Source organism: Azospirillum sp. 11R-A, from assembly GCF_049472615.1.
Lineage (GTDB): Bacteria > Pseudomonadota > Alphaproteobacteria > Azospirillales > Azospirillaceae > Azospirillum > Azospirillum palustre.
Genome location: NZ_JBCEBL010000013.1, coordinates 56,574 through 112,756 on the forward strand (window position 1 = coordinate 56,574; position 56,183 = coordinate 112,756).

54 protein-coding genes, 1 pseudogene and 1 riboswitch (2 of these 56 cut by a window edge) are annotated in these 56,183 nt (G+C 67.9%); of the genes and pseudogenes, 29 read left to right on the forward strand and 26 right to left on the reverse strand.

Annotated elements, in window-relative coordinates:
• The 3 genes from adhE to VH569_RS18450 all read left to right on the forward strand — a co-directional run.
• Positions 1–2,357: the 3' portion of a bifunctional acetaldehyde-CoA/alcohol dehydrogenase gene (gene adhE, locus VH569_RS18440; RefSeq protein ID WP_423316845.1), read on the forward strand. It extends 337 nt beyond the left edge of the window; the window shows 2,357 of its 2,694 coding nt (coding positions 338–2,694); its start codon lies beyond the left edge, outside the window; the stop codon is at positions 2,355–2,357.
• Between the two features lie 107 nt (positions 2,358–2,464).
• Positions 2,465–2,923 (forward strand): hypothetical protein, encoded by a 459-nt coding sequence (locus VH569_RS18445; protein WP_423316847.1) that lies wholly within the window; start codon positions 2,465–2,467, stop codon positions 2,921–2,923.
• Complete coding sequence (locus tag VH569_RS18450; RefSeq protein WP_423316849.1) at positions 2,863–3,444, forward strand: DUF6036 family nucleotidyltransferase; 582 nt, start codon at positions 2,863–2,865, stop codon at positions 3,442–3,444. Before VH569_RS18445 ends, VH569_RS18450 begins: the two co-directional genes overlap by 61 nt.
• Before the next feature lie 100 nt (positions 3,445–3,544).
• Here VH569_RS18450 and ribB read toward each other — a convergent pair whose 3' ends face one another.
• A complete protein-coding gene (ribB, locus tag VH569_RS18455) occupies positions 3,545–4,207 on the reverse strand; it encodes a 3,4-dihydroxy-2-butanone-4-phosphate synthase (protein ID WP_423316851.1) in 663 nt (220 codons plus the stop codon).
• 133 nt (positions 4,208–4,340) lie between these two features.
• A riboswitch (FMN riboswitch) is annotated at positions 4,341–4,506 on the reverse strand.
• 122 nt (positions 4,507–4,628) lie between these two features.
• Entirely contained in the window at positions 4,629–5,615 is a 987-nt protein-coding gene (locus VH569_RS18460; RefSeq protein ID WP_199235321.1) for a sugar-binding transcriptional regulator, read from the reverse strand.
• 148 nt (positions 5,616–5,763) lie between these two features.
• On the opposite strand from VH569_RS18460, the gene VH569_RS18465 reads away from it, so the two are divergent.
• The 12 genes from VH569_RS18465 (at position 5,764) to VH569_RS18520 (ending at position 19,040) form a co-directional block, all read left to right on the forward strand.
• A complete protein-coding gene (locus VH569_RS18465) occupies positions 5,764–6,711 on the forward strand; it encodes a sugar ABC transporter substrate-binding protein (RefSeq protein WP_377805620.1) in 948 nt (315 codons plus the stop codon).
• Positions 6,712–6,799: 88 nt separating this feature from the next.
• Positions 6,800–8,338 (forward strand): sugar ABC transporter ATP-binding protein, encoded by a 1,539-nt coding sequence (locus VH569_RS18470; protein ID WP_423316855.1) that lies wholly within the window; start codon positions 6,800–6,802, stop codon positions 8,336–8,338.
• Positions 8,335–9,324 carry an ABC transporter permease gene (locus VH569_RS18475; protein WP_423316857.1) on the forward strand — a complete coding sequence of 330 codons (990 nt, stop codon included), beginning with the start codon at positions 8,335–8,337 and terminating at the stop codon, positions 9,322–9,324. Before VH569_RS18470 ends, VH569_RS18475 begins: the two co-directional genes overlap by 4 nt.
• A 14-nt stretch (positions 9,325–9,338) precedes the next feature.
• Positions 9,339–10,412, forward strand: a complete 1,074-nt coding sequence (locus VH569_RS18480; protein WP_423316859.1) for a thiamine pyrophosphate-dependent dehydrogenase E1 component subunit alpha — start codon at positions 9,339–9,341, stop codon at positions 10,410–10,412.
• An 11-nt stretch (positions 10,413–10,423) separates the two neighbouring features.
• The gene (locus VH569_RS18485) at positions 10,424–11,419 is read left to right on the forward strand and encodes an alpha-ketoacid dehydrogenase subunit beta (protein WP_423316861.1); all 996 of its coding nucleotides are present in this window, start codon (positions 10,424–10,426) and stop codon (positions 11,417–11,419) included.
• Positions 11,416–12,732: an acetoin dehydrogenase dihydrolipoyllysine-residue acetyltransferase subunit gene (locus tag VH569_RS18490; protein ID WP_423316863.1), complete on the forward strand. Its 1,317-nt coding sequence runs from the start codon at positions 11,416–11,418 to the stop codon at positions 12,730–12,732. Before VH569_RS18485 ends, VH569_RS18490 begins: the two co-directional genes overlap by 4 nt.
• The gene (locus tag VH569_RS18495; protein WP_109095760.1) at positions 12,725–13,060 is read left to right on the forward strand and encodes a carboxymuconolactone decarboxylase family protein; all 336 of its coding nucleotides are present in this window, start codon (positions 12,725–12,727) and stop codon (positions 13,058–13,060) included. The genes VH569_RS18490 and VH569_RS18495 overlap by 8 nt, the downstream gene beginning before the upstream one ends.
• A gap of 108 nt (positions 13,061–13,168) precedes the next feature.
• Positions 13,169–14,698 (forward strand): FGGY-family carbohydrate kinase, encoded by a 1,530-nt coding sequence (locus VH569_RS18500; RefSeq protein WP_423316866.1) that lies wholly within the window; start codon positions 13,169–13,171, stop codon positions 14,696–14,698.
• Positions 14,695–15,441 carry an SDR family NAD(P)-dependent oxidoreductase gene (locus VH569_RS18505; RefSeq protein WP_423316868.1) on the forward strand — a complete coding sequence of 249 codons (747 nt, stop codon included), beginning with the start codon at positions 14,695–14,697 and terminating at the stop codon, positions 15,439–15,441. The genes VH569_RS18500 and VH569_RS18505 overlap by 4 nt, the downstream gene beginning before the upstream one ends.
• Positions 15,442–15,455: 14 nt before the next feature.
• Positions 15,456–16,208, forward strand: coding sequence for an SDR family NAD(P)-dependent oxidoreductase (locus VH569_RS18510; RefSeq protein WP_423316870.1), 753 nt, complete (start codon positions 15,456–15,458; stop codon positions 16,206–16,208).
• A 100-nt stretch (positions 16,209–16,308) separates the two neighbouring features.
• On the forward strand, positions 16,309–17,463 hold the full coding sequence (locus tag VH569_RS18515; protein WP_423316872.1) for an HlyD family secretion protein: 1,155 nt from the start codon (positions 16,309–16,311) through the stop codon (positions 17,461–17,463).
• The gene (locus VH569_RS18520; RefSeq protein ID WP_423316874.1) at positions 17,460–19,040 is read left to right on the forward strand and encodes an MFS transporter; all 1,581 of its coding nucleotides are present in this window, start codon (positions 17,460–17,462) and stop codon (positions 19,038–19,040) included. The genes VH569_RS18515 and VH569_RS18520 overlap by 4 nt, the downstream gene beginning before the upstream one ends.
• 34 nt (positions 19,041–19,074) lie before the next feature.
• Here VH569_RS18520 and VH569_RS18525 read toward each other — a convergent pair whose 3' ends face one another.
• The 15 genes from VH569_RS18525 to VH569_RS18595 form a co-directional block, all read right to left on the reverse strand.
• Positions 19,075–19,758 carry a TetR family transcriptional regulator gene (locus VH569_RS18525; protein ID WP_423316876.1) on the reverse strand — a complete coding sequence of 228 codons (684 nt, stop codon included), beginning with the start codon at positions 19,756–19,758 and terminating at the stop codon, positions 19,075–19,077.
• 73 nt (positions 19,759–19,831) lie between these two features.
• Positions 19,832–20,698 carry a sugar phosphate isomerase/epimerase family protein gene (locus tag VH569_RS18530; protein ID WP_423316878.1) on the reverse strand — a complete coding sequence of 289 codons (867 nt, stop codon included), beginning with the start codon at positions 20,696–20,698 and terminating at the stop codon, positions 19,832–19,834.
• 33 nt (positions 20,699–20,731) lie between these two features.
• Positions 20,732–21,892 (reverse strand): dihydrodipicolinate synthase family protein, encoded by a 1,161-nt coding sequence (locus VH569_RS18535; RefSeq protein ID WP_423316880.1) that lies wholly within the window; start codon positions 21,890–21,892, stop codon positions 20,732–20,734.
• Positions 21,893–21,989: 97 nt separating this feature from the next.
• Positions 21,990–23,141 carry a Gfo/Idh/MocA family protein gene (locus tag VH569_RS18540; protein ID WP_109095751.1) on the reverse strand — a complete coding sequence of 384 codons (1,152 nt, stop codon included), beginning with the start codon at positions 23,139–23,141 and terminating at the stop codon, positions 21,990–21,992.
• Complete coding sequence (locus tag VH569_RS18545; protein ID WP_423316883.1) at positions 23,138–24,502, reverse strand: enolase C-terminal domain-like protein; 1,365 nt, start codon at positions 24,500–24,502, stop codon at positions 23,138–23,140. Before VH569_RS18545 ends, VH569_RS18540 begins: the two co-directional genes overlap by 4 nt.
• Before the next feature lie 89 nt (positions 24,503–24,591).
• Positions 24,592–25,467, reverse strand: coding sequence for an ABC transporter ATP-binding protein (locus VH569_RS18550; protein ID WP_423316885.1), 876 nt, complete (start codon positions 25,465–25,467; stop codon positions 24,592–24,594).
• Positions 25,468–25,480: 13 nt separating this feature from the next.
• Positions 25,481–26,497, reverse strand: coding sequence for an ABC transporter substrate-binding protein (locus VH569_RS18555; RefSeq protein ID WP_098736846.1), 1,017 nt, complete (start codon positions 26,495–26,497; stop codon positions 25,481–25,483).
• 112 nt (positions 26,498–26,609) lie between these two features.
• Positions 26,610–27,419 carry an ABC transporter permease gene (locus tag VH569_RS18560; RefSeq protein ID WP_200194801.1) on the reverse strand — a complete coding sequence of 270 codons (810 nt, stop codon included), beginning with the start codon at positions 27,417–27,419 and terminating at the stop codon, positions 26,610–26,612.
• Positions 27,420–27,640: 221 nt separating this feature from the next.
• A complete protein-coding gene (locus VH569_RS18565; protein WP_423316887.1) occupies positions 27,641–28,135 on the reverse strand; it encodes a hypothetical protein in 495 nt (164 codons plus the stop codon).
• Positions 28,128–28,397 carry a DUF4160 domain-containing protein gene (locus VH569_RS18570; protein WP_423316889.1) on the reverse strand — a complete coding sequence of 90 codons (270 nt, stop codon included), beginning with the start codon at positions 28,395–28,397 and terminating at the stop codon, positions 28,128–28,130. Before VH569_RS18570 ends, VH569_RS18565 begins: the two co-directional genes overlap by 8 nt.
• Positions 28,398–28,549: 152 nt before the next feature.
• The gene (locus VH569_RS18575; RefSeq protein ID WP_109049671.1) at positions 28,550–29,350 is read right to left on the reverse strand and encodes an ABC transporter permease; all 801 of its coding nucleotides are present in this window, start codon (positions 29,348–29,350) and stop codon (positions 28,550–28,552) included.
• On the reverse strand, positions 29,347–30,276 hold the full coding sequence (locus VH569_RS18580; protein WP_423316891.1) for an ABC transporter permease: 930 nt from the start codon (positions 30,274–30,276) through the stop codon (positions 29,347–29,349). Before VH569_RS18580 ends, VH569_RS18575 begins: the two co-directional genes overlap by 4 nt.
• Positions 30,273–31,325, reverse strand: a complete 1,053-nt coding sequence (locus tag VH569_RS18585) for an ABC transporter ATP-binding protein (RefSeq protein ID WP_423316893.1) — start codon at positions 31,323–31,325, stop codon at positions 30,273–30,275. Before VH569_RS18585 ends, VH569_RS18580 begins: the two co-directional genes overlap by 4 nt.
• 122 nt (positions 31,326–31,447) lie before the next feature.
• A complete protein-coding gene (locus VH569_RS18590; protein ID WP_423316895.1) occupies positions 31,448–32,497 on the reverse strand; it encodes an ABC transporter substrate-binding protein in 1,050 nt (349 codons plus the stop codon).
• A 285-nt stretch (positions 32,498–32,782) separates the two neighbouring features.
• The gene (locus VH569_RS18595; protein ID WP_376963726.1) at positions 32,783–33,736 is read right to left on the reverse strand and encodes a LysR substrate-binding domain-containing protein; all 954 of its coding nucleotides are present in this window, start codon (positions 33,734–33,736) and stop codon (positions 32,783–32,785) included.
• A gap of 456 nt (positions 33,737–34,192) precedes the next feature.
• Between VH569_RS18595 and VH569_RS18600 the strand changes: the two genes are divergently transcribed.
• The 7 genes from VH569_RS18600 to VH569_RS18630 are packed head-to-tail and all read left to right on the forward strand — an operon-like array spanning position 34,193 to position 39,764.
• The gene (locus tag VH569_RS18600; RefSeq protein WP_423316897.1) at positions 34,193–35,326 is read left to right on the forward strand and encodes an NAD(P)/FAD-dependent oxidoreductase; all 1,134 of its coding nucleotides are present in this window, start codon (positions 34,193–34,195) and stop codon (positions 35,324–35,326) included.
• Positions 35,307–35,609, forward strand: a complete 303-nt coding sequence (locus VH569_RS18605) for a (2Fe-2S)-binding protein (RefSeq protein ID WP_423316899.1) — start codon at positions 35,307–35,309, stop codon at positions 35,607–35,609. The genes VH569_RS18600 and VH569_RS18605 overlap by 20 nt, the downstream gene beginning before the upstream one ends.
• Entirely contained in the window at positions 35,606–37,063 is a 1,458-nt protein-coding gene (locus tag VH569_RS18610) for an NAD(P)/FAD-dependent oxidoreductase (RefSeq protein ID WP_423316900.1), read from the forward strand. Before VH569_RS18605 ends, VH569_RS18610 begins: the two co-directional genes overlap by 4 nt.
• A 13-nt stretch (positions 37,064–37,076) precedes the next feature.
• Positions 37,077–38,219 (forward strand): NAD(P)/FAD-dependent oxidoreductase, encoded by a 1,143-nt coding sequence (locus VH569_RS18615; protein WP_423316902.1) that lies wholly within the window; start codon positions 37,077–37,079, stop codon positions 38,217–38,219.
• Between the two features lie 19 nt (positions 38,220–38,238).
• Positions 38,239–38,586, forward strand: coding sequence for a RidA family protein (locus tag VH569_RS18620; RefSeq protein WP_376963712.1), 348 nt, complete (start codon positions 38,239–38,241; stop codon positions 38,584–38,586).
• A gap of 33 nt (positions 38,587–38,619) precedes the next feature.
• The gene (locus tag VH569_RS18625; RefSeq protein ID WP_423316904.1) at positions 38,620–39,384 is read left to right on the forward strand and encodes a transporter substrate-binding domain-containing protein; all 765 of its coding nucleotides are present in this window, start codon (positions 38,620–38,622) and stop codon (positions 39,382–39,384) included.
• 32 nt (positions 39,385–39,416) lie between these two features.
• Positions 39,417–39,764, forward strand: a complete 348-nt coding sequence (locus VH569_RS18630) for a RidA family protein (protein ID WP_098736858.1) — start codon at positions 39,417–39,419, stop codon at positions 39,762–39,764.
• 41 nt (positions 39,765–39,805) lie between these two features.
• Here VH569_RS18630 and VH569_RS18635 read toward each other — a convergent pair whose 3' ends face one another.
• The 5 genes from VH569_RS18635 to VH569_RS18655 all read right to left on the reverse strand — a co-directional run bounded on the left by VH569_RS18635 (position 39,806) and on the right by VH569_RS18655 (position 46,173).
• A complete protein-coding gene (locus tag VH569_RS18635) occupies positions 39,806–41,107 on the reverse strand; it encodes a four-carbon acid sugar kinase family protein (RefSeq protein WP_423316906.1) in 1,302 nt (433 codons plus the stop codon).
• Between the two features lie 5 nt (positions 41,108–41,112).
• Positions 41,113–42,363 carry a ribulose-bisphosphate carboxylase large subunit family protein gene (locus VH569_RS18640; RefSeq protein WP_423316908.1) on the reverse strand — a complete coding sequence of 417 codons (1,251 nt, stop codon included), beginning with the start codon at positions 42,361–42,363 and terminating at the stop codon, positions 41,113–41,115.
• Positions 42,364–42,405: 42 nt separating this feature from the next.
• Positions 42,406–42,945, reverse strand: a complete 540-nt coding sequence (locus VH569_RS18645) for a VOC family protein (RefSeq protein WP_376963700.1) — start codon at positions 42,943–42,945, stop codon at positions 42,406–42,408.
• A 43-nt stretch (positions 42,946–42,988) separates the two neighbouring features.
• Positions 42,989–44,884 carry a TRAP transporter large permease subunit gene (locus tag VH569_RS18650; RefSeq protein WP_423316910.1) on the reverse strand — a complete coding sequence of 632 codons (1,896 nt, stop codon included), beginning with the start codon at positions 44,882–44,884 and terminating at the stop codon, positions 42,989–42,991.
• A 248-nt stretch (positions 44,885–45,132) separates the two neighbouring features.
• Positions 45,133–46,173 (reverse strand): TRAP transporter substrate-binding protein, encoded by a 1,041-nt coding sequence (locus tag VH569_RS18655; protein ID WP_423316912.1) that lies wholly within the window; start codon positions 46,171–46,173, stop codon positions 45,133–45,135.
• 142 nt (positions 46,174–46,315) lie between these two features.
• Between VH569_RS18655 and VH569_RS18660 the strand changes: the two genes are divergently transcribed.
• On the forward strand, positions 46,316–47,404 hold the full coding sequence (locus tag VH569_RS18660) for a LacI family DNA-binding transcriptional regulator (protein WP_423316914.1): 1,089 nt from the start codon (positions 46,316–46,318) through the stop codon (positions 47,402–47,404).
• Between the two features lie 59 nt (positions 47,405–47,463).
• Here VH569_RS18660 and VH569_RS18665 read toward each other — a convergent pair whose 3' ends face one another.
• From VH569_RS18665 to VH569_RS18675, 3 genes are all read right to left on the reverse strand, one after another.
• The gene (locus tag VH569_RS18665; RefSeq protein WP_423316915.1) at positions 47,464–50,652 is read right to left on the reverse strand and encodes an efflux RND transporter permease subunit; all 3,189 of its coding nucleotides are present in this window, start codon (positions 50,650–50,652) and stop codon (positions 47,464–47,466) included.
• 85 nt (positions 50,653–50,737) lie between these two features.
• Complete coding sequence (locus tag VH569_RS18670; RefSeq protein WP_423316917.1) at positions 50,738–51,901, reverse strand: efflux RND transporter periplasmic adaptor subunit; 1,164 nt, start codon at positions 51,899–51,901, stop codon at positions 50,738–50,740.
• Between the two features lie 5 nt (positions 51,902–51,906).
• Positions 51,907–52,680, reverse strand: coding sequence for an alpha/beta hydrolase (locus VH569_RS18675; protein WP_423316918.1), 774 nt, complete (start codon positions 52,678–52,680; stop codon positions 51,907–51,909).
• Between the two features lie 249 nt (positions 52,681–52,929).
• Between VH569_RS18675 and VH569_RS18680 the strand changes: the two genes are divergently transcribed.
• The 5 genes and pseudogenes from VH569_RS18680 to VH569_RS18700 all read left to right on the forward strand — a co-directional run bounded on the left by VH569_RS18680 (position 52,930) and on the right by VH569_RS18700 (position 54,641).
• Positions 52,930–53,121: a hypothetical protein gene (locus VH569_RS18680; protein ID WP_423316919.1), complete on the forward strand. Its 192-nt coding sequence runs from the start codon at positions 52,930–52,932 to the stop codon at positions 53,119–53,121.
• Between the two features lie 18 nt (positions 53,122–53,139).
• Positions 53,140–53,286: pseudogene (locus VH569_RS18685) on the forward strand (IS1 family transposase); the annotation flags it as partial.
• 44 nt (positions 53,287–53,330) lie between these two features.
• On the forward strand, positions 53,331–53,591 hold the full coding sequence (locus tag VH569_RS18690; protein WP_423316920.1) for a DUF4926 domain-containing protein: 261 nt from the start codon (positions 53,331–53,333) through the stop codon (positions 53,589–53,591).
• On the forward strand, positions 53,578–53,838 hold the full coding sequence (locus tag VH569_RS18695) for a hypothetical protein (protein WP_423316922.1): 261 nt from the start codon (positions 53,578–53,580) through the stop codon (positions 53,836–53,838). The genes VH569_RS18690 and VH569_RS18695 overlap by 14 nt, the downstream gene beginning before the upstream one ends.
• The gene (locus tag VH569_RS18700; protein WP_423316923.1) at positions 53,838–54,641 is read left to right on the forward strand and encodes a hypothetical protein; all 804 of its coding nucleotides are present in this window, start codon (positions 53,838–53,840) and stop codon (positions 54,639–54,641) included. Before VH569_RS18695 ends, VH569_RS18700 begins: the two co-directional genes overlap by 1 nt.
• A 539-nt stretch (positions 54,642–55,180) precedes the next feature.
• Here the strand turns inward: VH569_RS18700 and VH569_RS18705 are convergent.
• The gene (locus VH569_RS18705) at positions 55,181–55,411 is read right to left on the reverse strand and encodes a hypothetical protein (RefSeq protein ID WP_423316925.1); all 231 of its coding nucleotides are present in this window, start codon (positions 55,409–55,411) and stop codon (positions 55,181–55,183) included.
• 360 nt (positions 55,412–55,771) lie between these two features.
• Here VH569_RS18705 and VH569_RS18710 point away from each other — a divergent pair, with 360 nt between their 5' ends.
• Positions 55,772–56,183: the beginning of a solute carrier family 23 protein gene (locus tag VH569_RS18710; RefSeq protein WP_423316926.1), read on the forward strand. It continues 914 nt past the right edge of the window; only the first 412 of its 1,326 coding nucleotides appear in the window; it begins with the start codon at positions 55,772–55,774; the stop codon falls past the right edge of the window.

The window sequence follows — 56,183 nt, forward strand, 5'->3', positions numbered from 1 at the left end:
CCGAGCCGGTCGGCCTGATCTGCGGCATCGTCCCCACCACCAACCCGACCTCCACCGCCATCTTCAAGGCGCTGATCGCGCTGAAGACCCGCAACGGGCTGGTGCTCTCCCCCCATCCCCGCGCCCGCAAATCGACCTGCGAGGCCGCCCGCCTCGTGCTCGCCGCCGCGGTCGAGGCCGGCGCCCCCGACGACATCATCGGCTGGATCGACGAGCCCTCGCTGGAGCTCTCCAACGCCGTCATGCATCACCCCGACATCGCCCTGATCCTCGCCACCGGCGGGCCGGGCATGGTCAAGGCCGCCTATTCGTCCGGCAAGCCCGCCATCGGCGTCGGCGCCGGCAATACCCCGGCCGTCATCGACGAGTTCGCCGACATCAAGCGCGCGGTGGCCTCAATCCTGATGTCCAAGACCTTCGACAATGGCGTGGTCTGCGCGTCCGAACAGTCGGCGGTGGTGGTCGAGGCCGTCTATGACGCCGTGCGCGACCGCTTCGCCCACCATGGCGGCTACATCCTGTCGCCGCGCGAGGCCGACGCCGTGCGCAAAATCCTGCTGACCGACGGCCATCTCAATGCCGACATCGTCGGCCAGCCCGCCCATGCCATCGCCGCCATGGCCGGCCTGAACGTGCCGCTCGCCACCAAGGTGCTGATCGCCGAGGTTTCGGACGTGGACGACAGCGAACCCTTCGCCCATGAGAAGCTGTCGCCGACCCTGGCGCTCTACCGTGCCAAGGACTTCACCGAGGCCTGCGACAAGGCCGCAGCCCTGGTGGCGCTCGGCGGCATCGGCCACACCTCGGCGCTCTACACCGACCAGGACCGGCAGGCCGGGCGCATCCGCCATTTCGGCGACAAGATGAAGACCGCCCGCATCCTGATCAACACGCCGTCGTCGCATGGCGGCATCGGCGACCTCTACAACTTCCGCCTCGCGCCCTCGCTGACACTGGGCTGCGGATCGTGGGGCGGCAACTCGATCTCGGAGAATGTCGGGCCGCAGCACCTGATCAACAAGAAGACGGTGGCCAAGCGGGCCGAGAACATGCTGTGGCACAAGCTGCCCAAGTCGATCTATTTCCGCCGCGGCTGCCTGCCCTTCGCGCTGGAGGAACTGCGCGGCAAGAAGCGCTGYCTGATCGTCACCGACCGYTTCCTGTTCGAGAACGGCCATGTCAACGACAGCGTCCGCGTGCTGAAATCGCTGGGGCTGGAGGTCGAGACCTTCTTCGAGGTCAGTGCCGACCCGACGCTGGCGGTGGTGCGCAAGGGCGTKGCSCTSGCSAAYGCCTTYCAGCCCGACGTGATCCTGGCGCTGGGCGGCGGCTCGCCGATGGACGCGGCCAAGATCATCTGGGTGATGTACGAGGCGCCCGAGGTGGCCTTCGAGGATCTGGCGCTGCGCTTCATGGACATCCGCAAGCGCATCTACACCTTCCCCAAGCTCGGCGTGAAGGCGCAGCTGGTGGCGGTGCCGACCACGTCSGGCACMGGGTCGGAGGTGACGCCCTTCGCCGTGGTGACCGACGAGCGCACCGGGACGAAGTACCCGATCGCCGATTATGAACTGACGCCGAGCATGGCGATCGTCGACGCCAACCTGGTGATGGACATGCCCAAGGGCCTGACGGCGGCGGGCGGCATCGACGCGGTGACCCAYGCGCTGGAGGCCTATGTCTCGGTGGTGGCGAACGAGTATTCCGACGGTCAGGCCCTGCAGGCKCTGAAGCTGCTGAAGGAGCATCTGCCCTCGGCCTACCGCAACGGCGGCCAGGACCCGAAGGCGCGGGAGCTGGTGCACAATGCGGCGACGCTGGCCGGCATCGCCTTCGCCAACGCCTTCCTGGGCGTGTGCCATTCGATGGCGCACAAGCTGGGGGCGGAGTTCCACATCCCGCACGGCATCGCCAACGCGCTGCTGATCGCCAACGTGATCCGCTACAACGCGGCGGACATCCCGACCAAGCAGACGGCRTTCAGCCAGTACGACCGTCCGAAGGGCGTGGCGCGCTATGCGCAGATCGCCCGTCATCTGGAGYTGGGCGGCAGCCGCGACCATGAGCGGGTGGAGAAGCTGATCGCTTGGGTGGAGGAGCTGAAGCGGGCGCTGGAGATCCCGGCCTCGATCCAGGCGGCGGGGGTGCCGGAGGCGGCCTTCCTGGCGCGGGTCGATGCGATTGCCGAAGCCGCCTTCGACGACCAGTGCACCGGCGCCAACCCGCGCTATCCGCTGGTCGCCGAGATCAGGCAGCTGCTGATCGACAGCTATTACGGGCGCGCCTATGTCGAGCCGGCGGGCGAGCACACCCCGGCCGAACTGACTGTCGTCGGCCAGAAGACGGCGGCCGAGTAACCGGCCCCTCCCACATCAACGCCGAGCAACGGGGACCCTCGGGCCGGGGCGAAAGCCTCCGGCCCGAGGGCTTTCCATTTGGGAACGCCGCTTGGTCGGGAAGGCGGATGGCGTTCACCGTTGCCACTCGCGAGCCAAATATTTCCGACTTGCCGTGCTTGAGACGGTTACCGGAGGCGGTTATCCTGACCGGACGAAAACTGGTGTTTGACATGGAAACGACCGACGACCGCGTCAAGCTGATCTATCACCGTCTGGTGGCGCGCGAAATCAGGCGCGACCCGGCACTGATCGAGCGCGCGCGCAAGATTGTCGAGGACCTGTCGACCAAGCCTAACCAGCGTTCGCATGTTTTCGAATGGAAAGCCCTGTTGGCGCAGCCCAGCGAAAAAGTCCGACACTTCATCGTCTCGCGGAACCAGGACGCCACCCGTTTGCGCATCACATCCCCGTTTCCTATGCTACCCGAGCTTTCGGTACAGGATGAGCAGACGCGGAGACGGATGTGGCGGAAGGCGAAGAAGCACGGACGCTCGACGACCTTGATCGCGCCGTCCGCGCGCTAGCGACCCACTTCAAGTGCAACAGCACGGTCATCGTTGGCAGTCAGGCAACCCTCGTCGGATGGCCTGACGCTCCAATCCTGTTTCGCACATCGCCTGAAATCGACGCTTATCCGGGAAACGCGCGCGAATGGGAAGCGGAGCGACGCGCCGAGGGTTATGACGTCGAGGCGAGCGAGGAGATCTTTGCCCGCTTCGGACAGGGCTCGTCATTTCACCATGCGCATGGCTTCTACATCGACGGCGTTGACGAGGGCACTGCCAAACTGCCTCCGGGCTGGAAGAGCCGGGCGGTCACACGCGAGGTTGAGGTCAATGGCGTCACCGTGCGCGCCATCGCGCCGGCGATGACCGACCTGATCGTTTCGAAACTGTTGGCGTTGCGCGACAAGGACAAGGAATTCATCCGCGAGTATCATCGCATCCGTCATCTCGACCGTGCCCATGTCAGGCGCCTTTTGATCGACATGTTGATCCCGGAGGCGCAGCGCACCGTCATCGACGTTTTTCTCGACTCCCTGTAACAAACCGCTCTTCCCACCTCGACACCAAGCAACGGGAACCGCCCTGTCGGAGCGAACACATCCGACAGGGCGGTTCCCGTTTCGTTTGTAGCCGACCCGGTCAGCGTTCCGATTGCAGGCCGCTCTCCGCCACCAGATCGGCGATGCTCACAATCGGCATCGACTGGTTTTCCGCGAAGACGATCAACTCCGGCAGGCGGGCCATGCTGCCGTCCGGGTTCATCACCTCGCAGAGCACGCCCGCCGCCTTGCGTCCGGCCCGCGCCATCAGTTCGATGGTGGCTTCCGTATGGCCGCGGCGGGCCGCCAACCCTTGCGGATGGGCGCGGATCGGGAAGACATGGCCCGGCCGCGCCAGATCCTCCGGACGGCAGTCGTCGGCGATGGCGGTGCGGATCGTCGTCACCCGGTCGGCCGCCGAGACGCCGGTGGTGACGCCCTCGCGCGCCTCGATGGACACGGTGAAGGCCGTTCCGAAGCGCGAGCTGTTGGCCGGCACCATCGCCGGCAGTTCCAGCCGTTGCAGATGCTCGTCGGGCAGGATCAGGCAGACGATGCCGCTGCACGCGCGGATCAGCAGGGCCATCTGCTCGACGGTGATGCTGTCGGCCGGGTAGATGATGTCGCCTTCATTCTCGCGGTCGTCGTCATCGACGACGATCACTCCCTGCCCTTGCTTGAGGCTGTCGAGGGCGCGGGCGACGCGTTCGCCCGGCGTGCCGAAGCGGGCGAGCAGGTCGTTCTGACGGTAAATCTGATTCATGGTTCTCACATCCACTGAAGGGTGAGCCTGAATCAGGGCGCAAAGAGACCTCCAGCGCGCTGGACCGAAATCCGACGCGATGGCGCGAACCGGCGACGGCGGGCCTGCTCGAGGGAAGCCACCGGCGCGGTCTGCTCATTCTCTTCCATCCGGACTGTAACCGTCGGCCCCGGCCTCACACCGGGTCTGCTGACCTCACCGCCTATTGGGACTGCCAAAAGCCGGTGAGCGCTCGCGGGCTCCCCTTCTGTCGAAGGGATACCGCCGGTCGGGAGTTTCACCCTGCCCTGAGAACAAGCCTATGTCCGCCGACCGGGATCGGTCGACCGACCCACCATTCCGCAACCCAACAGCCGCTGTCAAGGGAGCAGGACGGCCGTTTCCACCGGACCTCTCCACCGCGTGGCGGCGGCGCACTCCCTCATTTCACCAGTTCCAGCGCGGTGTCGCCGTCGACGATCAACCCGCGCGCCACCCCGCTGGCGAGGAAGGCGCGGGCGGCCTGGAGCTTTGTCCGGCCTGCCACCAGCGCCACCGTGTAGGTCTGCTTCAGCCCGTCGAGGCCGAGCGCCAGCGTACGGTGGTTCAGCGGATGATCGACCGCCTTGCCGTCCCGGTCGAAGAACAGCCCGTTGGTGTCGCCGACCGCCCCGGCCGCCCGCAGCTCCGCCAGTTCGGTGGCGCTGATCATGCCCTGCGTCCGCAGGAGCGACGCCTCGCGCAGCTCGCCGATGGAGATGTAGGCCACCGTCGTCGAGCGCGCGAGCTGGAGCGCCGTCTGCACCGACTGCTGCGACAGCAGCACGTCGCGCGCCTCCAGGCTGTCGGCGATGAAGGGCACCGGCAGGAAATAACCCTCCGCCCCGGTGGTCCGCGCCAGCGCATGCACCACGTCGAACGGGTTGTAGGCCGAGCGCGCGGTCAGCGACCCCATCAGGCTGATGAATTTCGCCCGCGGCGCGCTGACCCCGGCCATCTGCAAGGTCATCTGCTCCAGCGTCCGGCCCCAGCCGGTGCCGACCACCGCCTCCTCCGTTTCCGCCAGATGGCGGCGCAGATGGGCGGCGGCGGCGGCCCCCACCGCCCGGAAGGCGAAGGGGGCGAGCAGCGCGTCGTCGCGGTCGCCGCCGGCATCCTGGGTCAGCGCCGGCGTGCAGATGCAGACGTCCAGCCCGTAGCGCTCGCGGATCGCCTCCTCCACCGGCAGCAGACCGACATTCGCGGAATTGATGGTGATGCTGACCATGCCGCTGTCGCGGGCGTCGGACAGCAGCTTGTTGACCCGCGCGCGGGTGACGCCAAGCCGGCGTGCCGCCGCCTCCTGGTTCAGGCCGCCGACATAGTACAGCCAGGCCGCCCGCGCCATCAGCACCTCGTCCTCCGGCCCCTCGCTGGTCCCGTTCCGCATCGCGCGCTTCCCCCCTCTACTCCTGTCAGGTGACAAATGTATCTGGTATTGACATTTGTCACGACCCACCACAAGCTCATCGTCGTCGGCGCAAGACCGGCATCGAGAATTCGCCAGCCAGATAGCTGGCAATGGGAGGAGAATGGAAATGAAAAACCGGCTTTCCGGAATGCTTGCGGCTGTCTCGATGGTCGCGATGATGACCGCCGCGGGTGCGGCGCAGGCGCTCGACATCGCCTGGGTCCATGCCAACGCCGCCGCGCAGTCCGAACAGCGGGTGAAGGCCGGCTTCGACGCCTGGGCCAAGCAAAGCGGCAAGACCGACTGGAAGATCAGCGTTCTCGACAGCGGCGGCTCGGGCGAGGCGACCGCCTCCAACATCCAGGACGCCGCCAACCGCGGCGTGAAGGCCATTGTCATCACCATGGCCGACCTGCGCGCCAGCCGTGCCGCGCTCGACGCCGCCAAGGCCGCCAAGATCCCGGTCTTCGCCGTCGATTCCGGCTATGTCGACGGGGTGCTGGTTGACGTGACCACCAACAACTGGGCGATGTCGGCGAACGTCTCGGTCTATCTGCTCGACCAGATGGGCGGGCAGGGCAACCTCGTCTTCCTGCGCATGGCCGAACACCACGGCACCCGCAAGCGCGGCGACGTGATGGCGACGGTGCTGAAGGAATATTCGGGCGTGAAGGTGCTGGCGGAGCACAACATCAACTACACCGCCTTCTTCGAGGACACCAACCGCACGATGGAGGACTACGTCGCGCGCTTCGGCAACACCATCACCGCCGTCTGGGCGCCGTGGGACGAGCCGGCGCAGGCCGCCGTCAACGTCATCAAGGGCGCCGGCCTGAAGAACGTGAAGGTGATCGGCATCGACGGCCACCCGCAGGCGGTCGCCGAGGTCTGCAAGCCCGACAGCCCGCTGATCGCCACCGTGCGCCAGCCCTTCGAGGAGATGGGCAAGACCGTCGGCCAGTGGCTGGACGACGTGGTGGTGAAGGGCAAGCCCGCCGCCGAGGTGATCCCGACCAAGACCGTCTATCTCGACGCGCCGCTGATCACCAAGCAGAACTGCAAGCAGTTCATGTGACCGGGTGCCGCCGGCCCGGAGTGGCGGATCCGTCCGCAACCGGGCCGGCGGCGGCCAGCTTCATCCCCTGCTGTTGCAAGAGGTCGCCATGGAAATCCATCTGGCCGACATCGCCATGCAGTTTCCGGGAACGCGGGCGCTGGATGGCGTGGACGTCGTCTTCCGCAGCGACGAGGTGCATGGCCTGATCGGCGAGAACGGCGCCGGCAAATCGACACTGGTCAGCATCCTGGGCGGCAGCCTTCAGCCCAGCGGCGGCACCATCGCCGTGGACGGGCGCAGCGTCCGCTTCGGCTCGCCGCAGGACGCGCTGTCCCAGGGCATCGCCCATGTCAGCCAGGAGGGCAGCCTCGTCCCCGGCCTGACCGGGGCGGAGAACATCCTGCTCGGCGTCGAGCCGCGCCGCATCGGCGGCATGATCCGCGGCTCGGCCCTGAAGGCCCAGGCCGCGGCCCTGCTCGCCACATGGTTTCCGCAGGTCGAGATCGACCTCGGCTGCCCGGTGGCCGAGCTGCCGATGGCCGACCGCAAGGTGATCGAGATCGTCCGCGCGCTCCGCGGTTCCGCCCGCATCGTCATCCTCGACGAGCCGACGGCGACGCTGCCCGCCCGCGAGAAGGAGCAGCTGTGGGCGATCATCCGCACGCTGCCGGCCCGCGGCGTCGGCGTGGTGCTGATCAGCCATTTCCTGTCGGAGATCAAGGCGCTGTCCCACCGCATCACCGTGCTGCGCGACGGCCGGCGCATCTGCACGGAATCCGCCGACGCGCTCGACGAGCAGATGCTGGTGGACATGATGCTGCGCCGCAGCGGCTCCGGCCCGCAGCGCAAGTCGGAAGAGGCGGCGCGGGCCAGCCGCGGCGAAATCGTGCTCGACATCCGCGACTGGCGGGTCGGGCGGCTGCATGTGCCGCGCTTCACCCTGCATGCCGGCGAGATCGTCGGGCTGATCGGCCTGACCGGCGCCGGCCATTTCGGCTTCGCCCGCTCGCTGCACAGCCCGTCCGGCGTGCGCTGCGCCGGGCTGGCGGTCGGCGGCCAGCCGGTCAAGCCGGGACCGCCCGCCCACATGCAGGCGGCCGGCATCGCGCTGGTCCCCGACCACCGCATGGAATACGCGCTGATCGGCGAGTGGACCCTGCGCGAGAATCTGGCGATGGTCCATCCCGGCCATGGCGCCATCGCCGCCGGCATCCTGTCGCCCGGCCGGGAGGAGGCGGAATCCCGCCGCATCATGCGTCTTCTGAACGTGAAGGCCCATTCCTCCGGCCAGCTTCTGCGCACGCTGTCGGGCGGCAACAAGCAGAAGATCTCCATCGGCAAATGGCTCTACGGCGCCGAAGGCCGCTACCGCGTGATGATCTTCATCGAGCCGACCGAGGGTGTCGACATCGGCGCCAAGGCCGAGATCTATGCCGAGATGCGGCGCCTCGCCGCCACCGGCGTGGGGATCGTCATCGCGTCCTCCGACCTGCTGGAGATCGAGGCGCTGGCGCACCGCGTCATCCCCTTCCATCACCTGCGGCCCGGCCCGGAAATCCCCGGCACCGGCTTTTCCGAGAGCGCGTTCATCGCCGCCATCTCCGGAGCCGTCCCGGAGACTGCAAAATCAGGAATTCCCGCATGACCGACACCGCCACCGGATCCCTCCCCAGCCATGACCGGCTGTTCGGGCTGCGCAAGGAGCATGTCCAGCGCTACAGCACGCTGGTCGTGCTGGTCGCCATGTTCCTGGTCTTCTCGCTCGGCGTCGACCGCTTCCTGACCGGACAGAATCTGCTGAACATCGCGCAGCAGATCTCGATGCTGACCATCGTCGGCGCCGGCCTGACCTTCGGCTTCGCCGCCCGCGAAATGGATCTGTCGGTCGGCTACACCGTCGGCCTTGCCGGCGTTCTGGTGCCGCTGCTGCTGGTCAAGGGCGTGCCGCTTCCGCTCGCCCTGCTGGCCGGTCTCGGCGCCGGTCTGGCGGTCGGGGCCGTCAACGCCCTCCTCGTCACGCTGGTCGGCATCCCGTCGCTGATCGCCACGCTGGCCGTCGGCTCCATCCTCTACGGCATCAACTTCCTGATGACCGGCGGCCGGGCGATCTATGGCGGGCTGGACGAGGCCTATCTCTGGCTCGGCCAGGGGCGCGTCGCCGGCATCCCGGTCCTCGCCTTCTTCATGCTGGCCGCCGTGCTGGTCGCCTGGTTCGTCATGGAGCGGACGATCTTCGGCCGCTACATCTACGCCGTCGGCGGCAACCAGAAGGCGGCCGAGCTGTCCGGCATCCGCGTGCGCAAGTACCGTGCCGCCGCCCTGGTCGTCTGTTCCCTCTTCGCCGTGATGGCCGGCACGCTGCTCGCCGCCCGGCTCGGCTCCGGCCAGCCGAATGCCGGCGAGCGCTACCTGCTCGACGGGCTGGCGACGGTCTTCATCGGCATGACCATGTTCCGGCCGGGCACCGCCACCGTGCCCGGCACCTTCTTCGGCGCGCTCTTCATCGGGGTCATCAACAACGGCCTCAACCTGATGGGGATGGACACCTACATCCAGGCGATCGTGAAGGGCGTCATCATCCTTGCCGCCGTCGCCGTCGTCTCGCGCAGCACCAAGCTCAACCTTCTTTGAAATCGGAGTCTTCGATGTACGAGGCTGACCTCCGGGCCACGGCCGGCCACAGCATGGCGGGCCGGGTCGGGGCGGGCGCCAACACGCGCCTTCCCGAACTTTACCGGACGATGCGCCGGATCCGCACCTTCGAGGAGCGCGTGGGCGAACTGTTCGTCCGCGGCCAGTCGGCCGGTTCCATGCTGCACCTGTCCATCGGCGAGGAGAGCGCCGCCGCCGGTGTCTGCGCACATTTGCGCGACGGCGACAGCTTCACCACCCACCACCGCGGCCACGGCATCTTCTTGGCCCGCGGCGCCGACCCGGCCCGCATGATGGCGGAGATCGGCGGCAAGGAAGCCGGCTATTGCCACGGCAAGGGCGGGTCGATGCACATCGCCGACATGGGGCTGGGCCATCTCGGCGCCAACGCCATCGTCGGCGGCGGCATCCCGGCGGTGGTCGGCGCCGGCCTTTCCGCCCGCCACCACAAGACCGGCGCCGTCAGCGTCGCCTTCTTCGGCGACGGCGCCACCGGCCAGGGCATCCTCTACGAGAGCATGAACATGGCCGCCCTGTGGGGCCTGCCCTGCGTCTTCGTCTGCATCAACAACCAGTACGGCATGGGCACCAACATCGCCCAGGCCACCGCCAACCCCAACCTGCACGAGCGCGCCGCCGCCTTCGGCCTCGCGGCGGAGACGGTGGACGGCCTCGACGTCGAGGCGGTGGCCGAGGCCGCCGAACGGCTGGTCGAGGGGGCACGGGCCGGCAAGCCCGCCTTCCTGGCGGTGTCCTGCTACCGCTTCTACGGCCATGCCCGCAAGGACAAGTCGCCCTATCGCGACCCGGTGGAGGAGGAGGCCGGCCGCCGGCAGGATCCGGTCGCCTTCGCCCGCGCCGCCCTGATCGACCGCGGGCTGGAATCGGAGAGCGAGCTGGACCGGCTGGATGGCGAGATCGGTGCCGAGATGGACGCGACCATCGACTTCACCGTGGCCCAGACCGAGCCGCCGCTCGCCTCGATGTTCCGCGACGTCTATGCGCCCGAGGAACCCGAACCCGAACCGGTGCGCGCCCGCATCGACCGCGTTCTGGCGCGGGACTGAGGAGACCCAGAATGGCACTTCAGGAACTGACCTATCGCGATGCCCTGCGCAAGGCGCTGGCCGACGCGATGACCGAAAACCCGGACGTGGTGATCCTCGGCGAGGAGGTCGGCCGCTATGGCGGCGCCTATGGCGTCACCAAGGACCTGATCAAGGAGTTCGGGGCGGAGCGGGTGATCGACACGCCGATCTCCGAACCGGCCATCGTCGGCGCCGCGGTCGGCGCGGCGATGACCGGCCTGCGCCCGGTGGCGGAGCTGATGTATGTCGATTTCATCGGCATGACCATGGACCAGCTCGCCAACCAGGCCGCCAAGATCCGCTACATGTTCGGCGGCCAGATCGGCGTGCCGATGGTTCTGCGCACCCAGGGCGGCACCGGTCGGTCGGCCGGCGCCCAGCACAGCCAGAGCCTGGAAGCCTATGTGATGCACACGCCGGGCCTGCGGCTGGCGATGCCCGCCACGGTGGCCGACGCCTATCACCTGCTGCGCATGGCGCTGACCAAGCCCGACCCCGTCGTCTTCATCGAGCACAAGGCGCTCTACACCATGAAGGAGACCGTGGACCTCGACGCCGAGCCGCTGGCCTGGGGCAAGGCGGCGGTGCGGCGCGAGGGGCGCGATCTCGTCATCGTCACCTATTCCCGCCAGCTGCATTACTGCATGGAGGCGGCGCGCCAGCTGTCGGCCCAGGGCGTCGAGGCGACGGTGATCGACATCCGCACGCTGAACCCGCTCGATTTCGACACCATCCGCGCCCATGTCGAGCGCACCGGCCGCGCCATGGTGGTCAGCGAGGGCGTGATGACCGCCGGTGTCGCCGCCGAACTGTCGGCGCGCATCACCGAGGAATGCTTCGACTTCCTTGAGGATCCGGTGGTCCGCGTTGCCGGCGAGGACATCCCGATCTCGGTGTCGACCGCGCTGGAAGCCGGATCGGTGCCCGGCCCGCAATTGATCGCCGACACCGCTCTCAGGATGCTGGCCGGACGGGTGCCGGCATGACGACCATAAGTACCACGACTCTCACGCTGACCATGCCCCGGCTGGGCGAGACGATGGAGGAGGGTGTCATCGTCGGCTGGCTGGTCGAGCCGGGACAGCAGTTCCGCCGTGGCGACGCCATCCTGGAGCTGGAAACCGACAAGACCGTCGTCGAATATCCCGCCCTTGGCGACGGCCGTCTCGACGGGACGCTGGTGTCGGCCGGCGACCGCGTGCCGGTCGGCGCCCCGATTGCCCGCGTCGCGGTCCTGTCGGCCGACGAGTGGGCCGCGGCTTTGCCCGACACGGCGGACGCCGAGGCTGAAGCAGCCCCTGCGGCCGGCGCATCGGCAGCGCCATCCCCGCCCGCCGGCGTCACTGCCGGCACGCCGGCTCCGGAACGTTCCTCCGACGACCGGCTGCGCGCCACGCCGACCGCAAGGCGGCTGGCCCGCCAGCACGGCGTTGCCTTGGAGACGCTCCATGGCAGCGGCCGCCGTGGCCGGATCGAACGGGCCGATGTCGAGCGTGCCGCCGGTTCGAACGGCCCTGAGCCCGCCGACCTGCGCTGGCTCGACACGCCGGCCGGCCGGCTGGCCTATGCGCAGGCCGGAAGTTCCGGTCCGGTGCATCTGCTGGTCCATGGCTTTGCCGGCGACCGCACCGCCTGGGCCAATCTGGCCTCCGGTCTTGCCCGCTCCGGCAAGCGCGTGGCGATGCCCGACCTGCCCGGCCATGGCGCGACCGCCATCGAGGCGACCGACGTGGACGGTCTGGCCGCCGCGGTGACGGCGCTGGCGGAAAGCCTGCCCGGACCGCTGGTTCTGGTCGGCCATTCGCTGGGGGCCGCCGCTGCCGTTCACGCCGCCCGCCGGCTCGGCAACCGGGTGGCGCGCCTCGTTCTGCTCACCCCCGCCGGCTGCGGCCCCCGGATCGGCGCCGAGTTCGTCCATGGCATGGCGGCGGCGGAGACCACGGGAGAGGTCTCCCATCTGCTGCGCCTGCTGGGGCCGCGCGGCGGCCAGCTGTCCGACGCCGCCCTCGCCGCCATGACGCGGGAAATGGCGCGCGGACGCCTGCGCACGCTCGCCACGGCGCTCGCCACCGCCGATGGCCGGCAGCGCATCGATCTGCTGCGCCCGCTGGCGGAGCTGGCCGAGCGCATCCCCGTCCGTGCCATCTTCGGCCTGGACGACCGCATCGTGTCCGCGACCGACGCGCTCAACCTGCCGCCGCGTGTCGCCGCTCATTTCCTGCCCTCCGGCCACATGCCGCAATGGGACGCCCCGCGCGATGTGGCGGCCCTGATCGATGAGGAGACTCCGCATGGATGACGCAAAGACCGATCTGGCGGCGGCGAAGGCGCGGCTCGGTGCCTTCGCCAAGGCTTCCCCCGCCCTGATGAAGGGCTTCGCCGAGGTCAGCCGGACGGCCAGCGCCGCCGGGTCCTTCACGCCCGCCCAGAAAGAGCTGATGGCGGTGGCGATCTCCGTTGCCACCCGCTGCGAGGACTGCATCCTCTACCATGTCGACGGCGCCCGCCGGCATGGCGCCGCCGAGGCCGAGCTTGTCGAGGCGCTTGAGGTCGCGGTCGAGATGGGCGGCGGTCCCGCCGTGATGTATGCCGGCAAGGCGCTGGCGGCGTTCCGCTCGCTCGGCTGAGGGGAAAATCCCCCTCTCCCCCCGGGGAGAGGGTCGGGGTGAGGGGGATGCACAGGGTGGAATAAAGCGGCCCGCTAAGGGCTGCGTGTCTCCAGGGAGGAAAAGGGAATGTACTACCTGACCGCCGACGGCGGCACCGAAAGCCTGCGGGCGCGCATCTACGACCTGACCGGACGCTGCCTCGGCCAGAAGGCCGTCGCCTACGACACGCAGTTCGGACCGGGGGCGCGGGCGGAGCAGGACCCGGAGGACTGGTGGCGGGCGCTGGCCGACGCCACCCGCGGCGCGGTGGCCGATGCCGGCATCGACGCGGCGGAGATCGAGGCGATGTGCTTCGCCACCACCTGCTGCACCGTCGTGGCGCTCGACGCCGACGGACGCGCGCTGCGCCCGGCGCTGCTGTGGATGGACGTGCGCGCCCATGCCGAGGCGGAGGCGGTGCTCGCCACCGGCGACCCGGCGCTGAAGATCAACGGCGCCGGCCGCGGCCCGGTCTCGGCGGAGTGGATGATCCCCAAGGCGCTGTGGCTGAAGCGGAACGAGCCGGCGACCTTCGCCGCCGCCCACACCATCTGCGAATACCAGGATTTCCTCACCCTGCGCCTGACCGGCGAGCGGGTGGCCAGCCTCGACAATGCCGGCCTGCGCTGGCACTACTCCAGCCGCGACGGCGGCTGGGCGCGCGGCATCCTCAAGGCGCTCGACCTCGAGGAGCTTGAAGGCAAATGGCCGGCCCGCGTGCTGGCCCCCGGCGCGGTGGTCGGCACGCTGAGGCCTGAGGCCGCCGCCGCCCTGGGGCTGCGGCCGTCGGTCAAGCTGGTGCAGGGCGGGGCGGATGCGCTGATCGGCATGATCGGGCTCGGCGTCGCCCAGCCGGGCCAGCTGGCGCTGATCACCGGATCCTCGCACCTGCAATTCGGCGTCACCGAGGCGCCGCTGCACGCCCCCGGCGTCTGGGGCAGCTATCCCGACATCGTCTATCCCGGCCGCTGGATCGTCGAGGGCGGCCAGACCTCCACCGGCTCCATCGTCAACTGGCTGCGCCGTTTCAGCGGCGGCACGCTCGACCTCGCCGCCCTGAACGCCAAGGCGGCGGCGCTGGAACCGGGATCGGACGGGCTGCTGGTGCTCGACCATTTCCAGGGCAACCGCACCCCCTACACCGACCCGCTCAGCCGCGGCGCCATCGTCGGCTTGACGCTGGCCCACGAACCGCACCACGTCTTCCGCGCCATCGTCGAGGGCATCGGCTTCGGCACCCGCGCCATCCTCGACGCCTTCAAAGCCGGCGGCTACAGCTCGACCGAGATCACGGTCGGCGGCGGCGCCACCGCCTCGCAGCTGTGGATGCAGATCCATGCCGACACCGCCGGCCTGCCGGTGCGCATCCCGGCTTCGGCCGACGCGCCCTCCACCGGTTCGGCGGTGCTGGCCGCCCATGGCGCCGGCCGCTTCGCCAGCATCGACGAGGGCATCGCCGCGATGGTCCGCCCCGGCACCAGCATCGAGCCGCGCCCGCGCGAAACCGCCCTCTACCAGGAGATCTACCAGCGCTATCTCGCCCTCTATCCGGCGCTGAAGGGTGTGCTGAACGGGCCGGTGCCAGCTCCGGCCCCTGTCAGGGAGCCCGCGGCATGAAGGAGTTCGACCTCGGCGGCCGGCTTGCCGTCGTCACCGGCGGGGCCGCCGGCATCGGCCAATCCATCGCCCGCGTCCTGACCGAGGCCGGCGCCCGCGTCGCCATCCTCGACCGCGACGGCGAGGCCGCCCGCCGGCTGGCGGACGAGATCGGCGGCCTCGCCTACAGCCTCGACGTCACCGATGCCGGGGCGGCCGAGGAGACCGCCGCCCGTCTGGTCGCCGAGGCCGGCGTGCCGCACATCCTCGTCAACAACGCCGGCATCGTCCACAACGGGCCGGCGCTTGAGGTCGATCTGGCCGACTGGCGCCGGGTGATCGACGTCAACCTGCACGGCGTCTTTCACACCGCCCGCGCCTTCGGCCGCCCGATGGTCGAGGCGGGCAGGGGATCGGTCGTCAACATCGGCTCGATGTGCGGCGAGATCGTCGTCCATCCGCAGCCCCAGGCCGCCTACAACGCCGCCAAGGCGGGCGTCAATCTGCTGACCAAATCGCTGGCGGTGGAATGGGCCGGCCGGGTGCGGGTGAACGCCGTGGCTCCCGGCTACACCGCCACCGAACTGACGCTGGCCGGCCGCTCCCGCCCGGAATGGTTCGAACGCTGGCTCGCCGCCACGCCGATGGGCCGGCTGGGCGAACCGCGCGAGATCGCGCTGGCCGTCGCCTTCCTCGCCTCCGACGCAGCGAGCTTCATCACCGGAACCGTCCTGGCCGTCGATGGCGGCTACACCGCTCTTTGAAGGAGAACATCGAAATGGCACAGGAAAAGATCGCGCTGGTCACCGGCGCCAGCCGCGGCATCGGCCGCGCCATCGCTCTCGGACTGGCGGCGCGCGGCTTCGACCTCGCGCTGAACGACATCGCGCGGCAGGCCGGCGCGCTGGCCGAGACGGCGGCGGAGGCGCGGGCGCAGGGTGTGCGCGTGGTCGAACTGCACGCCGACGTGTCGGCGAAGGACGAGGTGCAGGCGATGGTCGACCGCGCGGTGGCCGAACTCGGCACCATCCACGCGCTGGTCAACAACGCCGGCATCCTGATCGCCGCGACGGTGGAGGACTGCCCGGAAACCGCCTGGGATCAGGTGATGGACGTGAACGCCAAGGGCACCTTCCTGGTCACCCAGGCGGTGCTGCCGCTGATGAAGGCGCAGGGCTATGGCCGCATCTGCAACATCGCCTCCATCGGCGGCAAGCACGGCGCGCCGGAGCAGGCGCATTACTCGGCGTCGAAGGCCGCGGTGATGGGCTTCACCCGCGTGCTGGCGCAGGAGGTCGGGCCGCTCGGCATCACCGCCAACTGCGTCTGCCCCGGCATCATCCTGACCGATATGGGCCGGGTGAACCTCGACGATCCGGCGATCCGCGACGGCTGGAAGGCCAAGACCGCCATGGCGCGGATCGGCGCGCCGGAGGATGTCGCCGGGCCGGTGGCCTTCTTCTGCTCCGACGACAGCGCCTTCGTCACCGGCCAGACGCTGAACGTCGACGGCGGCATCGTCCTGTCCTGACCGGTCGCAAGCGGGGCTACACCTTGGTGCAAGGCGCTTTTCCGCGGGCCATCGCGTAGGGTCGGCCGGACCGTTCCGACAGGCCGATGGAGAGCCCCGCATGAGCGATGCCGCAGCGCCAACCCAGCCGGTGGGCCAGCAAGCGGTTCAGCAACCCCCTCCGGCTGCTCCCCCGCCGGCCGCCCCGCCGCCGGTGGCCTGGAGCCCCTGGCTGGTGCGGCTGGCGGTGCTGGGGCTGGCGGTTGTGCTGCTGGTGGCCTTCGCCACGCGCTGGGACCGCTGGCTCGGCTCCGCCGCGCGCCAGACCACCAACGACGCCTATCTCCAGGCCGACATCACCCCGCTGTCGGCCCAGGTGGCGGGCGTCGTCCGCGACATGCCGGTCGAGGACTTCCAGCGGGTGAAGGCAGGCGATCCGGTGGCGACGATCGTCGACGACGACTACCGCGCCCGCGTGCAGCAGGCCGACGCGGCGCTGGAGGCCGCCGACGCCGCCATCGCCCAACTCGACATCCAGAAGCGCACCCAGCGCGCCCTGGTCGATCAGGCCGAGGCGAACGTCCATGGGCTGGAGGCCGAGGCATGGCGGGCGCGGCTGGAGGAGGCGCGGCAGCGCTCCCTGACCGAGCAGGGCGTCGCCGGCACGCTCCAGGCCCTGCAACAGGCGCAGGCAACCTCCCGCCGGGCCCAGGCGGCGTTGGAGGCCGGACAGGCCCAGGTCGACCAGCAGAAAGCGGCGCTCGACGGCATCGACGTGCAGGTGCGCCAAGCGAAGGCGACCCGGCAGCAACGGCAGGCCGATCTCGACCTCGCCCGCATCACGCTCGACCGCACGACGATCCGCGCCCCGGCCGACGGCATGGTCGGGCAGCGGCAGGTCCGCCCCGGCCAGTATGTCGGGCAGGGCAGCCAGATCGTCACGCTGGTGCCGCTGCCGGCGGTTTGGGTGATCGCCAACTACAAGGAAACCCAGATGACGCGGATCCGGTCCGGCCTGCCGGCGACCGTCCGCATCGACAGCTTCCCCGACGTGACGCTGACCGGCCGGGTCGCCGCCCAGTCGCCGGCCAGCGGCAGCCAGTTCGCCCTGCTTCCCCCCGACAACGCCACCGGCAACTTCACCAAGATCGTCCAGCGCATCCCGGTGAAGATCGTGCTGGACGACCCCAACCCGTTGCAGGACCGGCTGCGGCCCGGCATGTCCGTCGTCGTCACCATCGATACGGATGGAGAGGTGAAGGAGAATGGGTCTTGAGCGTCGGTCTGGCCGGCGGGCGGCTGTCCCGGCTCCTGCTGCGTCCGGCCCAGCCGATCCTGACCCACCATCCCATCGTCGGGCTGCTCGGCGTCATGCTGGGGGCGCTGATCTCCACCCTGACCTCGCGCATCACCACCTTCGGACTGGCCGACATCCGCGGCGCCATCGGCGCCGGCTTCGACGAGGGCGCCTGGATCACCACCGCCTACACGGTGGCGCAGATGCTGGTCGCCCCGGCCGCCGCCTTCCTCGGCGTGGTGTTCGGGCCGCGCCGCGTGCTGCTGGTGTCGTCCCTCACCTACGGGCTGGCGATGCTGGCCCTGCCGCTGACCGGCACGCTGACCGGGGTGCTGACCTTCCAGCTGCTGGCCGGCCTGTCGTCGGGCACCTTCATCCCGCTGACCATCGGCTTCATCGTCCGCAACCTGCCGCCGCGCTATGTGGTCTACGGCATCGCCGTCTATGCGATGAATGTCGAGCTGTCGCTGAACTTCGCCGCCTCGGTCGAAGGCTGGGTGATCGAGCATCTCGACTGGCGCTGGCTGTTCTGGGACACGGCGCTGCTGGCGCCGCTGATGGCGCTGTGCGTCCATTTCGGCATGCCGGCCGAGCCGGTCCGCCGCGACCTGCTGAAGGACGGCGACTGGTGGGGCATCGCCTATGCCAGCCTCGGCTTCGCCCTGCTCTATGCCGGGCTCGACCAGGGCAACCGGCTGGACTGGTTCAATTCCGGCCTGATCGTCGGCCTGTTCCTGTCCGGCGGCCTGCTGATCGGCGCCTTCGTCGTGCAGGAGCTGACCTGTCCCAAGCCCTGGATCACCTTCAGCGCGCTCTTCCGCGGCAACATCCCGCTGCTCTGCCTGCTGCTGGTGCTGCTGCGGCTGGTCATGCTGTCGACCGCCTATCTGGTGCCGCAGTTCATGATCACCGTGAACAATTACCGCGCGCTGGAGGTGGGGGACACGCTGCTGCTGATCGCACTGCCGCAGTTCCTGCTGGCGCCGCTGGTCGGCACGCTGCTGCGCCATGCCGATCCGCGGGTGGTGATGGCGGCGGGTTTCGCCGCGGTGGGGCTGGCCTGCTGGCTGGCCTCGCACCTGACGGCGGACTGGGTCGGCGCCGATTTCCTGCCGTCGCAGATGCTCCAGGCCTTCGGCCAGTCCTTCGCCATGACCTCGCTGATCTACTTCAACATCAAGAACCTGTCCCAGGCCCACATCCTGGCGCTGGGCGCCCTGTTGCAGACCTCGCGCCTGCTCGGCGGCGAGCTGGGCGCCGCCTTCATGCAGACCTTCGTCCGCGTGCGCGAGCAGTTCCACAGCTTCCGGCTGGTGTCCGACGTGGTGGCCGGCGGCACCGACACCGTCCACCGGCTGGCCGGCGGCATGGCGCGGCTCGCCGCCCGCTCCACCGGGCCTGAGGAGGCGACCGACCGCGCGCTGTCGCTGCTGGCGGCGGCGGTGCGCAAGCAGGCCTATGTGCTGGCCTACATCGACGGCTTCGTCGTCATCGCCTGGTTCATCGTCGGCGGCCTGCTGCTGATCGCCCTGCTGCGCCCGGCCCCGAAACAGTAGGGGTGGTCAGACTCCGACCACCCCTCTCATCGTCTCACGGCCGCAGCGACTTCAGCACCAGCTCCACCATATGGTCCAGCCGCTCCGTCTTCGCCGGGTCTGCCAGCAGGTCGCGGCCGAAGATCACCGACAGGGTGTGGACGTTGGACAAATAGAAGTAGGACAGCCCGGCGATGGAAATGTAGAGCTGCACCGCATCGACCCCGGCGCGGAACACCCCCTGCTTGACCCCGCGCGCCAGCACGTCGCCGATCATCTGCACGAAGGGGGAGTGCATCGACTGCACCTGCCCCGAGGTCTTCAGCAGTTCGGCCCGGTGCAGATTCTCGATGTTCAGCAGGGCCATGAATTCGGGATGGTCGATGAAATACTGCCAGGTGAAGCCGATCAGCCGCGCGATGGCCTCGGGCGGGGCCAGCTTGTCCAAATTCAGCGTGCGCTCGGTCTCGCGGATGTGGGCATACGCATCCTCCAGCACCGCCAGATACAGCTCCTCCTTGTTGCCGACATGGTAATAGAGCATGCGCTTGTTGGTGCCGGCCTGCTCGGCGATGCGGTCGACGCGGGCGCCGCCCAGGCCGTAGCGGGCGAACTCCTCCGTCGCGGCGGCCATGATGCGGGCCCGCGTCCCTTCCGGGTCGCGGGTCACCTTGGCCGGCGCCGCAGGGATTGCGGGGGCGGGCGGCGCCGTCTCGGGTGTGTCGGTCAGGCTGTCCATGCGGGAAGCCGGCTCCTGCGGTCCGGGGGAGGGGGCTGGTTCTCCCCCATGGTAGAAGCGTCGAGCCGTTAATTCAAACCGCGCTGCGGTGGCGTTCGATGCAGGTGTCCAGCACCTCGCCCATCGGCTTTTCCCACCAGTTGGCCTGCGAGAAGATCTCCACCTCCGAATAGCCGGCGAAGCCGCACTCCTCGACCCAGCCGCGGATGCGCGGGATGTCGATGACGCCGTCGCCCATCATGCCGCGGTCGAGCAGCAGGTCGGCGGTCGGCACCAGCCAGTCGCAGACATGGAAGGCCAGCAGCCGCTCTCTACCGGCGCGGGCGATCTGCGCCTCCAGATCCGGATCCCACCAGACATGATAGACGTCGACCGCCACCCCCAGCGCCCCCGACTTCTCCGGATCCAGCCGGTCGCAGAGGTCGAGCGCATGGGCCATCGTGTTCACGCAGGCGCGGTCGGCGGCATACATCGGGTGCAGCGGCTCGATGGCCAGCGGCATCCCCGCCTTGCGGGCATAGTCCAGCAGCTCGGCGATGCCGTCCTCGACCTGCGAGCGGGCCAGCGCGATGTCCTTGCTGGCCGCCGATCCGGGCCGGGAATATTGCGGCAGCCCGCCGACCACCAGCACGAGGCAGGCGGCCCCCAGCGCCGCAGCCTCGTCCACCGCGCGGCGGTTGTCGTCGCGCACCTCCGCCGCCTTGGACGGATCGGCCGGGAACATGCCGCCGCGGCAATAGCCGGACAGCGCCAGTTCGCCGCTGCGCACCGCCTGCACCGCGGCGTCGAGCCCGACCGCCGCCACCTGGTCCCGCCAGGGCGCCACGCCGCGGATGCCGCGGCGGGCGCAGGCGTCGAGGATCTCCACCAGATTGCCCTGCTTGCGCACCGTGGCGGTGTTGATCGACAGCCAGCGATGGTCTCCGGAAAAATCGCGCATCACGAAATCCCCCGCATCACGAAATCCCCCGCATCACGAAATCCCTCTTACTGCCAGCACCGCCGCCATCCGCTGCGCCGCGCGGTCCGGATCGGACAGCAGCCCGGCCTTGTCGGCCAGCCGGAACAGCTCGGCCAGATGCAGGGTGGAGCGCGTGCTCTCCTGCCCGCCGACCATGGTGAAATGATCCTGATGGCCGTTCAGATAGGCCATGAAGACGACGCCGGTCTTGTAGAAGCGGGTCGGCGCCTTGAAGATGTGGCGCGACAGCGGCACGGTCGGCGCCAGGATGTCGTGGAACCCCGCCTCGTCGCCCTCGGCCAGATGGGCCAGCGCCGCGGCGGCGGCCGGGGCGATGGCGTCGAAGATGCCGAGCAGCGCGTCGGACTTGTGCTGCCCGTCGCCGGCGATCAGCTCGGCGTAATTGAAGTCGTCGCCGGTGTACATGCGCACGCCGTCCGGCAGGCGGCGGCGCATGACGATTTCCTTGTCCTTGTCGAGCAGCGAGATCTTGATGCCGTCCACCTTGGCGGCAAAGTCGCCGATGATCGACAGCGCGGTGTCCATCGCCGCATCGACGTCGCTGGTCCCCCAATAACCGGCCAGCGCCGGGTCGAACATGTCGCCCAGCCAGTGCAGGATGACCGGCTGTTTCACCTGCGACAGGATGCGGCCATAGACGCGGACATAATCCTCCGGCCCCTTGGCGACGCGGGCCAGCGCGCGCGACGCCATCAGGATGATGCGGCCGTCCAGATCCTCGATGGCCTCGATCTGCTCCTCATAGGCGCGGATGACGTCGTCGACGCTGCGGGCGTTCTCCGGCGGCAGATGGTCGGTGCCGGCGCCGCAGGCGATCACCCCGCCGCGCGCCTTGGCCGCCGACTGCGACCGCCGGATCAGCTCCAGCGAGGTCGGCCAGTCCAGCCCCATGCCGCGCTGTGCCGTGTCCATCGCCTCGGCGACGCCGAGGCCGAGATCCCACAGATGCTCGCGGAAGGCGATGGTGCGGTCCCAGTCGATGGCCGGGGCCAGCCACGGATCGCACTCGGCCAGCGGGTCGGCGACCATGTGGGCGGCGGCGAAGGCGATGCGGGTCAGCGGCCGCTCGGTGCGGGCGGGAAAGCCGCGCGGCGGGGCCAGCGTGTAGCTTTCGATGCTGCGGTCGGCGCGGGGGAGACGGATGGTCGGCATGGGCGGTATTCCTGGAAAAATCGCAGCGGAGGGGCCGGGGGAGGGGTGGGGGAGGGGTGGGGGAGGGGGCGGTCGGCACCCCTCCCCGGCGAACGCCTCAGCCCTCGATGGCCGGCACGTCGACCCAGCGGCGTTCGCGCCAGCTCTGCATGGCGCATTCCACCAGCTGGACGCCCTTGGCGCCTTCGATCAGGCCGTGATTGTAGGGGGTGTCCTCGACCACATGGCGGATGAAGGACTCCCACTGCACCTTGAAGCCGTTGTCGAACACGGCGTTGTCGGGCACCGGCTGCCAGGTGTCGTAGAAGTCGATGGTCTGCTTCTGGTCAGGGTTCCACACCGGGCGCGGGGTGCCCTGGCGCGGCTGGATCACGCAGTCGGTCAATCCTGCGACTGCCGAGCCGTTGGTGCCGTCGACATGGAAGGTCACCAGATCGTCGCGGTAGACGCGGGTGCACCAGGACGAATTGATGGTGGCGATCACCCCGCCCTCAAGCTCGAACATCGCATAGGCGGCGTCGTCGGCGGTCGCCTTGTAGGGCTTGCCCTTCTCGTCCCAGCGTTCCGGAATGTGGGTGGCGCCCAGGCAGGAGATGCTCTTCACCGTGCCGAACAGATTGTCGAGCACATAGCGCCAGTGGCAGATCATGTCGAGGATGATGCCGCCGCCATCCTCCTCGCGGTAGTTCCACGAGGGACGCTGCGCCGCCTGCCAGTCGCCTTCGAACACCCAGTAGCCGAACTCGCCGCGCACCGACAGCATGCGGCCGAAGAAACCGCTGTCGCGCAGCATGCGCAGCTTCTCCAGGCCCGGCAGGAACAGCTTGTCCTGCACCGTGCCGTTCTTCACCCCGGCCTCGGCGGCCAGCCGGACGACGCGCAGCGCCTCGTCCAGGTTGGTGGCGATGGGCTTCTCGCAATAGACATGCTTGCCGGCGCGGATCGCCTTCTCCAGCAGCGTCGGGCGCATCTGGGTGGTGCCGGCGTCGAAGAAGATCACGTCGTCCGGGTTTTCCAGCGCGGCGTCGATGTTGTCGCTCCAGCGCTCGATGCCGTGGCGGCGGGCCAGCTCCTGCATCTTCTCGGCGTTACGGCCGACGATGATCGGGTCGGGCATGACGCGCGAGCCGTCCGACAGGGTGACGCCGCCCTGGGCGCGGATCGCCAGGATCGAGCGGATCAGGTGCTGGTTCATGCCCATCCGCCCGGTGACACCGTGCATGATGAGGCCAAGGCGCTTGGTGCTCATGGGTGGACTCCTTCGGAAAACGCTGATGTCGGGTTTGAAAGGGGGGAAAGCGTGGCCCGGTCGGGACCCGCTGAAGACGCGAAACCGGGACCGCGCAGCGGGGCGGTCGGCAGCCGGCCGGAGCCGGTGGCGAGCCTGACCGTGCCGTCGGCGCGGCGGTTGTAGAAACCGGGATGGGCGGCGAGGAAGGCGTCGGCCTCCGCGGCACTGCCGAAGCCCTCGCCATACTGGTGCCCGTTGCGCTCGGCATGCGGGATGCCGAGGAAGGCGACCAGGGCGGTGTCCTGCTGCACCGACAGACCGGCTTGACAGGTCAGATCCTCGGCGGAGATGAAGTGCGGCGACCCCCAAGCCGCGCAGCGGGCGCGGTTGACCATCGCCTTGTAGAGACCCTTGCAGGATTTCGACGACACCCCGCGATAGCCCATGGCGCGGGCGCGCGGAAAGGCGTCGTAGCCGTCGTCGGATTCGTCGATGATCACCGGCACCCGCTCCGCCACCGCGCCCAGCGGCCGGGCGAGCGCCGCCTCCCGCGTTATCGGCTGTTCCAGATAGGCCAGCGCCTTGCGGAAGCCGGCGAGCGCCGGGGAGGCGTCGATGCGGTCGAGCAGGTCCGCAACATGGTCGGCGTCGCGATACTGTTCGTTGCCGTCCAGCGTGGCGAGGTAGCCGGGGGCGACGGTTTCCAGCACGCCGGCCAGCTCCGCCAGCCGCTCGGCATCGGCGGCAGCGTCGCCGCCCAGCTTGATCTTGAACCAGCGCAGCGGCGCCCGCTCCAGCAGGGCGCGCAAATCTTCCGCCTTGTCGAGCAGCCCGACGGTGTGGCGCAGCTCCACCTCGCCGAGCGGGGACAACCCGCGCAGGAAGCCGTCGAGATCGAAGCCGGCGAGGTCGGGCGCCAGCCGCGCATCCAGCCCGCCGACATTGCCGCCCAGCCCGTCGAACGCGTTGAGATTCAGCACCCGCAGCAGCCCGTCCAGCACCGCCTTGTCGATCTGCGCCGGTCCGAAGGCGGCGGCCAGCTTGGGCTCCAGTGCCGGGCTGTAGGCGGCGTGATGGCCGAAGGCGGTGTCGAGGCGGTCGTCGGACAAATAGGCGTCGCGCGCTTCGATCAGCGAGCGGCGCAGCCCGTCCACCGTCTGGGCCGGGCTGCGATCCGCAGTCTTATCGAACCATTTCGGCATCATCATCTCGGCCGTCGCCCCCCAGGCCTCCCCCTGTCCCTCGACCGCGACCAGGGCGCGGACGAAGGATTGCGGGGCGGCCTCCACCGTCACCGCGCCGAAGCGGAACGGCTTCACGAAACGGACGGGCCGCTCGTACAGCTCGATGGCGCGGATGCGGAGACGGGGGGCGGACATGGCGAGTGTCTTTCAGATGGCGCACGGGGCCGTTCCCTTCCCCAGTACGGGGAAGGGGCAGGGTAGGGAGCAATCGCGGCGTGGCTGCCTTAGTCCAGGTGCCCCTGCGCCGCGAAATGCTTGCGGATGGTCTGGGTCAGCTGGATGAACGTCGGGTCGCCCATGACGTCCAGCGTCCGCGGGCGCGGCAGCGGGACCTCGTAGGTGGCGGCGATGGTGCCGGGCCGCTCCGACATCACCATCACCCGGTCGGCCAGGAACACCGCCTCGGGGATCGAGTGGGTGATCAGGATCACCGTCTTGCCGGTCTCGTGCTGGATGCGTTGCAGCTCGACATTCATCCGTTCCCGCGTCATGGCGTCGAGCGCGCCGAACGGCTCGTCCATCAGCAGGATCTTCGGGTCGTGCACCAGCGCCCGGCACAGGGCGGCGCGCTGCTGCATACCGCCCGACAGCTGCCAGGGATACTTGTTCTCGAACCCCTTCAGCCCGGTCATCTCGACCAGCTTGTGGGCGCGTTCCAGATAGCGCTCGCGCGGCAGGCGGCGGATTTCCACCGGCAGCATGATGTTGCGCAGCACCGACCGCCAGGCCAGCAGGGTCGGGCTCTGGAAGACGATGCCGGTGTCGTCGTGCGGCTCGGTGACCGTGTCGCCTTCGATTTTGATGGTCCCGCTGCTGACCGGCAGCAGGCCGGCCAGCATCTTCAGCAGGGTGGACTTGCCGCAGCCGGACGGACCGACCACCACCAGGAACTCGCCCGGCCGCACGTCGAAGGTGATCGGGCGGAGCGACGGCACCTCGCCGTCGCGGGTGCGGTAGGTCTTGGTCACGCCGTCGATGCGGATCAGCGGCTCGCCGGACAGGCGCTGCGTCGCCGCCTCGCCGACCAGTTTCAACTGAGGCTGTGCCATGCTCTCCTCGTCGCTCCCTGCTGTGGGCTGGGCGGTGGGTCGGTCGGTCACGTCTGGCTCGCGCTTACTTGGCGGCGGCGTTCACGGCGGCGGCGGCCGGGTCGGGCGGCAGGAACTCGCGGGTGTAGAAGCGCTTGGGGTTCTCCTTGGCCGCCGCATCCAGCCCGCCATATTCGACCAGCAGATCGACCGTCTCCTTCATGTTGGCGTCGGTGACCTGGAAGGGCCGCAGCTTCTCCGTCTCCTTGGTGCGGTAGAGCGGGATGGTCAGCTCGAAGCCTTCCTGCAGCGTGTCCGGCTTGCCGCCCTTCGGATTGGCCTTCAGGATGGATGCTGCGGCGTCCTTCGGCGCCTTCTCCGCCTCTTCCACCGCCTTGGTGGTGGCGGCCATGAAGCGGCGGACGAGGTCCGGGTTGCTCTTCATCATGTCGGTGTTGGCGATGATGCCCGACGAGACCATGTTGACGCCGTAGTCGGCGAAGCGGATCGGCGTCACCGACTTGCCGGTGGCGTCCTTGATCTTCATGCTCTGGTCCATGACATAGCCCAGCAGTAGGTCGGCCTGTCCGTTGATGACGGCGTTCAGCTTGGTCTGGGCGTCGCCCGACACCACCTCGAAATCACGCTCCTTCAGGCCGGTCTTCTTCAGGAACAGCGGCCAGATCTGGGACATGCTGTCGCCCGGCGTCATGGCGACGATGCGGTTCTTGATGTCCTCCGGCTTGCGGATGTTCTTCTCGGTGAAGCCCATCGCCGACATCGGGCTGGTCTGCAACAGCACGCCCGGCGAGGTCACCGGCGCGCCCTTCATGGCGGCCTTGATCATGGTCGGCACGTCGACATAGCCGAAGGTGACGCCCTTGGCAGCGACCAACTGCGTCGTCACCGCCGAGCCGCGGCCTTCCTGGATTTCCAGGTCGATGCCCTCGGCCTCGTACAGCCCCTTGTCCTTGCCGTAATAGAAGGGCGCGTGCTCGCCGTAGACGTACCAGTTCAGCATCAGCGTCACCTTGTCGGCGGCCTGCGCCGGCAAGGTGGAGGCGGCGAAGGCGCAGAGCGCGGCGACGATGGTTTTCTTCATCACGACCGGTGACCTCCCATGGGTGGTGGATCGCCCCGTCGGCCTGCGTTGTGCGGCGTCGGGGTTCTTGTCGGCGAATTGAGGTTTTGACCGTAGGGCAGGCGACGGCGCGTCAGGCGCCGAGGCCGGCCTTGTGGCGCTGGCTGGCGTGCCAGGGAATGGTGTAGCGCTCGACCACGTCGATGACCCAGAACAGCACGACGCCCATCAGCGCCAGCACGGTCAGCGCCGCGAACATCAAGGGCAGCTCGAAGTTGCCGATGGAGCGTTGCAGGACGAAGCCGATGCCGGAGTTGGAGCCGACGAATTCGCCGACCACCGCCCCGACCACGGCCAGCGTGATCGAGACCTTCAGCCCGGCGAAGATCGCCGGCAGCGCATGCGGCAGGCTGACCATCTGGAAGGTCTGGAGGCGCGACGCCTTCATCGAGCGGGCGAGATCCATCATCTCGTTGTCGACCGACTTGAAGCCCTGCACCGCCGACACCACGACCGGGAAGAAGCCCAGCAGGAAGGCGGCGATCACCTTCGGCATCAGGCCGAAGCCGAACCACACCACGAACAGCGGCGCGATGGCGACCTTGGGGATCGACTGCGAGAAGACCAGCAGCGGGTAGACATAGGCCTCGACCACGCGCGATCCGGCGATCAGCATCGCGATGGGAATGCCGAACAGCACCGACAGCGCGAAGCCGCCGAGCGTGGCCGTGAAGGTGGGGACGGATTCGGCCAGCAGGCGCGGCCATTCGTCGATCATCGCCAGCACGACGTCGCCGGGTTTCGGCACGAGATAGGCTGGAACGCCGAACACCCGGACCGACAGATCCCACAGAACCAGCAGGATGACCATCAGCAGGATGGGGCGGACCCAGTCGGAATTGAGCAGGCGCAACGCTGCGCCCGAGCGAGAGCGGGGTTCCATGCGTCTCCTCCGGCCGGCGGGCTCGGGGCGACCTGTGTGGCGGTCGCTATGTTTTAACCGGCTGGTTAAAAGTACGTCCGCATGCCCCCTGCGGTCAACACCGAAAATGGTGTGAACAGATAGTTTCATCTGTGAACGATGAGCGGTGCCTCTGAACGCCGAAGAGCCGCGTCCCCGGAGGAACGCGGCTCTTCGGTGTGGCGGGAAGGGGTGTGGGCGCGCTATGCGGCCTTGCGTGGCCGGCCGCGCTTCTGCACCGGCTTATAGTGGGCCTGGAAAAGCACCGGGTCCTTTTCGATGGCCCGGCACGCGATCTTGACGACCGGCGGGATCGGCGTGGTGCCGTTCTTGTAGGTGTGGAAGGTGCTGATCCCCACGCCGAGCAGAGCGGCGCCAGCCTGGTTGGACAGGCCCATCCTCGATTGCCACGCGACAAGCTCGCCCGGTCCGAATGGCCTTTGCTCCGCGGCGATCAGCCTGAGGTGATGGTGGTCGATGCCGACGTCTCCGGACTCGTCCCATGCGACCACGGTTCCCCAATGGGCGACGTGCGGTTTCGCCAGCACCTCCGGGTCCTTCAGAATGTCGGCCTCCGCCGGGGCGGGGGTGGCGAGCCAACCGGCGATGTCGATGTCGTCGACGGTGCCGTCCTGCCATCCGACCGTCAGGACGGTGCCATCGATGGACACCGTTTCGATCCGGGGCGGGCTAGTCATTGGAGTCCTCCTGTGCCCTGAGTGTGTACTGGTGGGCCGGATTGCACCTGTTCCATTCGGCGACCATGGTCTGGCGGTTCTTTTCCGCCCAGGCCCTGACTTCCTTCTCCACGGCGCGGGGCATGTCGCCGACGATGATCTCCAGGGTCTCGACATCGACCTGCGCCTCGAAGTCCTTACCGATCACATGGAAATGGCAGGGAAAATGCTCTCGGATGCGCACTTCGAGAAACCAGTTCGGACCGGCCAGCAGTTTGCCCATCGTTGTCCCTCAGCGCGCATAAAATATATCCAAATTCTGGATAGGCGACAATGGGAAACGCCATTCCGCCTCGGGGCCGAATGCCAAAAAATACCCCGCACCGGGGAGGTGCGGGGCAGTTCAGGGAGGAAACCGGAAGACGCTTTGCCGGGTCAGTCGCGGCCCTTGCCGACCAGCAGCCGCTCCAGCCCATAGACGCGGTCGAGCACCAGCATGGCGGCCACGGTCAGGAAGATCAGCACCGCCGACACCGCGGCGACCAGCGGGTCGATGTTGTCCTGGATGTAGAGGAACAGGCGGACGGGCAGGGTGGTGGTCTCCGGCGAGGCGATGAAGACGGTCATCGTCACCTCGTCGAAGCTGTTGATGAAGGCCAGCACCCAGCCGCTCGCCACGCCCGGCAGGATCAGCGGCAGCGTCACCCGGCGGAAGCAGGTCCAGGACGACGCGCCCAGCGACGCGGCGGCATTCTCCACCGCCCGGTCCATGCCGGTGGACGCCGCCAGGATCAGCCGCAGCGCGAAGGGCAGGATGATGATGACATGGCTCAGCACCAGCCCGGCGAAGGTGCCGCCCAGCCCGATCATGGTGAAGAAGCGCAGGAAGGCGATGCCGAGAACGATGTGCGGCACCATCAGCGGCGACAGGAACAGCGCCTGGATCGCCTCGCGCCCGAAGAACTGGTGGCGGGCGATGGCCAGCGCCGCCGGCACCGCCACCAGGATCGCCAGGGTGGAGGACACCGCCCCCAGCAGCAGGCTGTCCTTGAAGGCGCGGATGAACTCCGGATTGTCGCCGATGGCGCGGAACCAGCGCAGCGACAGCCCCTCGGTCGGCAGCGACAGATAGCCCTGCGAGGTGAAGGCGACGGCGCAGACGATCAGGATCGGCGCCAGCAGGAAGCCTAAGAACAGGACGTGGAAGATCAGCGCGATCGGGCCGTTGCGGTTCATTCGAACACCTGTTTGTAGCGACGTTCGACCAGCCGGTTGCAGCCGACGATGATGACGACGTTGGCGATCAGCAGCAGCACCGCCACCGTGGCGCCCAAGGGCCAGTTCAGCGTGTTCAGGAACTCGTCATAGGCGAGCGTCGCCGCCACCTTCAGCCGCCGTCCGCCGATGATCGCCGGGGTGGCGAAGGCGCTGGCCGCCAGCGCGAAGACGATGATCGACCCCGACAGGATGCCCGGCACGATCTGCGGCAGCACCACCCGGCGCATCACCGTCAGCGGCCCGGCGCCCAGCGACAGCGCCGCATTCTCCACCTGCGGGTCGAGCCGCTGGAGCGAGGCCCACACCGACAGCACCATGAAGGGCACCAGCACATGGGTCAGCGCGATGATGACGCCGGTCTCGGTGTACATGAACTCGATGGGCGTCGCGATCAGCCCCAGCCCTATCAGCCCCTGGTTGACCAGCCCGGTCGAGCCGAACAGCAGCGCCCAGCCCAGCGTTCGCGACACCACCGAGATCAGCAGCGGCCCCAGCACGACCAGCAGGCACAAGCCCCGCCACGGCGACTTCATCCGGCGCAGGATGTAGGCCTCGGGCGCGCCGAACAGCGCGCAGAGCAGCGTCACCACCGCGGCGATGCGGAAGGTGCGCAGGAAGACCTCGTGGAAATAGCTGTCGGCGATGATGTCGGCATAGTTGCCGATCTGCCAGACATTCTCGATGCCGCCATAGAAGCTGAAGCTGTTCAGCGACAACAGGAAGGTCATCGCCAGCGGTACCAGCAGCAGCACCGCGAACAGGGCCAGCCCCGGCGCGCTCAGCAGATAGGGCGTCCAGGGCCAGCGGCGCGGCCGGCGCGGCGGCGGTGCCGCAGATGCCTGGGTGCCGGAGGCGTGGGTTTCGGTCGAAGCCGCCATGCTCATGCCGCCTCCCGGTCTGCAGGCATCACCGCCATGTCGTCCACCCGCCAGCCGACCATCACCCGCTCGCGTTCCGCCGGCAGGGGCGAGCCGTCATGCTGGCGGATCACCATCAGCCGGCCGGCGGCGGTCTCGATCTCGAACAGCCACTGTGTGCCCTGGAAGACGCGGGCCAGCACGGTGCCGCTGAGGCCGCCGGCATCGACGAAGCCGATCTTCTCCGGCCGCACGGCCAGCGCCCCCGGACCCGCCGCCATCGGCTGCGCCACCGGCCAGACGCTGTCGGCCACGGTGATGACGGTCCCGGCCGACCCGCCGCCGACCATGCCCGGCAGCAGGTTGGTGCGGCCGAGGAAGTTGGCGACGAAGGCGTTGGCCGGGTGGTCGTAGGCCTCCTGCGGGGTGGCGACCTGCTGGATGCGGCCCTTGTTCAATACCACCACGCGGTCGGACAGCGCCATCGCCTCCGACTGGTCGTGGGTGACGAGGATCATGGTGGTGCCGACGGTGCGCTGGATGCGGCGCAGCTCGATCTGCATCTCCTCGCGCATCTTGGCGTCCAGGTTCGACAGCGGCTCGTCGAGCAGCAGCAGGCTCGGCTTGATCACCAGCGCGCGGGCAAGCGCCACGCGCTGCTGCTGGCCGCCCGACATCCGGCGCGGGTGGCGGTCGCCATACTGCTCCAGCCCGACCAGCTTCAGCGCGTCGGCGACCATGCGGTCGCGGTCGGCACGATTGATCCTGCGCATCTCCAGCCCGAAGGCGACATTCTCCGCCGCGGTCATGTGCGGGAACAGGGCATAGCTCTGGAAGACGATGCCGAGCCCGCGCTCGTTCGGCTTCTTCGCCAGCAGATCCTGGCCGTCCAGCATCACCCGGCCGCCATCGGCGTCGAGGAAGCCGGCGATCATCTGCAAGGTGGTGGTCTTGCCGCAGCCCGACGGCCCCAGCAGCGAAATCAGCTCGCCCTTCTCAACGGTCAGCGAGACGTTGTCGACCGCCGTCCAGTTTCCGAAGCGCTTGGTCAGTTGGTCGAGAACCAGATAAGCCATGCCGTCGTCTCCCTTTTCCCGCATCCTCTCTCCCCGCTTTCGGCGGACCACAGGTCCGCCTGTCGCGTCAGCGCAAACGAAGTTTGCGCGTGAGCGGGGGGAGAGGGGATTAGCCCCTTACCTCAGCGCTCGATCTCGCGGGTCCAGCGCTTGTTCCAGATCTCACGGTTCTTGTTGATGGTGTCCCAATCCACCACCAGCAGCTTGCCGACCTGTTCCGGACCGTAGGGGATGCCGGCCTGCTTCTCGGCGGGCAGCTCGACCGTCTTGTTCACCGGGCCGAAGCCGGCGCTGACGGCGAGAGCGGTCTGCGCCTCGACGCCCAGCATGTGCTGGATGAACTTCTGCGCTTCGGGCGCATTCTTGCTGCCGGCGACCTGACAGGCGGCGGAGCCCAGCACGATGCCGCCTTCCTTGGGATAGACGAAGGTGGCGGGGAAGCCGGTGTCGGCCAGCGCCTTGGCGCGGCCAGAGCCCCAGACGGCGATGACGGCCTGGTTGCTCTGGAACAGCTCGGTCATCTTGCCCGGCGACGGCTCATAGGCCAGCACGTTCGGGTTGATCTTGTCCTTGAACTCCTTGAAGCCCGGCTCGATGTTGGTCTCGCCGCCGCCGTTCAGGCGGGCCATCATCACCAGCGCGTGCAGGCCGTAGCTGTTGTTGATCGGCGGAATCGCCAGCTTCTTCTTGAAGCGCGGATCCTCGATGTCCTTCCACGAGGCCGGGGCCGGGATCTTGTTCTCGTCGAAATACGCCTTGTTGTAGAGGATGCCGGTGCCGACCGCGCCGAAGTTGACCGCCTTGCCCGACGGCATCTTCGCCAGATCGTAGAGCTGGTCGTAGACCGGCGCCTTCTCCAGGTCGGCGCAGAAGTTCAGCGCCACCGCCTGATACATCGGGCCGTCGTCGAGGATGACGACGTCGATCTGCTGGTTGCCCCGCTGGGCCTGCAGCTTGGCGAGGTTGTCGGTCGAGTTGCCGGCGACATACTCGATCTTCACGCCCATCGCCTTTTCGAAGGCCGGGATGATGTCCTTGCGCATGGTCTGCTCGAACGACCCGCCATAGGCGGCGACATAGAGCGTCTTTTCCTGGGCCTGGGCCGTCTGCACCGCGGCCATGCCGCACCACAGGGCCGCCGTCGCCATCAACCCGCACATCACCGAGCGCATCGTCATTCTCCTCTAGAGCCTTGATCCCTGTTGGCAGGGTCCCTGTTCATCGGGTTCCCAGTTCCACGGAAGCCTGTTCCTGGCCTGGGGGTTCATCTGGGGCTGATCTTCGGACCGCATCGTCTGCTTAAGGTCCGGATCGCCGCTTTTACCGTCCGTAACCTTGCCGGCCGCCCTCTTGCGGGCTGTTTTTCGTGCAGGGTCGCAGCCAGGACATGGATCAAGGGTGATGGTGCAGTCACATAACCGTCAAATCGAATTCCCGCCATCATTCATCCGGAAATGTTATAATTCCGTGCTGCGAACGAGTTGAGCGGGGTTTCCGGCGCCGCCGATCCCGAGAAAACTGTCGCGGAAGCGGGTTGCCTCCTCCAGGAAGCCGGCCAGGAAGTCCTCGGCGATCATCGACAGCGGCACCTGGGCGGAGCGCAGGATGGCGATGTCGAAGCCGATGCGCGGTTCGAACGGGCGGACGACCAGCCCGTGCGGGACGTAGTCCTGGGCGGTGAAGGGGTCGACGATCGACATGCCGTACCCGGCCGCCACCATGGCGCAGGCGTTCATCGTCAGCTGGGTTTCCACCCGCATCAGCCGCGACACGTCATGATCGGCGAAGATGGTGTCGATGCGGGAGCGCAGCAGGGCCGGCGGGCTGGTGGAAATGAAGCTCTCCCCCTCGAAATCCTTCGGCGCCAGCACCTCTTTGGCGGCCAGCGGATGGCCGGGCGGCAGGATGGCGACGGCGGGAATCCCGTGGATCTTCTCGGTCAGCACCGCCGCATGGTCGATGGGGGTGTGGGCGAATCCCAGCTCGCACTGGCCGGTCGCCACCCAGTCCAGAATGATCGGCGAGGTGCTGCCGCGCAGCGCGATGTCCACCCGCGGCCTGTCGCTGAGGAAGCGCGCGACATAGCGCGGCAGGAACCCCACCCCCAGCGCCGGCATCGCCGCCACCCGCAGCGCCCCGCTGCGCCTCGCGGTCAGATCGCGCGCCGTCTGCTCGATCAGCTCCAGCCCGACGAAGGCACGGTCGACCACCTGATAGAGCGAGATCGCCTCGCTGGTCGGGGCGATGCGGGGGCCGCGCCGTTCGAACAGCGTCAGCTTCAGCGCATATTGCAGGTCGCCGATCAGGCGGCTGACCGCCGGCTGCGAGATGTTCAGCAGTTCTGCCGCCGCGGTGATGCCGCCGGTCAGCATCACCGCGCGGAAGGCCTCGATCTGGCGCGGATTGATCATGGCGCCGCCCCTGCGGCGCGACGCAGGACCAATCCCCTCTCCCCGGGGGGGAGAGGGGGATCGCCGCAAAGACGACCGTCGCCGCCCCCCAAAAGCCCACCGCCCCTCACCGAATCATAACATTCAGTCATGAAACACCCCTTCGATCTGATTTGACAGTTATAGGTTGGCTGCCGATGCTGTCGCAAGGATCACGGGAACTCGGGGGAACGGTCGGGTATCGCCGGGCAGAATCCCGCGGCGCTCCGGCAAAGAAAACCCTGCAGTTTGCAATACATCCATGTGTAACGCCGGCAGATCCGGCGCGATCTCAAAGATATACGGTGCATCGATAAATATTCGACACTGTATACGGGTGCCGAATTCGGCGATGCGCGTCATACGATAAATGCGGCGGCCGGTGCGCACGGAGTGTGCGATTCCGTCAGCGGGACTGAAAAGGCGGGAGTGGAGACGATGACGCAGCCCAGTCGGGGCGGAGAATACGACGTCGCCGTGATCGGCGGCGGGCTGGTCGGATCGGCGCTGGCCTGGGGCCTCGCCCGCGCCGGCCAGACTGTTGCCATGCTGGACGAGGGCGACATCGCCGTGCGCCCGTCGCGCGGCAACTTCGCCCTGGTCTGGGTGCAGGGCAAGGGCCTCGGCATGCCGGAATATGCCGGCTGGACCAAGAAATCCTCCGACGACTGGAGCGGCTTCGCCGACCTGCTGCGCGAGCAGACCGGCCTGGACGTCGCCTACCGCCGCCCCGGCGGCTTCATGCCGATGCTGTCGGAAGAGGATTTGCAGGCCCGCGCCAACACCATGATGCGGCTGCACAACCAGCCCGACATGATCCGTTACCCCTACGAGGTGATGGATCGCGAGACGCTGCGCAAGGAACTGCCCTTCATCGGGCCGGACGTGGTCGGCGGCACCTATTGCCCGCTGGACGGTCACTGCAACTCGCTGCGGCTCTTGCGCACCCTGCACAAGGGCATCACGATGCTGGGCGTCGATTACCGCCCCAACCACCGGGTCGAGCGCATCGAGCATCGCGACGGCGGCTTCCGCATGGCAACTGCCGGCGGCGAAATCCGCGCTGGCAAGATCGTGCTGGCCGCCGGCCATGACAGCGCGCGGCTGGCGCCGATGGTCGGGCTGTCGGCCCCCGTCCGCCCGCAGCGCGGCCATGTCATCGTCACCGAGAAGACCGCCCCCTTCCTGCACCATCCCACTGTCTACATCCGCCAGACCGACGAGGGCGGGGTGATGATCGGCGACAGCTTCGAGGAGGCCGGCTTCGACACCACGCTCCAGCCCGGCGTGTCGTCGGCCATCGCCCAGCGCGCCATCCGCTTCTTCCCGCTGCTCGGCAAGCTGAACGTGGTGCGGAGCTGGGCGGCGCTGCGCGTGCTGACGCCGGACGGCTTCCCGATCTACGAGGAATCGAAGACGGCGCCCGGCGCCTTCGTCGCCACCTGCCACAGCGGCGTCACCCTTGCCGCCAACCATGCGCTGACGCTGGCGCCGCTGATCGCGGCCGGCGGCCTCGGCGACAGCTTCACGCCCTTCAGCGCCCGGAGGTTCCATGTTCCGCAGGCTGCCTGAGATCGAAACCGCCACCCAGGCGGTTTCCTTCACCATCGACGGCCGTCCGGCCAGCGCGCGGGCCGGCGACAGCGTCACCGCCGCCCTGCTGGCGAACGGCGTCACCGCCTGCCGCACCACGGCCGTGAGCGGCGCGGCGCGCGGTCCCTACTGCATGATGGGCGTCTGCTACGACTGCCTCGTCACCATCGACGGCACCGGCAACCGCCAGGGCTGTCAGGTGCGCGTGGCCCCCGGCATGGCGGTGGAAACCCAGAACGGCAAGCGCGAGGTGGAGCGATGAGCGCCCCCAAGTTCGATTTCGACATCGCCGTCGTCGGCTCCGGTCCGGCCGGCCTCGCCGCCGCAGCCCTCGCCGCCTCCAAGGGCGCATCGGTGGTCCTGCTCGACGAGCAGACGGAGCCGGGTGGTCAGATCTACCGCGCCGTCACCGAGACGCCGGTGCGCGACCGCAAGGTGCTCGGCCCCGACTACTGGCATGGCGCCGAGCTGCTGGGTCCGCTGCGCGACAGCGGGGCCGTCCATTGGCCGGGCACCATCGTGTGGAGCGTCGCCCGTCCGCGCGAAGACGCTGCCGACGGGCACCGCCCGATCCAGATCGGCCTGTCGCGCAACGGTTCGGCGGCGATGCTGACCGTGCGCCACGTCATCCTGGCGACCGGCGCGCTCGAACGGCCCTTCCCGATCCCCGGCTGGACCCTGCCGGGTGTGCTGGGCGCCGGTGCGGCGCAGGTGCTGCTGAAGACCTCCGGCCTCGTGCCGTCGGGCGCCACGGTGATGGCGGGCAGCGGCCCGCTGCTCTGGCTGCTGGCTTGGCAGTATCTCCAGGCCGGCGTCCGCATCGACGCCATCCTCGACACCACGCCGAAGGAGAACTGGCGCGCCGCCCTGCCGCTGCTGCCCGGCTTCCTGCGCTCGCCCTATCTCGGCAAAGGCATGAAGCTGATGCTGGAGGTCCGGCGCAAGCTGACCGTCATCGGCAACGTCACCGCGCTGCGTGCCGAAGGTGCCATCGGGGGGGACAGCGCCTTGAAGAGCGTCGTCTACACCCGCAACGGCACCGAGCATCGGCTGCCCGCCGACACGCTCCTGCTGCACCATGGCGTCGTCCCCAACCTGAACCTCGCCAACGCCACCGGCTGCGCCCAGCGCTGGGACGAGCAGCAGCGCTGCTGGCGCCCGACCACCGACGAGTGGGGCGCCACCTCGGTCGAGGGCGTGTCGCTGGCCGGCGACGGCGCCGGCATCGGCGGCGCCCGCGCGGCGGAGGAAGCCGGCCGCCTGGCCGCCCTCGACGCCCTGCACCGGCTGGGCCGCATCGGGCGCGAGCAGCGCGATCAGGCCGCCGCCCCGTTCCGCGCCGCGCTCGACCGCGCGCTGACCGGCCGCGCCTTCCTCGACACGCTCTACACCCCGGCGGAAGCCTTCCGCGTGCCGGCCGACAACACCATCGTCTGCCGCTGCGAGGAGATCACCGCCGGTGCGGTGCGCGAGGCGGTGCGGCTCGGCTGCTCCGGCCCCAATCAGGCCAAGAGCTTCCTGCGCTGCGGCATGGGTCCGTGCCAGGGCCGGCTCTGCGGCCCGACGGTGACCGAGGTGATCGCGGCGGAGCGCGGCGTCTCCCCGGCGGAGGTCGGCTATTACCGGCTGCGCCCGCCGGTGAAGCCGATCACGCTGGCCGAGCTGGCCGCCCTGCCGAAGACCGACGCCGACATCGACGCCGTCTTCAAGCACTGACCGGAGGCGCCCGATGACCGCGACCGTCTCCACCAAACCGGCCTCCCTTTGCCCCGACGTCATCGTCATCGGCGGCGGCCTGCACGGCTGCTCCGCGGCGCTGCACCTGTCGCTGCGCGGCGTCCGCGTGCTGGTTCTGGAGAAGGACCATGTCGCCCGTCACGCCTCCGGCGTCAATGCGGGCGGCGTGCGCCAGCTCGGCCGCCATGTCGCCGAGGTGCCGCTGACCGTCGCCTCGATGGCGCTGTGGCACGGCATCCGGGATCTGGTGGACGACGATTGCGGCTTCGAAAGCCACGGCCAGATCAAGGTGGCGGAGAGCGAGGCGGAGCTGGCGACCTCGCACGCCCGCGTCGCCGAGCTGAACGCGCTGGGCTTCACCCACGAGGAGGTGATCGGCCGGGACGAGCTGCGCTCGCTGGTGCCGGCCATCGCCGATCATTGCATCGGCGCCCTGGTGTCGCGCGGCGACGGCGCGGCGATTCCCTTCCGCACAACCTTCGCCTTCCGCCGCAAGGCCATCGCGCTCGGCGCCCGCTTCCAGGAGGGCGGGGCGGTGACGCGGCTGGCCCGCCAGGGCGGCCTATGGACCGTCGAGACCGCCGATGGCGGCCGCTTCGAAGCGCCTGTCGTGGTGAACGCCGCCGGCGCCTGGGCCGACCGCATCGCCGCGCAGGTGGGGGAGCCGGTGCCGCTGGAGGTCATCGCACCGATGCTGATGATCACCGCCCGCGTCGCTCCCTTCATCAAGCCGGTGGTCGGCGCCACCGGCCGCACCCTGTCCTTCAAGCAGTTCCCCAACGGCACCGTGCTGATCGGCGGCGGTCTGCTCGGCCGGGCGGTGCGCGACGAGAACCGGACGGAGCTGGACTTCTCGCAGGTGTCGGTCAATGCCCGCACGGTGTGGGACCTGTTCCCGTGCATGCGCGGCGCCACCATCGTCCGCTCCTGGGCGGGGATCGAGGCGCGGATGCCGGACCAGATCCCGGTGATCGGCCCCAGCGGCACCGAACCGGATCTCTACCATTCCTTCGGTTTCTCCGCGCACGGCTTCCAGCTTGGCCCTATTGTCGGGCGCATCACCGCCGACCTGATCACGGGCGGGTCCACCGACCTGCCCATCGCCCCTTTCAGCATCGGCCGCTTCGCCGCCTGACCCTTTGGAGCATCCCACAGTGACGATCCAGCGCTTCCACCTGACCCCGCGCCTCTGCGACATGGTCATCCACAAGGACACCGTCTATCTCGCCGGCCAGATCGTCGACGATGGATCGACGACGGTCGAGGCGCAGACCCGCGACGTGCTGCGCCAGATCGACAATTTGCTGGCCGAGGCCGGCACGTCGAAGAGCAACCTCCTGACCGCCACGGTCTATCTCGCCGACATCGCCACCTTCCCCGAGATGAACGCCGCCTGGGACGCCTGGGTCGACAAGGCCAACCCGCCCGCCCGTGCGACGGTCGAGGCCCGGCTGGCCGACCCGTCGATCCTGGTCGAGATCGTGGTCGTCGCGGGCCTCTAACCCAACCCACCTTCGCCACTTCCGGAGCCTGCCATGAAGCGCCTCGTCACGGGCGTTGCCGCCCTCCTCTTGCTTGCGTCCGGCGGCGTCGCCGCCGCGCAGGAGATCCGCATTGCCACCGAGGGCGCCTATCCGCCCTTCAACTTCACCCAGCCCGACGGCAAGGTGGCAGGGCTGGAGGTCGACCTCGCCAATGCGCTGTGCGAGCGGATGAAGCGCCCTTGCACCGTGGTGGCGCAGGAGTGGGACGGCATCATTCCGGGCCTGCTGGCGAAGAAGTACGACGCCATCATGGCGACGATGAACATCACGCCGGAGCGGGCGAAGGCCATCGGCTTCTCCACCCCCTATATGGTGGTGCCGGCCTATTTCGTGGCGCCGGCCAGCTCCGCCATCGACGGCTCGCCGGCCAGCCTGCGCGGCAAGACCATCGGCGCCCAAGTCTCCACCACCCATTCCCGCTATGTCGAGAAGCATCTCGGCAGCGACGCGACGCTGAAGACCTACGACACCGCCTCCAACCTGCTGGCCGATTTGAAGGCCGGGAGGCTCGACGCCGCCATCACCACCGGCGCCACCGCGTCCGACTGGGTGAAGGGCGATGGCGGCAAGTCGGTCAAGCTGGTCGGCCAGCCGGTGATCGACGCCGAGGTGTTCGGCCCCGGCATCGGCGTCGGGCTGCGCAAGGAGGACGCCGCGCTGAAGCAGTCCTTCGACGAGGCGATCCGCGCGGTCGTGCAGGACGGCACGCTGGCGCGCATCGCCGCCCGCTACGTCGATTTCTCCATCACCCCCTGAGTTCTTTTCAAAAAGCCAAGGAGCAGTTCCCCGTGATCAAGCGCATCGAGAAGACCAAGATCATGCACCGCGTCGTCGTCAACAACGGCACGGCCTATCTCGGCGGCATCATCGCCGACGACGTCAGCGTCGGCATGGGCGGCCAGGTCACGCAGATCTGCGGCAAGCTCGACCAGGTGCTGGCTCTGGCCGGCAGCGACAAGACCAAGCTGCTGTCCGCCCAGCTCTTCATCACCAACATGGGCCTGAAGGACGAGATGAACGACGCGTGGCTGTCCTGGCTGGACGGCAACGACCTGCCGGCCCGCGCCACCATCGGCGTTGCCGATCTCGGCAAGCCGGAAATCCTGATCGAAGTGGTCGTCACCGCCGCTGTCTGACCGGCGACGCCGGAAGGAGCCCTCTCCCCTCGGGGAGAGGGCTACCCCAGCAAGCGTTCGAACAGATCCTCGCCGCCCATCTGCCCGCCCTTCAGCATCAGCTCCAGCCCATCGATTGCCGGGTCGTCGGCATGGGTGCGGCTGACGGTGACGCCCGGCGCCAGCGTGCAGCGGTAGGACAGTCCCCAGCACCCCAGCGCCCGCACCGCGAGGCTGGAGGTGTCGCCGCCGGCGATCCCGACCCGGCGCAGAGCCACCCGCCGCAGCACCGCCGCGACGAAATCCGCCGTCGCCGCTGCGACCCGCCCGGCCTGGGCGGTGTCCGCCGTTCCGGATTCCGCCGGTGCCGTCCACACCAGCGTGTGGCGTCCGGCCGCCAGCGAGGCCGCCACTTCGCCCAACAAAGTTTCCGCATAGCCGGGATCGCCGCACAGCGCCGCCGCATCGGCCTGGATGCGCGTGTAGGACGCCGCCGCCTCGATCTGCCGCCGCGTCACCGGCGACAGGCTGCCCGCCATCAGGAACACCGGCCTGTCCGCCGCGGCCAGCGGCACCTCTTCCGTCACTGAAGCGTCGGATCCGCCATTCCAATGCGCCACCAGCGCCTGCGCCACGCTGCTCGGCCCGACTGCCAGCAACGGCTCGCGCCCGGCCCGCTGCCAGATCAACCGCCCGACCGTGGCGAGATCCTCAGCACGCGCCACGTCCAGCAGCAGCGCCGACGGCCCGTCCGCCAAAAGCCGCTCCAGCCGCCCGTCCAGCGCGTCGCCGTTCAGCCCGTAATCCGGGAAATGCAGCGCCGCCATCCCCTCCAGCCCCTGCGCGGCGAGGTGCCGGCGCAGGTCGGCCTCCGCCATCGGGGTGACGGGGTGGACGCTCATCGTCGGGTGGCGGTCGATGCGATGCACCACCCCGCCGGTGCCCGCCGCCGCGAACAAGGTGCTGAACAGGCAATAGCGCCCGATGTTCGGCTGTCCGCCCACCACCGGCCGGAAGCGGTTGGGGAAATGCGGGGCCAGCGTCCGCACCGCCTCGCCGATGCTGCCGACATGGGCTGCGCTGTCGAAGGTGGAGCAGCATTTGTAATGCATCACCGCCACGCCGAGTGCCGCGAAGAAGCGGCCGACCGGCTCCAGCTCCGCCCGCATGGCGTCGGGCGCCATGCTGCGCGCCGCCCCGGCGATTCCCACCGCATCGAGTGGCCCGGCTTCCCCCAGTCGGGCGACGTCCGGCACGTCGAGGAAGAGCAGCGCCCGCTGCCCGGCCTTCGCCAATGCTGCCAGCGTGTCGGTCGCCCCGGTGAAGTCGTCGCCGTACCAGCCCAGTCGGGGAGTCGCCGCCATCGTCCTCAGCCCTTCTTTCCGAAGAAGTCGAGCGACCGCCGCAGTTCCGGCTGCCCTGCCGCCGCTTCGTCCAGCGTGCGCCCGGCCCGCACGGCATCCCAGGCCTGCCGGATGCTCTGTACGCCGGCCGCCGGCCCGTCGGGATGGGCCATGATGCCGCCGCCGGACATGAACATCAGATCGGCGGTCCCCACCGCCTCCCAGGTGACCGGCACCGTGCCGGCCCATTGCCCGGAGGAGAAGGCCGGCATCACGGCGTCGGACGCATCGGGCGCATCCGCCGCCAGCGGCGCCAGACAGGCCCGCGCGCCCTCGATGACCTCCGCGTCGGGCTGGGCGAACTTGCCGTTCAGCCCGTGGACATGCATGTGGTCCACCCCCGCCAGCCGCCACAGCGCCTGATAGGCGTCGAAACCGATGCCCAGCAGCGGATGGCGGGAGAAGGCGCCGAAGCCGTTGCGGTGGCCGTGCAGCACCAGCCCGCTGTGCCGGCGCAAGCTCTGCACCGCCGAATAGCCGCACCAGTTCAGGCTGACCATGATGCAGGCCCCGCCCTCGCGCTCCACCAGATCGGCGTGGCGGCGCATGGCGTCGGTCTCGTCGGTGATGTTGAAGGCGACCATCACATGCTTGCCGGTGCGGTCCTGGTGGCGGCGCACCCGGTCCATCACCGCCGGGATGCGCTGGGCCAGCGGCGCATCGGCCGGATCGGCGCAGATCTCGTCGTCCTTGATGAAGTCCAGCCCGGCGGCGCACAGCGTGCCGACCAGCTCGCCGGTCTCTTCGGCCGACAGCCCGACATTCGGCTTGATGATGGAGCCGACCAGCGGCCCGTCCGCCACCCCGGTCAGCCGCCTTGTGCCGGCGACGCCGTGGCGCGGCAGGTCGAACTGCGCGCGGTAGGCCTGCGGGAGGCGCAAGGACTCCAGCCGCAGCCCCGTCACCTCGCCCAGGTCATAGAGGTTGCCCGCCACCGTCGCCGCCAGCGTCGGCAGATTGGCGCCGATGTTGGCGGTGGGGAAGGAGATGGTGACGCGCGCCCGCTGCCAGGGCCCTGGATTGCGCTGCCGCTCCAGCCAGCTGTTGGGCAGGGCAGGGGTCTCGGCAACGTCCAGCTTCTCGACGGATTCGACGATGGCGCGGGCACGGGCCCGCAGATCGTCGGTCTCGCCATGGACGCGGGTGAAGGTGCCGCAGGACTGCTCCCCCGCCATCACCTCGGCCACCTTGCCCGGGGCGAGGGGGGTTTCGATCAAATATGTGGCTTCGATGCGGTCGGCGTGCATGGTGGCCGCCCCTTACAGCTTGCTCAGGTCCGGGAACGGCCGCACCGGGTCGCTGCCGTCCCAGCCCATCGACGCCTCGCGGATCAGGTCGAACATCTTGCCCTTCGGCCCGGCGACCTCGGACAGCTCGATCACCGTGCCGGGGTGGTATTCTGTGTCGAAATAGATGAAGCGGCCCTTCTCGCCGACCTCGCCGCTCATCACCGGCTTGAAGCCCTGCGCCAGCAGCCGCTCCAGATCGGCGTCGTAATCCTCGGTCCAGTAGGCGACATGCTGCAAACCGGTGTTCCCGGCCTGGAGGAAGTCGCGGTACATCGACGGTGCGTCGTTGCGGGTCTGGATCAGCTCCATCTGCAACGGGCCGGAGTTGGCCAGCGCCACCGAATTGTGAACCTCGTAGGATTCGCCGCGGTAGGTGTAGTTCCGGATCGGAACCCGCTCGTTGTAGAACCAGGGGCCGATGCCGAGCGTGCGGCTCCAATAGTCCATGGCGGCTTCGATGTCGCGCACGACGTAGCCAGCCTGACGGATCTGGCCGAAGAATCGGCTCATTGAGGGAACTCCGATAAGAGGGAAACGAGTGGCGCCGGTGGCTTTAACGAGCCAGGAACCCGGTCGAAATCCAGGGAATGGCGGCGACGATCACCAGCCCGACCAGCAGCGCGCCGACATAGCCCCAGATGTGCTTCAGGCCGTCGTCGGGATTGACCTTGCTGATGGCGCAGGCGCCGTAGTAACCGACGCCGAAGGGCGGGGCGAACAGGCCGATGCCCATGGCGAAGATGACGACCATCGCATAGTGGACCTCATGCACCCCGGCCGCGCGGGCGATGGGGAACAGCAGCGGTCCGAACAGCACGATGGCGGGGATGCCCTCCAGCACGCTGCCCAGGATGATGAAGGCGACGATGGAGATGGCGAGGAAGCCGTAGGCGCCGCCGGGGATGCCGGCCATGAAGCGCGCAAGGTCGGACGAGAAGCCGGACTGGGTCAGGCCCCAGGCCATCGAGGTGGCGCAGCCGACGATGAAGATGATGGCCCCGGTCAGCGACGCCGTCTCGATCAGCATCGGCTTCAGCCGGCGCCAGTCGAACTGGCGGTAGATCAGCAGCCCGGCGATGGTGGAATAGGCGATGCCGATGGTCGACACCTCGGTCGCCGTCGCGATGCCCTCGACCACCGCGGCGCGGATGACGAAGGGCAGCAGGATGGCGGGCAGGGCCACCATGGCGAGCCGTCCGATCTCGCGGCCGGGGGTGCGCTCGACGTGGCTCAGATCCTCGTTGCGGTAGCGCCGCCAGACGACGAAGCACAGGCAGGCGCCCAGGACCACGCCCGGCAGCATGCCGCCGGTGAACAGGGCGGCGATGGACACGCCGGTGACCGACCCGATGGTGATCAGCACGATGCTGGGCGGGATGGTCTCGGTCTGCGCGCCGGTAGCGGACAGAAGCGCCACCAGATCGCCCGGAGGGGCACCGCGCTTCTTCATCTCCGGGAACAGCACCGGGGCGATGGCCGCCATGTCGGCGATCTTCGATCCGGAGATGCCCGACACCAGATACATCGCGCCGATCAGCACATAGGACAGGCCGCCGCGCACATGGCCGAGCAGGCTGGCGAGGAACTGGATCATGGCGCGGGCCATGCCGGTCATCTCGATCAACAGCCCGAGGAAGACGAACAGCGGCACCGCCAGCAGGATCAGGTGGCTCATCCCCTCGTCCAGCCGGCCGACCATCACCAAGAGCGGCGTCGAGGTGGTCAGCGCCAGATAGGAGAAGGTGGCGAGCGCGAAAGAGAAGGCGATGGGCACGCCGGCGAAGACGTTGGCGGCGACCAGCCCGACGAAGAAGATGATGAGGTTCAACTGCCCCAGCGGCTTCAGCATCGGCCCGGCGACCCAGAAGCCGGCGACGATGGCGCCGGTCACCAGCGCCGCCGCCAGCACCGTCATGGGCTTGGCGACGCGCAGCAGGCGGAACAGCGCCGCCACCAGCATCAGCCCCAGCCCGACCGGCAGGGCCGACGCCCGCCACGCGTTGGAAATCTCCATCGCCGGGGTGGTGATGAACTGCTCCTCCATCGCGTAATCGACGGCGTGGTAGAGCACCAGCGTCAGGAAGGCGATGGGGGCGGTGATGGCGATGCATTCCAGGAGGCTGCGCGCCTGCGGGCCGACGCGGCTGACCAGCCCGGTCATCCGCATATGCTCGCCCCGGCGCAGCGCCACCACCGCACCCAGCATCGACAGCCACAGGAACAGGATGGAGGCCAGCTCGTCCGACCACACCAGCGGGGTGTGGAACAGGTAGCGGGCGGTGACGCCGGCCAGCAGGACGACGATTTCGACCAGCACCAGAAGGCCCGCCACGACCTCGACCCCGACGGACAGGCCGTGGTCGATCCTGCGCAGCAGCGAGCTTCCGCCGGCACCCAGAGCGCCGGGAGCCTCGGCAAAGCCGTGGACCGGCTCGGACATGTGGGACATGGCGGGATGTTCCTTCATGCGGGAAGACCTGGGAGTTTGTAAGTTCCGCGTCTGCCGGCCGTTATTCCTGTCGTCACGCGCAGGCGCTGACGCGCAGGATGCCGGCACCTCTTTCGGCGTCATCCCCGCGAAGGCGGGGATCCAGGCTTACCCATTGGTTCTGCACGGGAAACACTGGATCCCCGCATCCGCGGGGATGACGGCCGACAACAGCGTCTGAAAACTCACAGTTTTCGAGCGGGCTGCGGTCAGGCGAGCTTGCCGACCGCCTCCTCCAGCAGGCCCCAGGCCTCGTCGCCGAAGCGGCCCTTCCATTCGCCGTAGAAGCCGGCGTCGCGCAGCTTGGCGCGGAAGCTGTCGGGCGAGGGCTGGTTGAAGGTCAGCCCCTTCGATTCCAGGTCGGCCTTGACCGACTGGTTCAGCGCCTTGATGTCGCCGCGCTGGGCCACGCCGGCATCGTTGATGGCGTTGGCGACGATGGTCTGCATGTCCGCCGGCAGGCCCTTCCAGGCGCGGCCGTTGGCGATGAACCAGAAGCCGTCCCAGATGTGGTTCGACAGCGAGCAGAACTTCTGCACCTCGTACAGCTTGGCGACCTGGATGATCGGCAGCGGGTTTTCCTGCGCATCGACGATCCGGGTCTGCAGCGACGAATAGACCTCGCTGAACTGCAGGCTGGCCGGGGCGGCGCCCAGCCCCTTGAACATGGCGATGCTGAGCGGGCTGACCGGCACGCGGATCTTCAGCCCGTTCATGTCGGCGGCGGAATTGATCGCCTTGTCGCCGCTGGTCATCTGGCGGAAGCCGTTGTCCCACATCTTGTCGAAGGCATAGAGCCCGACCTTGGAGATCGCCTCGCGGACATGGGCGCCCAGCTTGCCGTCCATCGCCTTCCAGACCTGATCGTAGTCGGAGAAGGCGAAGCCGACCGCGTTGATCGCGGCGACCGGCACCAGCGTGGCGATCACCAGGGCCGACGGGGTGAAGAAGGTCAGGCCGCCGCTGCGCACCTGCGACAGCATGTCGGTGTCGCCGCCAAGCTGGTTGTTCGGGAAGATCTTGACCACGACCTTGCCGTTCGACTCTCTAGCGATCCGCTCCGCCGCCTCGTTGGCGCGGACGTTCAGCGGATGGCTCAGCGGCAGGTTGTTGCCGTACTTCAGCTCGAACTCGGCGGCGCGCGCGATGTGCGGCATGCCGATGACGGCGCCGGCGGCGCCGATCGCCGGAATGGCGGCGGGGGTGGCGGCGATGGCCTTCAGCATCGTGCGGCGGCTCAGACTGGTCATTTCAAACCTCCCATGGATTACCGGCCGACGTTGCTGTTTCCGGCCTTGCGTTTCTGATGTGATCTGATGTCAATTGATGATTGTTGGATGGACGGTATGTCCAGAGCCGACAAGTGTCAAACACCGAAATTGATGGTTTTTGATGGTTTCATTGAAGGACGATCCGGAAATTGCCGCCGGACCCCGCGGCCTGCCGCGGGTGGTCGACATCGCCCAGGCGGCGGGGGTCTCCACCGCCACGGTGGACCGCGTGCTGAACAACCGGCCGGGGGTGCGCGCCGCCACCGTGCAGCGGGTTCTGAAGGCGGCGGCGGAGCTGGACTATCTGCCCGACGGCGACCTCTATGCCGCGGCGGGGCAGAAGCCGATGCGGCTGTCCTTCCTGCTGCCTGCCGGCAACAACCGCTTCCTGACCGGTCTGGGCGAGATGATCCGGCGTGCCGATGCCATGCTCGCCCCGCACGGTGTCAAGGCGCAGGTGGAGTTCATCAAGAGCTTCAATCCGGAACTGCTGGCGCGCAGCCTGTTCCAGCATGGCCGCCGCGCCGACGGCGTCGCCTTCATGGCGCTGGAGCATCCGGCGGTGCGCGAGGCGGTGGACGCGCTGGCCGACCGCAACGTGCCGAGCGTGACGCTGATCTCCGATATCCTGAACTGCCGGCGCGCCGGCTATGTCGGGCTGGACAACCGCGCGGCGGGCCGCACCGCCGGCTATCTGATCGCGCGCTTTTTGAAACACCGCCCGGCCAAGGTGGCGATGATCGCCGGCAGCCTCAGCTACCGTGCGCACGAGGACCGCGAGATGGGCTTCCTCCATGTCCTGAAGGAGATCGCCCCCGACATCGAGGTGGTGGGCCTGCGCGAAGGCCATGACGACGAGGGGAAGAGCTACCGCCAGACCCGCATGCTGCTGGGCCTGCATCCCGACCTTGCCGGGGTCTACAACATCGGCGGCGGGGCGGAAGGCGTGGCCCGCGCGCTGAAGGAGACGCGGCGGGAACGCGAGATGGTCTTCATCACCCACGGCCTGACCACCGAGACGCGCGGCCTGCTGATCGACGGCGCGCTGGACGCGGTGATCACCCAGGACCCGCGCAACACCCTGTCGGCCTGCGTCGGCATCTTCACCAACCTGCGCGCCGGCCGGCCGCCCATGCAGGCGGTGGAAAGCCCGCGGGCGGAAGTGATCTTCCGCGAAAACCTGCCGAAGAACATGCTGCCGGACGAATAAAAAAGGGCGGCGCGGCCCTCGTGAGGCCGCGCCGCCCTTTTTCATTCAACCCCTCGTCATCAGCCCATCTTCCACTCCGCCGGTTGCACCCCGCCTTCCGCCGGCGCGTCCACCCGACGCTCCGCTCCGGCCAGCTTGCGCAGCAGCACGTAGAACACCGGGGTCAGCACCAGACCGAACAGCGTCACGCCGATCATGCCGGCGAACACCGCCACACCCATGGCGTGCCGCATCTCGGCACCGGCCCCGCTGGAGGTCACCAGCGGCACCACGCCCATGATGAAGGCGATGGAGGTCATCAGGATCGGCCGCAGCCGCAGCCGGCTCGCCTCGATGGCCGCCTGCACCACGCCGCGCCCCTCATGCTCCAGTTCCCGCGCGAACTCGACGATCAGGATGGCGTTCTTCGCCGACAGGCCGACCAGCACCATGAAGCCGATCTGCGTGAAGATGTTGTTGTCGCCCCCCGTCAGCCACACCCCGAACAGGGCGGACAGCACGCTCATCGGCACGATCAGCAGGATGGCGAGCGGCAGGGTCAGGCTCTCGTACTGCGCCGCCAGCACCAGGAACACCAGCAGCACGCTGATCGGGAACACCCAGAGCCCCGCATTGCCGACCAGGATCTTCTGATAGGTCAGGTCGGTCCATTCCAGCTTGACGCCGCGCGGCAGCACTTCGGCCGCGATGCGCTCCGCCGCCGCTTCCGCCTGACCGGAGGAGAAACCGGGCGCCGGCCCGCCATTGACGTCGGCGGCGGTGAAGCCGTTGTAGCGCACCACCATCTCCGGCCCGTAGCCCGGCTGCACCGTGACCAGCGACGACAGCGGCACCATGGTCCCCGCCGCGTTGCGGGTCTTCAGCACGCCGATGTCGTCGGCGGTGTCGCGGAACGGCGCGTCGGCCTGCACCCGCACCTGATAGACGCGGCCGAAGGCGTTGAAGTCGTTGACGTAGAGCGAGCCCAGATAGATCTGCATGGTGTCGAACACGTCGGCGACGTTGACGCCCAGCTGCTTGGCCTTCACACGGTCGAGATCGACGTCCAGCTGCGGCACGTTGATCTGGTAGGCGGAGAAGGTCGGCCCCAGCTCCGGCGTCTGCGCCGCGCGCTTGACGAAGGCGTTCACCGCGTCGCTCAGCGCCTCGTAGCCGAGGTTGCCGCGGTCCTCCAGCTGCATCTTGAAGCCGCCGAGCTGGCCCAGACCCATCACCGGCGGCGGCGGGAAGATGGCGACGAAGGCCTCCTTCAGCCCGGCATAGCGCTGTTGCAGGTCCATCGCGATGGCACCGGCCGACAGCGACGGATCCTTGCGTTCGGCAAACGGCTTCAGCGTGACGAAGACGATGCCGGCGCTGGACGAGTTGGTGAAGCCGTTGACCGACAGGCCGGGGAAGGCGACGGCGCTCTGCACGCCGGGGCGCTTCAGCGCGATGTCGGTCATCTCGCGGATCACCGCCTCCGTCCGGTCGAGCGAGGCGCCGTTGGGAAGCTGGGCGAAGCTGATCAGATACTCCTTGTCCTGCATCGGCACGAAGCCCGACGGCACCGAACGGCCGAGCAGCACCGTGGCGCCGATCAGCAGCGCATAGACCGCCAGCATCACGCCCTTGCGCCGCACCACCCCGCCGACGCCGCGGCCGTAGCCCTCCGACGCCCGGTGGAACACCCGGTTGAACAGCCGGAAGAAGCCGCCGAACACCCGGTTCATCGCGCGGGTCAGCCAGTCCTGCGGCTCGTCATGGCCGCGCAGCAGCACCGCCGCCAGGGCCGGCGACAGCGTCAGCGAGTTGAAGGCGGAGATCACGGTGGAGATCGCGATGGTCATCGCGAACTGCTTGTAGAACTCGCCGGTCAGGCCGGTCATCGCGGCCAGCGGCACGAAGACGGCGACCAGGGTCAGCGCGATGGCGATGATCGGGCCGCTGACCTCCTGCATGGCGCGGATGGTGGCGTCGCGGGCCGACAGGCCGGACGCGATGTTGCGCTCGACATTCTCGACCACGACGATGGCGTCGTCGACGACGATGCCGATGGCCAGCACCATGCCGAACAGCGACAGCGCGTTGATCGAGAAGCCGAAGGCGAGCAGCAGCGAGAAGGTGCCGACGATGGAGATCGGCACCGCCAGCAGCGGGATGATCGACGCCCGCCAGGTTTGCAGGAAGACGATCACCACCAGCACGACCAGCGCCACCGCCTCCAGCAGCGTGTGCACGACGGCCTCGATGGAGGAGCGGACGAACTGCGTCGGGTCGTAGACGATGGAGTAGTCGACGCCGTCGGGCATGTCGCCCTTCAGCTCCGCCATCACCTTGCGCACCTCGTCGGAGATGGCGAGCGCGTTGGCGTCCGGCGTCTGGGTGATGCCGAGCGCCACCGCCGGCTTGTTGTCGAGCAGCGAGCGCAGGCCGTACTGTGCCGCGGCCAGTTCCACCCGCGCCACGTCGCGCAGCCGGGTGACGCCGCCCTCCCCGCCGGTCTTCAGCACGATGTCGCCGAACTCGTCGGCGGTCTTCAGCCGGCCGCGCGCGTTGATCGATAGCTGCATCGGCACGTCGGGCAGCGAGGGCGAGGCGCCGATCACGCCGGCCGCCACCTGGACATTCTGTTCGCGGATGGAATTGACCACGTCGGTCGCGGTCAGCCCGCGCTGCGCCACCTTGCCGGGGTCGAGCCACACCCGCATGGCATAGTCGCCCGCCCCCCAGACCTGCACCTCGCCGACGCCGGAGATTCGGGTCAACCGGTCCTTGACGTTCAGCACCGCGTAGTTGCGCAGGTACGTCATGTCATAGCGGTCGTTGGGCGACAGCAGATGCACGACCATGGTCAGCGTCGGCGAGCTTTTCACCGTGGCGACGCCCAGCCGCTGCACGTCGGACGGCAGCCGCGGCATCGCCTGGGCCACGCGGTTCTGCACCAGCTGCTGCGCCTTGTCCGGGTCGGTGCCCAGCTTGAAGGTCACCGTCAGCGCCAGATTGCCGTCGCTGTTGGCCTGCGACTGCATGTAGAGCATGCCTTCGACGCCGTTGATCTGCTCCTCCAGCGGGGAGGCGACGGTCTCGGCGATGACCTTGGGGTTGGCGCCGGGGAACTGCGCGCGCACCACGACGGACGGCGGCACCACCTCCGGATATTCGGAAATCGGCAGGCGGAAGACCGCGATGGCCCCCGCCAGGAACAGGGCCACCGACAGCACGCCGGCAAAGATCGGCCTGTCGATGAAGAATTTCGAGATGTTCATCTGGGGTCTCCCAGGGTGCACGTTCCCCATCCCTCCCCGCACCGGGCGAGGAGGGCCAGCCAACGCGCACACCTTTGTTCGTGTCTTAGCGGGCCGCCGTCTGGGTTTTCTCCGTCCCCATGGCGACCGTCTTCGGCGTCACCGCCATGCCCGGCCGGGCGTGCTGCATGCCGTTGACCACCACCTGTTCGCCGGCCGACAGCCCCGCCGTCACCACGCGCAGCCCGTTCTGCAAGGTGCCGAGCTTCACCGGCCGGTATTCCACCTTGTTCTCCGCCGTCACCACCAGGACGAACTTCTTGTCCTGGTCGGTGCCGATGGCGCGGTCGTCGACCAGCAGCGCGTCATAGGGCTTGGTGCCCCCCACCTTCACCCGCGCATAGAGCCCCGGCACCAGCGTGCCGTCGCCATTGTCGAAGCGGGCGCGCACGCGGATGGTGCCGGACACGCTGTCCAGCCGGTTGTCGACATGCTCCACCATGCCCGACCGCGAGTAATCCTCCTCGTTGGCGAGGCCGAGCCGGACCGGGATCGTCCCTGAATCGCGCATCGGCGCGATGTGGCGCAGATAGGTCTGCTCATCGACGTCGAACGACGCGTAGATCGGCGATTCCGACACCAGCGTGGTCAGCGGCTCCGCCGTCGCACCGGCGGCCACCACATTGCCGACCGTCCGTTCCGCCCGCGACACCCGGCCCGACACCGGCGCCGTCACCCGCGTGTAGCCGAGATTGAGCCGGGCGATGTCCAGCGCCGCCTGCGCCGCCTTCAGGTTGGCGGTCGCCTCGCGGGCGGCATTGTCGCGCTGGTCCATGGTGCTGCGCGAGATGGTGTCGTCGCGCACCAGCTTCTGCGCGCGGTCGAGGTCGGCGACGGTGAAGCGCACCCGCGCCTGCGCCGCGGCGACCTGCGCCTCGGCCCGCGCCACCTCCGCCTCATAGGGGCGGGGGTCGATGGTGAACAGCACGTCGCCCTGCTTCACCAGGGCGCCGTTGCGGAAATGCACGGCGACGATGGATCCCGGCACCTGCGGCCGGATGTCGACGCGGTCGACCGCCTCCAATCGGCCGGAATAGGACTGCCAGTCCGTCACCGGCCGGGCCAGCACGGTGGCGACATCGACCTCGGCCGGCGGCGGGGCGGGCGATGCCGTTTGCGCTTCGGCCGGGCTTCGCAGGGTGGCGGCGCCGGTCAGCGCCGCCACGGAAACACCGGCCGCGATCAGAAGGGAAAGTGTTTTGCGGGACATGACGTTTACCTGTGGCTCGAAGGATGGGGGTGGGCGCCGGTCAGGCGGCGCCGGAAGAAATCGGCCGCGGCGGCCAGCGCCGGCGGGTGGTGGGCAAGGCCGGCATGGCTGACCCCGGCAAAGCGGGTGACCTCGGTCGGCACCCCGGCGTCGATCAGCCGGGCGGCATAGCTTTCCGCCTCCGGCCGCAGCACGTCGTTCTGCGCCGTGGCGATCATGATCGGCGGCAGCCGGCCGAGCCGGCGCGATTCCAGGGGGGCGGCATAGGGATGCAGCCGCAGCGCCGCTTCCGGCAGATAGGCGCGGTAACAGCGCGCGCAGTCGGTCACGCTGCCCTCGCCATCCCCGACTCCATGGGCCACCCGAGTCAGGCTGGGATCGAGCATCGGCCCGAACAGCGCCTGCGCCGCGATCTCCGGCCCGCCGCGGTCGCGGGCGAGCAGGGTGAGCGACACCGCGACATGCCCGCCGGCATCGTGGCCGGCGACGCCCAGCGGCCCGGCCCGTTCGGCCAGCCACGCCGCTGCGGCATGGGCATCCTCGATGGCGGCGGGAAAGGGATTTTCGGGGGCCAGCGCATAGCCGACCGCCACCACCAGCGCCGGGATGCTCTCCGCCAGCGCCGTTGCCGTGATCTCGACCTCCTCGACGGAGCCGGAGGTGAAGCCGCCGCCATGGAAATACAGCAGTCCGGGCAGCGGCCCGGCAACCGCGGGCCTGAACAGGCACAGCGGAACCTTGCGGCCTTCCACCATCAGCGACGTGCGTGAACGTTCCATTCCGATCCGGCGACCAGCGCCCCTCCTGCAATGCGGCAAGAGGGATAATGTGCAAGCGTCCGCCTAGGATAAAGCCGCTGCGCCTGGGAACAGAATTCAGCCGGGACGAACAATCGGGGCGGGGTAGCGTGGGGTGTTCACCTGAAATGGGCTATTCGGGCGGGGTGCCATCCCGGCGCGAAGGGCGTTCGCATCCGGCTGCACGTTCCTATATGCTCAACGGAAAGCATAACGATGGAGGAAGCGGGAATGCGCTATCACATCACGGGGAGTTCTCAAGTCGGCGTTATGGGCCTGAAGCGGGACACTCTCGAAGGTGCGCTCAAGAAGGCCAACGAACTCCGCCAACAAGGCATTTATAACGACGTGCAGATCATTGATATCGAGACGGGAGATGTCGTCAAAGAGCCATTGCCTGACGGCGATCAAGCAGGGAATTGAGCCGCTCCTAGGCAGTCCGCCATCGTGCTTATGGACGACCTGCGCAGCCGGCTGAACAACCGGGTGCAGATCACCACGGACGGGCACAAAGCGTATCTGGAAGTGGTGGAAGGAACCTTCGGCGGGAACGTTGACCATGCCCGGCTCATCAAGCTCCATGGCGATGTTCCCGAGTTCCACAGGGGCCGCTTCTGGCAGGGGAGGGTGTGATGTCCGATCCCACGGAGCGCTTCACTTGGAATCCGTACAAGCGCTCGACCGATACCGGAACGCACGAGCCGATTGAGGAACTCATGCGGGTGGCGCTGTCCAGGCCGGTGGAGACCGAGGACGGAGTGCTGCCTGCCGGGTCGATGGGAACAGTCGTCGGCATATACCGAGGTGGCGCAGCCTACGAGGTTGAGTTCGCGAAACCCTTCCGCACCGTCGCCACCGTTATGCCGGACGCCATTCGACATGCACGTGCCTGACGCTGACAAGGCGACGCTGGACCTCAAGACGCTCACCCATTACCTGCTGGTACCCGATCACCCCGAAGGAGGCCCGAGAGCTAAGGATCTCACGCTGATCCCGCGCCAAAAAGCGCCTTTTCGTTATCTTGTAGAGTTTGACTTCTGCTGCGACGAGCGTAAAATCACTGAAGAAGAGCGCGCTATGGTTGCGCTCAAAGGTATCGTAGGTAAGCGTCTGACTTATAGGTTGCTTAGTGGAGCGTGATGGCCGACGAACTGCGAAGCGGTCAGATTAAGCTGAGGGTCCATGGCGCGCAGGACACGAACAGCCGTGTCCGCGCGGCCGTTTTCGCTCGCCAGCTTACGGCACTTGTAAAGGCGCTAGAAACCGCTGATAAAATCGCTAATGGTGGCATACGTTTCGACTACGTCATTGCCGAACTCAAGAACGAGAGCGCCTCTGCCACTCTAACTGAAGTAGTGACATCCAAAAAGCCGCGAAAGAAATCAGGGGCCGACGTTCTTGGTGTCGCAATTGAGGGAATAAATAGTCTTGATCGCAACGCCATAGAGCAATACGGCGCGTGCCTTCCTTATATTGCTTCCATTGTCCGTGGGGTTTCGGAAGAGTTTTCCCATTCCGATCTCAGCATCGCGGGATTTAAGCCATTCCGTGTGGATGATTTCTTCCTGAAACAAGTTCAGCGTGCGCAAAAGATTGCAGCGCCGAAAGTGGAACGCCTTTACTCAGGCGTGGCGATTGGTACGTTTGATGGGACCATCAAAGAAGTTGATCTACGAGGTGACACTCCGCGCCTGAAGCTGATACTTCGAGCCGGGGGAAAGGAAATCGACTGCGTTTATTTCGGTGCTACATCTGAGCAAATCCGGGAAATTCTGGATCGTCGTGTTAGCGTGGAAGGGCGCGCCCACTATAATGGTCAGAGCGGTCTTCCTGAGCGCATCGAGATTCTAAGCCACAAAGAAGTTAAGGTAAACCCCGACATCCTGCGTTGGCGGGGAAAATTCAATGGCCTAATGGCCTCCGATTGGGATGACCCCGCCTAATGCCGGAATTAAGGAAAGCATTATTCTGGGACTCTTGCGTGTTCTATCGGTACCTGACCGAAAGCCCGGCAGAGTATGTGCGCGATATTGTGCAATACATACGCGACGCACAAGATGGGAAAATTGACATTCTATTTTCTACGATCACCCTAGCGGAAATTCGTCCTAGCGCACTCCGGCGGAGGGGCTACGATAATATTGACGAATTTTTTGACGATTTTGGTGGGGCGTTTCTGCCGATTGGCCCTACTCCAGAAATAATGAAGCGTGCCGCTATACTGAAAGACAGGCGGTATACACACGCTGTGAAAGACCCCCGACATATTGGGACACCGGATGCCATACAGCTCTTAACATGCCTCCATGCTGTGGAAGACCTTGATTACAAGGAAGTTGTTTTTCATACCATTCGACAATGGAGGCGGCAAAGGTTGGGAGGGGAAGTGCGTTCCTCTGCTGTCCTTTGAGGAATGGACGGCTGGGTGCAATGATGAGCCGCTGGTAGGACGAATCGCATCCATTAGTCGCACAAAACCGCTTTATCCAGAGCCACTGCTGCCAGAAGTTGAATAATGGCCGATCAGATCGACCAGCTCAAGGCCAGTATCCCTGAAACCGGCTTTAACAAGGGTGAAGCTGACTTTTGAGGAAAAGCTACTGCGCATCGCGAAGGTTAAGCCAAAGCCTGATGAGAATGCCGGATCGAAAGGTAGCAAAGCCCCGTAATAACCTTCGGGGCTTTGCCATTTGAAGCGGTCGCTCGTATCCAACTGAACTCCAAGATCGTCGATGGTGCCCCCAGTGGCAGTTCAACTTCTGATTTACCGTTTACCTCGTGTATAGGCTGGCTTTATCTGCTCAGTAAGTAAGGTTTTATAAAGTATAGCAATGCTTTAATAAGAGTCGGTCGCTTTCCATCGGGCATCCAATGAAGGGTTTTAGCCCGACCGTGGATTTTCGTCATACAGCCCAGACCGGCCCCGGCATCCGCCGGCACCCCTGAAGTTCTCCCCCCTTCCACCCCACGCCGCACAAAAATGTAGCGCAACGCCCTTGCGGGCGCCAAAAAGCGGGCGACCAATCATCTCCCGGCACCATTGCCGCTCCACCCCTCTTCGGACAGACCTTCTATGGCAGATTTCTTCCCGCGCTGGCCGCTCGCGACCGGCCCCGTCGTCCAGCCGGACGAGCGCCTTCCCTGGGGCTCGACCCTGACGCTCGGCGTCCAGCATCTCGTCGCCATGTCCGGCTCGACCATCCTCGGGCCGCTGCTGATGGGGTTCGATCCGAACCTCGCGGTGCTGTTCTCCGGCATCGGCACCCTGCTGTTCCTCGTGCTCACCGCCGGGCGGGTGCCGAGCTATCTGGGATCCTCCTTCTCCTTCATCGCCGTGGTGATCGCGGTGACCGGCTACAGCGGCCAGGGGCCGAACCCGAACATCGGGCCGGCGCTCGGCGGCATCATCGCGGCCGGCGTCGTCTATGTCCTGATCGGGCTGCTGGTGAGCTACACCAGCACCAGCTGGATCGAGCGGCTGATGC

Excerpts from the sequence above, each read along its gene's own strand:
- VH569_RS18580 (WP_423316891.1), bottom strand. The coding sequence starts at position 30,276 with ATGAGCATGGCGGCTTCGACCGAAACCCACGCCTCCGGCACCCAGGCA.
- VH569_RS18670 (WP_423316917.1), bottom strand. The coding sequence starts at position 51,901 with ATGTCCCGCAAAACACTTTCCCTTCTGATCGCGGCCGGTGTTTCCGTG.
- VH569_RS18560 (WP_200194801.1), bottom strand. The coding sequence starts at position 27,419 with ATGGAACCCCGCTCTCGCTCGGGCGCAGCGTTGCGCCTGCTCAATTCC.
- VH569_RS18505 (WP_423316868.1), top strand. The coding sequence starts at position 14,695 with ATGAAGGAGTTCGACCTCGGCGGCCGGCTTGCCGTCGTCACCGGCGGG.
- VH569_RS18690 (WP_423316920.1), top strand. The coding sequence starts at position 53,331 with ATGTCCGATCCCACGGAGCGCTTCACTTGGAATCCGTACAAGCGCTCG.
- VH569_RS18650 (WP_423316910.1), bottom strand. The coding sequence starts at position 44,884 with ATGTCCCACATGTCCGAGCCGGTCCACGGCTTTGCCGAGGCTCCCGGC.
- VH569_RS18535 (WP_423316880.1), bottom strand. The coding sequence starts at position 21,892 with ATGCCGACCATCCGTCTCCCCCGCGCCGACCGCAGCATCGAAAGCTAC.
- VH569_RS18490 (WP_423316863.1), top strand. The coding sequence starts at position 11,416 with ATGACGACCATAAGTACCACGACTCTCACGCTGACCATGCCCCGGCTG.
- ribB (WP_423316851.1), bottom strand. The coding sequence starts at position 4,207 with ATGAATCAGATTTACCGTCAGAACGACCTGCTCGCCCGCTTCGGCACG.
- VH569_RS18680 (WP_423316919.1), top strand. The coding sequence starts at position 52,930 with ATGCGCTATCACATCACGGGGAGTTCTCAAGTCGGCGTTATGGGCCTG.
- VH569_RS18570 (WP_423316889.1), bottom strand. The coding sequence starts at position 28,397 with ATGGGCAAACTGCTGGCCGGTCCGAACTGGTTTCTCGAAGTGCGCATC.
- VH569_RS18655 (WP_423316912.1), bottom strand. The coding sequence starts at position 46,173 with ATGACCAGTCTGAGCCGCCGCACGATGCTGAAGGCCATCGCCGCCACC.
- VH569_RS18660 (WP_423316914.1), top strand. The coding sequence starts at position 46,316 with ATGGTTTCATTGAAGGACGATCCGGAAATTGCCGCCGGACCCCGCGGC.
- VH569_RS18525 (WP_423316876.1), bottom strand. The coding sequence starts at position 19,758 with ATGGACAGCCTGACCGACACACCCGAGACGGCGCCGCCCGCCCCCGCA.
- VH569_RS18615 (WP_423316902.1), top strand. The coding sequence starts at position 37,077 with ATGACCGCGACCGTCTCCACCAAACCGGCCTCCCTTTGCCCCGACGTC.
- VH569_RS18590 (WP_423316895.1), bottom strand. The coding sequence starts at position 32,497 with ATGCGCTCGGTGATGTGCGGGTTGATGGCGACGGCGGCCCTGTGGTGC.
- VH569_RS18700 (WP_423316923.1), top strand. The coding sequence starts at position 53,838 with ATGGCCGACGAACTGCGAAGCGGTCAGATTAAGCTGAGGGTCCATGGC.
- VH569_RS18540 (WP_109095751.1), bottom strand. The coding sequence starts at position 23,141 with ATGAGCACCAAGCGCCTTGGCCTCATCATGCACGGTGTCACCGGGCGG.
- VH569_RS18625 (WP_423316904.1), top strand. The coding sequence starts at position 38,620 with ATGAAGCGCCTCGTCACGGGCGTTGCCGCCCTCCTCTTGCTTGCGTCC.
- VH569_RS18675 (WP_423316918.1), bottom strand. The coding sequence starts at position 52,680 with ATGGAACGTTCACGCACGTCGCTGATGGTGGAAGGCCGCAAGGTTCCG.
- VH569_RS18510 (WP_423316870.1), top strand. The coding sequence starts at position 15,456 with ATGGCACAGGAAAAGATCGCGCTGGTCACCGGCGCCAGCCGCGGCATC.
- VH569_RS18470 (WP_423316855.1), top strand. The coding sequence starts at position 6,800 with ATGGAAATCCATCTGGCCGACATCGCCATGCAGTTTCCGGGAACGCGG.
- VH569_RS18595 (WP_376963726.1), bottom strand. The coding sequence starts at position 33,736 with ATGATCAATCCGCGCCAGATCGAGGCCTTCCGCGCGGTGATGCTGACC.
- VH569_RS18565 (WP_423316887.1), bottom strand. The coding sequence starts at position 28,135 with ATGACTAGCCCGCCCCGGATCGAAACGGTGTCCATCGATGGCACCGTC.
- VH569_RS18465 (WP_377805620.1), top strand. The coding sequence starts at position 5,764 with ATGAAAAACCGGCTTTCCGGAATGCTTGCGGCTGTCTCGATGGTCGCG.
- VH569_RS18475 (WP_423316857.1), top strand. The coding sequence starts at position 8,335 with ATGACCGACACCGCCACCGGATCCCTCCCCAGCCATGACCGGCTGTTC.
- VH569_RS18610 (WP_423316900.1), top strand. The coding sequence starts at position 35,606 with ATGAGCGCCCCCAAGTTCGATTTCGACATCGCCGTCGTCGGCTCCGGT.
- VH569_RS18445 (WP_423316847.1), top strand. The coding sequence starts at position 2,465 with ATGGCGTTCACCGTTGCCACTCGCGAGCCAAATATTTCCGACTTGCCG.
- VH569_RS18495 (WP_109095760.1), top strand. The coding sequence starts at position 12,725 with ATGGATGACGCAAAGACCGATCTGGCGGCGGCGAAGGCGCGGCTCGGT.
- VH569_RS18515 (WP_423316872.1), top strand. The coding sequence starts at position 16,309 with ATGAGCGATGCCGCAGCGCCAACCCAGCCGGTGGGCCAGCAAGCGGTT.
- VH569_RS18665 (WP_423316915.1), bottom strand. The coding sequence starts at position 50,652 with ATGAACATCTCGAAATTCTTCATCGACAGGCCGATCTTTGCCGGCGTG.
- VH569_RS18645 (WP_376963700.1), bottom strand. The coding sequence starts at position 42,945 with ATGAGCCGATTCTTCGGCCAGATCCGTCAGGCTGGCTACGTCGTGCGC.
- VH569_RS18600 (WP_423316897.1), top strand. The coding sequence starts at position 34,193 with ATGACGCAGCCCAGTCGGGGCGGAGAATACGACGTCGCCGTGATCGGC.
- VH569_RS18530 (WP_423316878.1), bottom strand. The coding sequence starts at position 20,698 with ATGCGCGATTTTTCCGGAGACCATCGCTGGCTGTCGATCAACACCGCC.
- VH569_RS18480 (WP_423316859.1), top strand. The coding sequence starts at position 9,339 with ATGTACGAGGCTGACCTCCGGGCCACGGCCGGCCACAGCATGGCGGGC.
- VH569_RS18545 (WP_423316883.1), bottom strand. The coding sequence starts at position 24,502 with ATGTCCGCCCCCCGTCTCCGCATCCGCGCCATCGAGCTGTACGAGCGG.
- VH569_RS18555 (WP_098736846.1), bottom strand. The coding sequence starts at position 26,497 with ATGAAGAAAACCATCGTCGCCGCGCTCTGCGCCTTCGCCGCCTCCACC.
- VH569_RS18500 (WP_423316866.1), top strand. The coding sequence starts at position 13,169 with ATGTACTACCTGACCGCCGACGGCGGCACCGAAAGCCTGCGGGCGCGC.
- VH569_RS18635 (WP_423316906.1), bottom strand. The coding sequence starts at position 41,107 with ATGGCGGCGACTCCCCGACTGGGCTGGTACGGCGACGACTTCACCGGG.
- VH569_RS18605 (WP_423316899.1), top strand. The coding sequence starts at position 35,307 with ATGTTCCGCAGGCTGCCTGAGATCGAAACCGCCACCCAGGCGGTTTCC.
- VH569_RS18485 (WP_423316861.1), top strand. The coding sequence starts at position 10,424 with ATGGCACTTCAGGAACTGACCTATCGCGATGCCCTGCGCAAGGCGCTG.
- VH569_RS18575 (WP_109049671.1), bottom strand. The coding sequence starts at position 29,350 with ATGAACCGCAACGGCCCGATCGCGCTGATCTTCCACGTCCTGTTCTTA.
- VH569_RS18585 (WP_423316893.1), bottom strand. The coding sequence starts at position 31,325 with ATGGCTTATCTGGTTCTCGACCAACTGACCAAGCGCTTCGGAAACTGG.
- VH569_RS18695 (WP_423316922.1), top strand. The coding sequence starts at position 53,578 with ATGCACGTGCCTGACGCTGACAAGGCGACGCTGGACCTCAAGACGCTC.
- VH569_RS18460 (WP_199235321.1), bottom strand. The coding sequence starts at position 5,615 with ATGCGGAACGGGACCAGCGAGGGGCCGGAGGACGAGGTGCTGATGGCG.